The sequence below is a fragment of the Candidatus Pseudomonas phytovorans genome (assembly GCA_029202525.1).
Lineage (GTDB): Bacteria > Pseudomonadota > Gammaproteobacteria > Pseudomonadales > Pseudomonadaceae > Aquipseudomonas > Aquipseudomonas phytovorans.
Genome location: CP119325.1, coordinates 2,946,542 through 3,002,036, shown reverse-complemented (window position 1 = coordinate 3,002,036; position 55,495 = coordinate 2,946,542). Strand labels below are relative to the sequence as shown.

The 55,495-nt window shown below is 62.9% G+C and carries 61 protein-coding genes (2 of these 61 cut by a window edge); 44 read left to right on the top strand and 17 right to left on the bottom strand.

The window, feature by feature from the left end:
* Window positions 1-2,436 carry the 5' portion of a response regulator gene (locus P0Y58_13475; GenBank protein WEK33146.1) on the bottom strand. 1,032 nt of this gene lie to the left of the window's left edge, so only the first 2,436 of its 3,468 coding nucleotides appear in the window; it begins with the start codon at window positions 2,434-2,436; the stop codon falls past the left edge of the window.
* Window positions 2,437-2,683: 247 nt separating this feature from the next.
* Here P0Y58_13475 and P0Y58_13470 point away from each other — a divergent pair, with 247 nt between their 5' ends.
* Window positions 2,684-3,034 (top strand): response regulator, encoded by a 351-nt coding sequence (locus tag P0Y58_13470; GenBank protein WEK33145.1) that lies wholly within the window; start codon window positions 2,684-2,686, stop codon window positions 3,032-3,034.
* 121 nt (window positions 3,035-3,155) lie between these two features.
* On the opposite strand, the gene cobF is transcribed toward P0Y58_13470, so the two are convergent.
* On the bottom strand, window positions 3,156-3,905 hold the full coding sequence (gene cobF / locus P0Y58_13465) for a precorrin-6A synthase (deacetylating) (protein WEK33144.1): 750 nt from the start codon (window positions 3,903-3,905) through the stop codon (window positions 3,156-3,158).
* 68 nt (window positions 3,906-3,973) lie between these two features.
* Window positions 3,974-5,263 carry an OprD family porin gene (locus P0Y58_13460; protein ID WEK33143.1) on the bottom strand — a complete coding sequence of 430 codons (1,290 nt, stop codon included), beginning with the start codon at window positions 5,261-5,263 and terminating at the stop codon, window positions 3,974-3,976.
* 360 nt (window positions 5,264-5,623) lie between these two features.
* Here P0Y58_13460 and P0Y58_13455 point away from each other — a divergent pair, with 360 nt between their 5' ends.
* From P0Y58_13455 to P0Y58_13445, 3 genes are all read left to right on the top strand, one after another.
* Entirely contained in the window at window positions 5,624-5,983 is a 360-nt protein-coding gene (locus tag P0Y58_13455) for a DNA binding protein (GenBank protein WEK33329.1), read from the top strand.
* Window positions 5,984-6,205: 222 nt separating this feature from the next.
* Window positions 6,206-6,733 carry a lactoylglutathione lyase gene (gene gloA, locus P0Y58_13450; protein WEK33142.1) on the top strand — a complete coding sequence of 176 codons (528 nt, stop codon included), beginning with the start codon at window positions 6,206-6,208 and terminating at the stop codon, window positions 6,731-6,733.
* A gap of 97 nt (window positions 6,734-6,830) precedes the next feature.
* The gene (locus P0Y58_13445; GenBank protein WEK33141.1) at window positions 6,831-7,073 is read left to right on the top strand and encodes a hypothetical protein; all 243 of its coding nucleotides are present in this window, start codon (window positions 6,831-6,833) and stop codon (window positions 7,071-7,073) included.
* Window positions 7,074-7,199: 126 nt separating this feature from the next.
* Here P0Y58_13445 and P0Y58_13440 read toward each other — a convergent pair whose 3' ends face one another.
* Window positions 7,200-8,021, bottom strand: coding sequence for a shikimate 5-dehydrogenase (locus P0Y58_13440; protein WEK33140.1), 822 nt, complete (start codon window positions 8,019-8,021; stop codon window positions 7,200-7,202).
* Window positions 8,022-8,182: 161 nt separating this feature from the next.
* On the opposite strand from P0Y58_13440, the gene P0Y58_13435 reads away from it, so the two are divergent.
* From P0Y58_13435 to pbpG, 5 genes are all read left to right on the top strand, one after another.
* Entirely contained in the window at window positions 8,183-8,527 is a 345-nt protein-coding gene (locus tag P0Y58_13435; GenBank protein ID WEK33139.1) for a hypothetical protein, read from the top strand.
* A 98-nt stretch (window positions 8,528-8,625) separates the two neighbouring features.
* A complete protein-coding gene (locus P0Y58_13430) occupies window positions 8,626-8,808 on the top strand; it encodes a hypothetical protein (protein WEK33138.1) in 183 nt (60 codons plus the stop codon).
* A 203-nt stretch (window positions 8,809-9,011) separates the two neighbouring features.
* The gene (locus P0Y58_13425) at window positions 9,012-9,248 is read left to right on the top strand and encodes a hypothetical protein (GenBank protein WEK33137.1); all 237 of its coding nucleotides are present in this window, start codon (window positions 9,012-9,014) and stop codon (window positions 9,246-9,248) included.
* A gap of 191 nt (window positions 9,249-9,439) precedes the next feature.
* The gene (locus P0Y58_13420; protein ID WEK33136.1) at window positions 9,440-9,604 is read left to right on the top strand and encodes a hypothetical protein; all 165 of its coding nucleotides are present in this window, start codon (window positions 9,440-9,442) and stop codon (window positions 9,602-9,604) included.
* A 155-nt stretch (window positions 9,605-9,759) separates the two neighbouring features.
* Window positions 9,760-10,686 (top strand): D-alanyl-D-alanine endopeptidase, encoded by a 927-nt coding sequence (gene pbpG / locus P0Y58_13415; protein ID WEK33135.1) that lies wholly within the window; start codon window positions 9,760-9,762, stop codon window positions 10,684-10,686.
* 42 nt (window positions 10,687-10,728) lie between these two features.
* Here the strand turns inward: pbpG and P0Y58_13410 are convergent, their stop codons facing one another.
* A complete protein-coding gene (locus tag P0Y58_13410) occupies window positions 10,729-11,175 on the bottom strand; it encodes a hypothetical protein (GenBank protein WEK33134.1) in 447 nt (148 codons plus the stop codon).
* 173 nt (window positions 11,176-11,348) lie between these two features.
* Between P0Y58_13410 and P0Y58_13405 the strand changes: the two genes are divergently transcribed.
* The 9 genes from P0Y58_13405 to P0Y58_13365 all read left to right on the top strand — a co-directional run bounded on the left by P0Y58_13405 (window position 11,349) and on the right by P0Y58_13365 (window position 18,891).
* Window positions 11,349-12,683, top strand: coding sequence for a SidA/IucD/PvdA family monooxygenase (locus P0Y58_13405; protein ID WEK33133.1), 1,335 nt, complete (start codon window positions 11,349-11,351; stop codon window positions 12,681-12,683).
* A gap of 174 nt (window positions 12,684-12,857) precedes the next feature.
* Window positions 12,858-14,051 (top strand): PepSY domain-containing protein, encoded by a 1,194-nt coding sequence (locus P0Y58_13400; GenBank protein ID WEK33132.1) that lies wholly within the window; start codon window positions 12,858-12,860, stop codon window positions 14,049-14,051.
* Window positions 14,048-14,587, top strand: a complete 540-nt coding sequence (locus P0Y58_13395) for a thiamine pyrophosphate-binding protein (protein ID WEK33131.1) — start codon at window positions 14,048-14,050, stop codon at window positions 14,585-14,587. Before P0Y58_13400 ends, P0Y58_13395 begins: the two co-directional genes overlap by 4 nt.
* A complete protein-coding gene (locus P0Y58_13390) occupies window positions 14,584-14,904 on the top strand; it encodes a hypothetical protein (GenBank protein ID WEK33130.1) in 321 nt (106 codons plus the stop codon). The genes P0Y58_13395 and P0Y58_13390 overlap by 4 nt, the downstream gene beginning before the upstream one ends.
* Window positions 14,901-15,470: a DUF6162 family protein gene (locus P0Y58_13385; GenBank protein ID WEK33129.1), complete on the top strand. Its 570-nt coding sequence runs from the start codon at window positions 14,901-14,903 to the stop codon at window positions 15,468-15,470. The genes P0Y58_13390 and P0Y58_13385 overlap by 4 nt, the downstream gene beginning before the upstream one ends.
* 16 nt (window positions 15,471-15,486) lie before the next feature.
* Complete coding sequence (locus P0Y58_13380; protein WEK33128.1) at window positions 15,487-16,389, top strand: metal ABC transporter substrate-binding protein; 903 nt, start codon at window positions 15,487-15,489, stop codon at window positions 16,387-16,389.
* Window positions 16,386-17,135, top strand: a complete 750-nt coding sequence (locus tag P0Y58_13375) for a metal ABC transporter ATP-binding protein (protein ID WEK33127.1) — start codon at window positions 16,386-16,388, stop codon at window positions 17,133-17,135. The genes P0Y58_13380 and P0Y58_13375 overlap by 4 nt, the downstream gene beginning before the upstream one ends.
* Window positions 17,132-18,031: a metal ABC transporter permease gene (locus P0Y58_13370; GenBank protein ID WEK33126.1), complete on the top strand. Its 900-nt coding sequence runs from the start codon at window positions 17,132-17,134 to the stop codon at window positions 18,029-18,031. Before P0Y58_13375 ends, P0Y58_13370 begins: the two co-directional genes overlap by 4 nt.
* Window positions 18,028-18,891: a zinc ABC transporter substrate-binding protein gene (locus P0Y58_13365; GenBank protein WEK33125.1), complete on the top strand. Its 864-nt coding sequence runs from the start codon at window positions 18,028-18,030 to the stop codon at window positions 18,889-18,891. The genes P0Y58_13370 and P0Y58_13365 overlap by 4 nt, the downstream gene beginning before the upstream one ends.
* Before the next feature lie 132 nt (window positions 18,892-19,023).
* Here P0Y58_13365 and P0Y58_13360 read toward each other — a convergent pair whose 3' ends face one another.
* The 5 genes from P0Y58_13360 to P0Y58_13340 form a co-directional block, all read right to left on the bottom strand.
* Window positions 19,024-20,076 carry a DUF1615 domain-containing protein gene (locus P0Y58_13360; protein WEK33124.1) on the bottom strand — a complete coding sequence of 351 codons (1,053 nt, stop codon included), beginning with the start codon at window positions 20,074-20,076 and terminating at the stop codon, window positions 19,024-19,026.
* Between the two features lie 26 nt (window positions 20,077-20,102).
* Window positions 20,103-20,654 carry a hydrolase gene (locus tag P0Y58_13355; GenBank protein WEK33123.1) on the bottom strand — a complete coding sequence of 184 codons (552 nt, stop codon included), beginning with the start codon at window positions 20,652-20,654 and terminating at the stop codon, window positions 20,103-20,105.
* A 57-nt stretch (window positions 20,655-20,711) separates the two neighbouring features.
* Entirely contained in the window at window positions 20,712-21,431 is a 720-nt protein-coding gene (locus P0Y58_13350) for an alpha/beta fold hydrolase (GenBank protein ID WEK33122.1), read from the bottom strand.
* Window positions 21,428-21,649, bottom strand: a complete 222-nt coding sequence (locus tag P0Y58_13345) for an MbtH family protein (protein WEK33121.1) — start codon at window positions 21,647-21,649, stop codon at window positions 21,428-21,430. Before P0Y58_13345 ends, P0Y58_13350 begins: the two co-directional genes overlap by 4 nt.
* A 90-nt stretch (window positions 21,650-21,739) precedes the next feature.
* A complete protein-coding gene (locus tag P0Y58_13340) occupies window positions 21,740-22,141 on the bottom strand; it encodes a hypothetical protein (protein WEK33120.1) in 402 nt (133 codons plus the stop codon).
* Between the two features lie 217 nt (window positions 22,142-22,358).
* Between P0Y58_13340 and purU the strand changes: the two genes are divergently transcribed.
* From purU to P0Y58_13280, 12 genes are all read left to right on the top strand, one after another.
* Window positions 22,359-23,225, top strand: coding sequence for a formyltetrahydrofolate deformylase (purU, locus tag P0Y58_13335; GenBank protein WEK33119.1), 867 nt, complete (start codon window positions 22,359-22,361; stop codon window positions 23,223-23,225).
* Entirely contained in the window at window positions 23,222-24,133 is a 912-nt protein-coding gene (gene folD, locus P0Y58_13330) for a bifunctional methylenetetrahydrofolate dehydrogenase/methenyltetrahydrofolate cyclohydrolase FolD (protein WEK33118.1), read from the top strand. Before purU ends, folD begins: the two co-directional genes overlap by 4 nt.
* On the top strand, window positions 24,115-25,356 hold the full coding sequence (locus P0Y58_13325; protein ID WEK33117.1) for an FAD-dependent oxidoreductase: 1,242 nt from the start codon (window positions 24,115-24,117) through the stop codon (window positions 25,354-25,356). Before folD ends, P0Y58_13325 begins: the two co-directional genes overlap by 19 nt.
* 11 nt (window positions 25,357-25,367) lie before the next feature.
* A complete protein-coding gene (locus tag P0Y58_13320) occupies window positions 25,368-25,673 on the top strand; it encodes a sarcosine oxidase subunit delta (protein WEK33116.1) in 306 nt (101 codons plus the stop codon).
* A complete protein-coding gene (locus P0Y58_13315) occupies window positions 25,670-28,573 on the top strand; it encodes a 2Fe-2S iron-sulfur cluster-binding protein (protein ID WEK33115.1) in 2,904 nt (967 codons plus the stop codon). Before P0Y58_13320 ends, P0Y58_13315 begins: the two co-directional genes overlap by 4 nt.
* A 3-nt stretch (window positions 28,574-28,576) precedes the next feature.
* Window positions 28,577-29,182: a sarcosine oxidase gene (locus tag P0Y58_13310; GenBank protein ID WEK33114.1), complete on the top strand. Its 606-nt coding sequence runs from the start codon at window positions 28,577-28,579 to the stop codon at window positions 29,180-29,182.
* Between the two features lie 205 nt (window positions 29,183-29,387).
* Window positions 29,388-29,810: a nuclear transport factor 2 family protein gene (locus P0Y58_13305; GenBank protein ID WEK33113.1), complete on the top strand. Its 423-nt coding sequence runs from the start codon at window positions 29,388-29,390 to the stop codon at window positions 29,808-29,810.
* Window positions 29,807-30,559, top strand: coding sequence for an SDR family NAD(P)-dependent oxidoreductase (locus P0Y58_13300; GenBank protein WEK33112.1), 753 nt, complete (start codon window positions 29,807-29,809; stop codon window positions 30,557-30,559). Before P0Y58_13305 ends, P0Y58_13300 begins: the two co-directional genes overlap by 4 nt.
* Window positions 30,560-30,562: 3 nt before the next feature.
* On the top strand, window positions 30,563-31,810 hold the full coding sequence (locus P0Y58_13295) for an FAD-dependent oxidoreductase (GenBank protein WEK33111.1): 1,248 nt from the start codon (window positions 30,563-30,565) through the stop codon (window positions 31,808-31,810).
* Window positions 31,807-32,619 (top strand): DUF1365 domain-containing protein, encoded by an 813-nt coding sequence (locus P0Y58_13290; GenBank protein WEK33110.1) that lies wholly within the window; start codon window positions 31,807-31,809, stop codon window positions 32,617-32,619. Before P0Y58_13295 ends, P0Y58_13290 begins: the two co-directional genes overlap by 4 nt.
* A complete protein-coding gene (locus tag P0Y58_13285) occupies window positions 32,594-33,853 on the top strand; it encodes a cyclopropane-fatty-acyl-phospholipid synthase (GenBank protein WEK33109.1) in 1,260 nt (419 codons plus the stop codon). The genes P0Y58_13290 and P0Y58_13285 overlap by 26 nt, the downstream gene beginning before the upstream one ends.
* 2 nt (window positions 33,854-33,855) lie before the next feature.
* Complete coding sequence (locus P0Y58_13280; protein ID WEK33108.1) at window positions 33,856-34,344, top strand: DUF2878 domain-containing protein; 489 nt, start codon at window positions 33,856-33,858, stop codon at window positions 34,342-34,344.
* A gap of 7 nt (window positions 34,345-34,351) precedes the next feature.
* Here P0Y58_13280 and P0Y58_13275 read toward each other — a convergent pair whose 3' ends face one another.
* Complete coding sequence (locus P0Y58_13275) at window positions 34,352-35,236, bottom strand: LysR family transcriptional regulator (GenBank protein ID WEK33107.1); 885 nt, start codon at window positions 35,234-35,236, stop codon at window positions 34,352-34,354.
* Between the two features lie 146 nt (window positions 35,237-35,382).
* On the opposite strand from P0Y58_13275, the gene P0Y58_13270 reads away from it, so the two are divergent.
* Window positions 35,383-36,402 carry an alpha/beta hydrolase gene (locus P0Y58_13270; protein ID WEK33106.1) on the top strand — a complete coding sequence of 340 codons (1,020 nt, stop codon included), beginning with the start codon at window positions 35,383-35,385 and terminating at the stop codon, window positions 36,400-36,402.
* 133 nt (window positions 36,403-36,535) lie between these two features.
* Here the strand turns inward: P0Y58_13270 and P0Y58_13265 are convergent, their stop codons facing one another.
* Window positions 36,536-36,829, bottom strand: coding sequence for a DUF1330 domain-containing protein (locus P0Y58_13265; GenBank protein WEK33105.1), 294 nt, complete (start codon window positions 36,827-36,829; stop codon window positions 36,536-36,538).
* Window positions 36,830-36,906: 77 nt separating this feature from the next.
* Here P0Y58_13265 and ribBA point away from each other — a divergent pair, with 77 nt between their 5' ends.
* The 8 genes from ribBA to P0Y58_13225 all read left to right on the top strand — a co-directional run bounded on the left by ribBA (window position 36,907) and on the right by P0Y58_13225 (window position 46,454).
* On the top strand, window positions 36,907-38,028 hold the full coding sequence (ribBA, locus tag P0Y58_13260) for a bifunctional 3,4-dihydroxy-2-butanone-4-phosphate synthase/GTP cyclohydrolase II (GenBank protein ID WEK33104.1): 1,122 nt from the start codon (window positions 36,907-36,909) through the stop codon (window positions 38,026-38,028).
* A 368-nt stretch (window positions 38,029-38,396) separates the two neighbouring features.
* Window positions 38,397-39,422: a polyamine ABC transporter substrate-binding protein gene (locus tag P0Y58_13255; protein ID WEK33103.1), complete on the top strand. Its 1,026-nt coding sequence runs from the start codon at window positions 38,397-38,399 to the stop codon at window positions 39,420-39,422.
* Window positions 39,419-40,336 carry an ABC transporter permease gene (locus tag P0Y58_13250; GenBank protein ID WEK33102.1) on the top strand — a complete coding sequence of 306 codons (918 nt, stop codon included), beginning with the start codon at window positions 39,419-39,421 and terminating at the stop codon, window positions 40,334-40,336. The genes P0Y58_13255 and P0Y58_13250 overlap by 4 nt, the downstream gene beginning before the upstream one ends.
* Window positions 40,337-40,342: 6 nt before the next feature.
* Window positions 40,343-41,149 carry an ABC transporter permease gene (locus tag P0Y58_13245; protein ID WEK33101.1) on the top strand — a complete coding sequence of 269 codons (807 nt, stop codon included), beginning with the start codon at window positions 40,343-40,345 and terminating at the stop codon, window positions 41,147-41,149.
* A 17-nt stretch (window positions 41,150-41,166) separates the two neighbouring features.
* A complete protein-coding gene (locus P0Y58_13240; GenBank protein WEK33100.1) occupies window positions 41,167-42,315 on the top strand; it encodes an ABC transporter ATP-binding protein in 1,149 nt (382 codons plus the stop codon).
* 112 nt (window positions 42,316-42,427) lie between these two features.
* Window positions 42,428-43,735 (top strand): substrate-binding domain-containing protein, encoded by a 1,308-nt coding sequence (locus P0Y58_13235; protein WEK33099.1) that lies wholly within the window; start codon window positions 42,428-42,430, stop codon window positions 43,733-43,735.
* A gap of 166 nt (window positions 43,736-43,901) precedes the next feature.
* Entirely contained in the window at window positions 43,902-44,966 is a 1,065-nt protein-coding gene (locus tag P0Y58_13230; protein ID WEK33098.1) for a TerC family protein, read from the top strand.
* Between the two features lie 133 nt (window positions 44,967-45,099).
* Window positions 45,100-46,454 (top strand): IS3 family transposase gene (locus tag P0Y58_13225; protein WEK33097.1). Its coding sequence is split into 2 segments (ribosomal slippage): window positions 45,100-45,592 and window positions 45,592-46,454, totalling 1,356 coding nucleotides; the frame shifts between segments, so codons are not numbered across the junction.
* A 79-nt stretch (window positions 46,455-46,533) separates the two neighbouring features.
* Here P0Y58_13225 and P0Y58_13220 read toward each other — a convergent pair.
* The gene (locus P0Y58_13220) at window positions 46,534-47,763 is read right to left on the bottom strand and encodes an acyl-CoA dehydrogenase (protein ID WEK33096.1); all 1,230 of its coding nucleotides are present in this window, start codon (window positions 47,761-47,763) and stop codon (window positions 46,534-46,536) included.
* A 140-nt stretch (window positions 47,764-47,903) separates the two neighbouring features.
* Between P0Y58_13220 and P0Y58_13215 the strand changes: the two genes are divergently transcribed.
* Together P0Y58_13215 and P0Y58_13210 are read left to right on the top strand one after the other, a co-directional pair.
* Entirely contained in the window at window positions 47,904-48,830 is a 927-nt protein-coding gene (locus P0Y58_13215; GenBank protein WEK33095.1) for a LysR family transcriptional regulator, read from the top strand.
* A 181-nt stretch (window positions 48,831-49,011) separates the two neighbouring features.
* On the top strand, window positions 49,012-50,166 hold the full coding sequence (locus P0Y58_13210) for an aminotransferase class V-fold PLP-dependent enzyme (GenBank protein ID WEK33094.1): 1,155 nt from the start codon (window positions 49,012-49,014) through the stop codon (window positions 50,164-50,166).
* Between the two features lie 7 nt (window positions 50,167-50,173).
* On the opposite strand, the gene P0Y58_13205 is transcribed toward P0Y58_13210, so the two are convergent.
* The 3 genes from P0Y58_13205 to P0Y58_13195 form a co-directional block, all read right to left on the bottom strand.
* Entirely contained in the window at window positions 50,174-50,611 is a 438-nt protein-coding gene (locus P0Y58_13205; GenBank protein WEK33093.1) for an RES family NAD+ phosphorylase, read from the bottom strand.
* Window positions 50,608-51,057: an MbcA/ParS/Xre antitoxin family protein gene (locus P0Y58_13200; protein WEK33092.1), complete on the bottom strand. Its 450-nt coding sequence runs from the start codon at window positions 51,055-51,057 to the stop codon at window positions 50,608-50,610. The genes P0Y58_13205 and P0Y58_13200 overlap by 4 nt, the downstream gene beginning before the upstream one ends.
* An 86-nt stretch (window positions 51,058-51,143) precedes the next feature.
* Window positions 51,144-51,866, bottom strand: a complete 723-nt coding sequence (locus tag P0Y58_13195; GenBank protein WEK33091.1) for a hypothetical protein — start codon at window positions 51,864-51,866, stop codon at window positions 51,144-51,146.
* 216 nt (window positions 51,867-52,082) lie between these two features.
* Here P0Y58_13195 and P0Y58_13190 point away from each other — a divergent pair, with 216 nt between their 5' ends.
* Entirely contained in the window at window positions 52,083-52,706 is a 624-nt protein-coding gene (locus P0Y58_13190; protein WEK33090.1) for a glutathione S-transferase, read from the top strand.
* Window positions 52,707-52,771: 65 nt separating this feature from the next.
* On the opposite strand, the gene P0Y58_13185 is transcribed toward P0Y58_13190, so the two are convergent.
* Complete coding sequence (locus P0Y58_13185) at window positions 52,772-53,947, bottom strand: MFS transporter (GenBank protein WEK33089.1); 1,176 nt, start codon at window positions 53,945-53,947, stop codon at window positions 52,772-52,774.
* 94 nt (window positions 53,948-54,041) lie between these two features.
* Here P0Y58_13185 and P0Y58_13180 point away from each other — a divergent pair, with 94 nt between their 5' ends.
* On the top strand, window positions 54,042-54,953 hold the full coding sequence (locus tag P0Y58_13180; GenBank protein ID WEK33088.1) for a LysR family transcriptional regulator: 912 nt from the start codon (window positions 54,042-54,044) through the stop codon (window positions 54,951-54,953).
* A 54-nt stretch (window positions 54,954-55,007) separates the two neighbouring features.
* On the top strand, window positions 55,008-55,495 hold the 5' portion of the coding sequence (locus P0Y58_13175) for a DUF1543 domain-containing protein (GenBank protein ID WEK33087.1). Its footprint extends 4 nt past the window's final position; the window shows 488 of its 492 coding nt (coding positions 1-488); the start codon lies at window positions 55,008-55,010; the stop codon falls past the right edge of the window.

The following is a 55,495-nucleotide window of genomic DNA, read 5'->3' as shown; positions in this document are numbered from 1 at the left end:
CAGCAGGATCGCATCAGGGATGTACTGGGCCGCCAGCTCGAAGCCTTCGTCGGCGCCCTGCGCCACCAGGCAGCTGTAACCCAGTTCGTGGGCCAGATCGAACAGGATGCGGGCAAAATTGGGCTCATCCTCGATCACCAGGATGCAGCGATTGCTGAACGGGGCACGTTCGCGGTCGTCGTCAAAGGCCTGCACCGGGCGTTTAGGCGCAGCCGCCACCGGCACCTGAGGGGCCGGTGGCAGCGTGTCGACGGCTGGGCGCAGGCTGAGGGGTTCAAACGCTTGCCCGGCACTTTCATAGCGTTCCGGCAGGATCAGGCTGAACACACTGCCCTGGCCGGGGCTGCTGTCGACGTTGATCTGCCCACCCAGCAAGTGCGCCAGGTCACGGGAAATTGACAGCCCCAGGCCGGTGCCGCCATAGCGGCGGTTGCTGGTGCCATCGACCTGGTGGAAGGCACCGAAAATGGCCTGCTGCTGGTCAGTCGCAATGCCGATACCGGTATCGCGAACGGCAAATACCATGCCCGTACCGGGCTGGTAGCCGATGTTCAGGGTGACCTTGCCACGCTCGGTGAACTTGATGGCGTTGGACAGCAGATTCTTGAGGATCTGCTCCAGGCGCTGGCGGTCGGTAAACAGGGTGGCCGGCACCTGCGCCTCTGCCGTGACTTCGAACGCCAGGCCTTTGTGCCCGGCCAACGGTTCGAACATACCGCGCAAGCCCTCGACCAGGCGAACCACCTGGGTGGTTTCGGGCCGCACTTCAAGCTTGCCGGCCTCGACCTTGGCAATGTCGAGAATATCGTTGATCAGGTTGAGCAGGTCATTGCCGGCCGAGTAGATCGAATCGGCGAACTTGACCTGCTCATCGCTCAGGTTGCCCTCGGCGTTTTCCGACAGCAACTTGGCCAGAATCAGCGAGCTGTTCAGGGGGGTGCGCAGCTCGTGAGACATGTTGGCGAGGAACTCGGACTTGTACTTGCTCGAACGCTGCAACTCGTCGGCACGCGCCTGCAACTGTTCCTGGGCCTGGACCAGTTCGTCGTTCTTGCGGTCCAGCGCTTCGGTGCGTTCGGACAACTGCTCGTTGGTCTGCTCCAGCTCCGCCTGCTGGGTCTCCAGGTTGGCCTGGGACTCCTTTAGCACGCGGGATTGCTCTTCCAGCTCCTCGTTGGCGGTTTTCAGCTCTTCCTGCTGCACTTGCAGCTCTTCATTGAGCTGCTGGGTCTCGGCCAGCACTTCCTGCAGGCGCTGGCGATAGCGGGCACTTTCGATGGACATACCGAGGTTGCCGCCCAGGCGTTCCATCAGCTCGGTGTCACGCGTCTGCAAGGGCCTGAGGAAACCCAGTTCAATCACACCGTTGATCCCGCCATCGTCGATCGCCGGCATCAGCAGGGCGTTGCGTGGCAGGCCGCTGCCCAGACCGGAACTCAGGCGGTAGTAGTCTTCGGGCAGGTCTTCCAGGCACAGCAAACGCCCTTCACGCACGGCCTGGGCCAACAGCCCGTCATGATCGCCCTTTACCTGCTGCCGGGCCTGCTCTTGCGCATCCAGGCCATAGGTGGCCACCCGCACCAGACGGCCATGCTCATCACGCACATACACCGCCCCAACCACGCTGCCCATGTAAGTGGCGAAGAAACGCAGAATATTGTCACCGAGCATGGGCAAGGTCAGCTGGCCCAGTACCTGTTCGGCCAGCTGGGTCTGCCCGTTGCGCAGCCAGGCCTGGTGTTCCAGGCGCTCGGCCGCACGCTGTTGGGCCTTGGCGTTTTCTTCGTAGCTGCCGGACAACGCCAGCAGATCGCGCCGGCCGAGGTAGGCCAGTAACGCGCTAAGCCCGACGATGAACAGCACGAATGCCGAAATGGCCGTGACAGTGACGCTGCTGACCTTCTCGTTGCGGGCCATCCGCAACTGCTGTTCGGTGCCGATCAGGCCGTCGAACTCCTTGCGGATCTCGTCGGTCAGGCGCTTGCCACGGCCATTTCCGATCGAAGCCTGATAGTCACCTTGGGTGCGGCGCAGCGCAATCATCTCGCTACCGAAAGTGTTCCAGGCCTGTTGCAGGGCGACCAACCGGTCGATGCGATCGACCTGCTGCGGGTTGTCTTCGACCATACCGCGCAGGCTTTGCAGGCTGCCGAGAATGCGCGGCTTGGCCACCTCGTAGGGGTCGAGGAAGCGCTCGTCGCCCGTGATCAGGAAGCCGCGCATGCCGGTTTCCATGTCGATCGACAGCTTGACCGCTTCGTTGGCATTGCCGATCACCCGGTCGGTATGTTCGACCCACTGCATGGCCGAAAGCAGGTAGTTGATCACCGCGACGAAGGCCACAGCCCCCAGCAGGCCTACCCCCAGGGGGAGGCCTATGTTGCGGCTCAACAGCTTGCGGAAGCTTCGCTGGTCCATCGAGGCTGCTTGAATCATGTGAAAACGCCCGAGCAAGAAAAGTCCATGGAAAAAGTGGCGGATCAACCGTTGTTATTATCTGCCACTGCGCCGTCCCGATAAGCGAGTCTAACCAGCTTTACCGGGTCTGGCAGGGCATTTAGCCAGTATTTGAAGGCTGTGTGCGCCAATCGTTCCATCCGATTGCAGGGATCGGTATTCTCGGGAACTTCTGCTGCCCTGCGGTGCACAGATTAAAGACATTTATTTGCACAGGATCCGAACCATGCCCCTTCTGGTAGTCGAAGACGACGACATCGTACGTATGCTGATGGTCGAAGTGCTCGAAGAACTGGGCTACAGCGTCATCGAGGCGGCAGATGCAACGGACGCACTGAAGTTTATCGAAGACCCCACCCAGGCGCTGGAGTTGATGATGACCGATGTCGGCTTGCCGGACATGCGCGGCGAAGTGCTGGCGGGCAAAGCGCGCGAACTGCGGCCGCTTTTGCCGGTGTTGTTTGCCAGCGGCTATGCCGACAGCCTGAACGTGCCGGAAGGCATGCACATGATCGGCAAGCCGTTCAGCATCGACCAGTTGCGCGACAAGGTAGTGGCAATTCTGGGTAACCCATAAGATCGGAGCCGCCTGCTTCGCGGGCTCGCCCGCTCCCACAGGTCCATCACATGTGCTGATTACAGCGCGATACCTGTGGGAGCGGGCAAGCCCGCGAAGAGGCCGGCACAGGCAAACCGAATCACAGCTCCCTGCGCAACAGGTAGGTATCCATTATCCACCCCTTGCGCCGCCGCTCGCGCTCACGCACTTCCAGGATCTGCGCCTTCACCGCCTGCAATGGCCCGGCAATCAGCACCTCATCCTCGGTTCCCAGGTAAGCACCCCAATAGATCATCAACCCCGGGTCATCCAGCTGGGCAAATGCGCACTGCCCATCGAGCATCACCACCACATTGTCGATAACCCCCTGCCCGGCCAAACGCCGCCCCGGCAGCACGGTCAACGGCTCGCCGATGCGGTTGAGCGGCACCTGATGGCGTGCCGCCAGCGCCTGCACACTGCTGATGCCGGGGATTACCTGCAGGCGTAGCGCCACGCCGCGCTCGCGGACCAGATCAAGAATGCGCAGGGTGCTGTCGTACAGGGTCGGCTCGCCCCATAGCAGAAAGGCGCCGGTTTCCCCGTCGCCCATTTCCTGCTCGATCAGCCGGGCATACAGCGCAGCACGCTGCCGGTGCCAGTCTTGCACCGCGCCCAGGTAGTCATCCGCCTGGCCATCGCGCAAAGGGTCGGCCACCTGCACCAGGCGATATCCACCCTCGGGCCGGTAGCGTTGCAGAATGGTCTTGCGCAGGCGTACCAGCTCATCCTTGTCACTGCCTTTGTCGAACACGAAGAACACGCAAGCGCTACGCAGCGCATCGACTGCTTCATAAGTGACCTGACGCGGGTCACCCGCGCCGATGCCGATCAACAATAGGTCTTTCATTGCCCTGCCCTTTGCGGGAACCAGCAGCCATTGTCAGGCGGCTACCGGTTTTTGGCAAAAGCGCCCGTCTAGAAGACCGAGAAGTTGTAGCTGACAATGACGCGTGTCTCATCCATGTCACGCGCCCACTTTTCATAGTTGCTACGGTAAGTGGAATTACGCAGGCGCACGCTGACGTCCTTGAAAGTGCCACTTTGCACCTGATATTTGAACTCGGTATCGCGTTCCCATTCCTTACCTTCGGCGCTGCTGCCCGGAACCTTGATATTGTCGCCGTTGATGTAACGGGTAAAGAAGGTCAGGCCGGGCACACCCAGCGCCTTGAAGTCATAGTCATAACGCACCTGCCAGGAACGCTCCTGAGCGGCAGCGAAATCATTGACCTGGGCATAGTTGACCAGGTACGGGTTACTGCCATCCAGATACGGCATGGCGCTGTCGCCATACATCCGCTGCCAGCCGGCACTGATCTTGTGGCCACCCAGGCTGTAACCGAGCATGCCGCTGAAGGCGCGATGGTCAATTGCACCGGCGCGGGCATTGCCAATGTCATCACTTTTGATCAGGCGCAGGTCGGCCGACAGGCTGCCCACCGCCAACGGCTGGCTGGCCACCAGGCCGAGAAAGTGCTGGCGGTAGATGTTCTCCAGCTTGGCCACCTGGTACTGGGCGCTGAGTCGTTCGTTGAAGCGGTAATCGACTCCGGCGAGGTCAAAGTGGTCGGCTTCGATATCGCAGGCATAGCGCTTGTTCTTGCAGTGCACGCGAATGTCCTGGCGGTCAGTGGAGTCACGCGCGGTGTACTTGTCCAGCCGGGCCAGGGTGAACTTCAAGTCGCGGAGTTCTTCGGACGTGAGCATGGCGCCATGGAACATGGTCGGCAGCAGACGACCATCGTTATACTTGAGCAACGGCACGTCCGGCATCATCGAACCGTACTTGAGCACGGTATTGGATACCTTGACCTTGGCTGCCAGCCCCATCTTCGCGTACTGGTCAGCCGAATGCCGCGGATCGTGGCCGGAAGAAGGCAGCAAACCACTGTTACTGTCGGCCGGGCTGGAGTCGAGTTTGAAACCGAACATACCCAGCGCATCCACGCCAAAACCGACCGGCCCCTGGGTATAGCCCGACTGCACATTAAGGATGAAACCTTGTGCCCATTCTTCCCGCTTGGACGCGCCTTGGCTGGAACTGCTGTGGCCGTCACGAAAATCCCGGTTGAAATAGACATTGCGTGCTTCAACCTTGGCACTGCTGTCTTCAAGAAAACCGGCGGCCTGGGCGTTGAGGCCGGCACACAAGAGGAACAGGCCGGCAACACGGCGCCCGGGGGCGAGAGGAAAAGGGGCAAACATGCGAAGAAACATCCAGAATCAAAGGCGAGTTAACACACGGTGGCACGAACTGGCCACGGCAATGCGACATGGCCGGACAATCACCGGCGATCATCTGAAATGATCGCGCAATGGCGCTGACCCGGGCCATTGGACCATGGTCTTAACGTGCCGGAGGCCAAACGTGGAAAAACCAGGAAATACCGCTCGCAAAACTAGGAAAGTTCCCGACTTACTTACAAAAGTTTGCAGTTTACCCAGTACCCATGAATGACTACACTCGATATCAGCGAACAGCGGAACCCACCCGCGTGGCTGGCGTTTTATGTGTATTCAATGTTCGTCACGCCCTGCCACGACCGACGTACAGGAGTGATTACAGTGTCCAGACTTGCAGAGTTTCGTGCTGCCGAAAAAGCGCTCCAGGAGCAGATGGCGCAACTGGAAGCGTTGAAAAAGGATGCCGGCCTCAAACGCGAAATCGAATTCGAGCAGAAACTAGTCGGCCTGATGAAAAGCTATGACAAAAGCCTGCGCGATATCATCGCCATCCTCGACCCCAAGGCTGTAAGCAGGGCGACCAGCGCAGCCCCCAAGCAACAGCGCCGCCCGCGCGTGGTAAAGGTTTATCAAAACCCGCACACCGGCGAGCGGATCGAGACCAAAGGCGGCAACCACCGGGGCCTCAAGGCCTGGAAAGAACAGTACGGGGGCGCCACGGTAGAAAGCTGGGTACGCTGATGAAACGTCCACACCCGCTTCACACTTTTTTCACAAGGGCTGGCTCAGTATCGAGACAGCTAAAGGACTAGCGACCCCACGCGCCCGCACATGCGGGCCTCTAATTTCAGCGCCCTGCCTTGTGCAGGGCGCTTTCATTTGCGCAATCAGCGCACTGCCGTATCATGGCCAGCCTGTCTGTTTTGCCGGTGCCCTGCGCCCGGCCCTGCCTCAGGAGCCCCCATGAGCCTGCATGATCTGCAAACCCTGCCTGGCGTCACCGCTCAGCCGGATGCCGCTACCGCCCAGTTCGTCTTCAACCACACCATGCTGCGGGTCAAGGATATCGAGAAGTCGCTGGACTTCTACACCCGTGTGCTGGGCTTCCGCCTGGTGGACAAGCGCGACTTCCCCGAAGCCGCCTTCAGCCTGTACTTCCTGGCGCTTGTCGACCCGGCGCAGATCCCTGCCGATGACGCAGCACGCCACCAGTGGATGAAGTCGATCCCTGGCGTACTGGAGCTGACCCACAACCACGGCACCGAAAACGATGCCGGGTTCGCCTACCACAACGGCAACACCGACCCGCGCGGGTTTGGCCACATCTGCATTTCGGTGCCGGATGTGCGGGCCGCCTGTGCGCGCTTTGAAGCACTGGACGTACCGTTCCAGAAACGCCTGCAGGACGGGCGCATGAATCACCTGGCCTTCGTCAAGGACCCGGACGGTTACTGGGTAGAAGTGATCCAGCCGACCGAGCTTAAAGACTAAGCGTTTGTCGCAGCTCGCTCGTCGGGCCGGGAACTCCCGGCCCCTTGCTGTGGTATATGAAGGTAACTGCTTCACATGCCACAGCGAGGTAAGGACGATGCAATCTCTTCACTGTGAATACCGCGAGCACACCATCACCGCCAGCGTGATGCCCCACCCCGATTCCCCCCTGCCCTATGCCGCCGGCTGCCTGATCACCGCGCCCGACGGGCACACCAGCAAGCGCATGTCGATGCCGATGAAGTTTTTCTCCGACCTTGAGAATGCGCAGCATGTGTCATTGGCCCATGGCCGGGCTTTGGTCGACCAGCAGTTGGATAACGGGCGCAAGGTGTTTTGACATTGTTAATACCTGTACCGGCCTCTTCGCGGGCACGCCCGCTCCCACAGGGATTTCACTAACCCTGAATGCAGTGATATCCCTGTGGGAGCGAGCGTGCCCGCGAAGAGGCCGGTACAGGAATAACTAGACATCCCGGGCGTAAGCCACTGCGGCATCCACCTGTGCCGGAGTCGGCCGCACACCGGTGTAAAGCACAAACTGCTCCAGCGCCTGCAGTGCGATGACCTCAAGGCCAGTGATCACCGGCTTGCCCAACGCCTGAGCCCGGCGGATCAATGGTGTTTGCGCCGGCATCGCCACCACATCGAAAACCCGCTCCGCCGCCGCTATGGCGTGCTCGGAAAACGCCAGCACGTCTGCCTCCGGCCCGCCCGCCATACCGATCGGTGTCACGTTCACCAGCATCGGCGGGCAGATATCGCCCAGCTCAGGTACCCAGCGATAACCACACATATCCGCCAACTGCCGCCCGGCCTGCTCGTTGCGCGCAACGATGATGCCTTCGGCAAAGCCAGCATCACGCAGGGCACTGGCCACCGCCTTGGCCATTCCACCACTGCCCCGCAGGGCAAAGGCGGTGCACGGATCGACGTGATGCTGCGCCAGCAACTGGCGCACGGCCAGGTAATCGGTGTTGTAAGCCTTCAAGTGGCCATTGGTATTGACCAAGGTATTGACCGACTCGATGGCCGCTGCCGACGGGTCAATTTCGTCGACCAGCGCCATACAGGCCTCCTTGTACGGCATCGACACGCCGCAGCCGCGTATACCCAGTGCACGTATACCCGCTACCGCCGCAGGCAAGTCATCAGTGCGCATGGCCTTGTAGTAAAAGTCCAGGCCCAGCTGCTGGTACAGGTGGTTGTGAAACCGCACGCCGAAGGTGCCGGGGCGGCCGGCCAGGGAGATGCACAGCACAGTATCCCGGCTGGGAGTTGTCGACATAACCTGCTCCTTTGTCATAACTGAAACGTTTGTGCAGCGTACCAGAGGCAACCACTGGTCGTCCCTTACACAACCTTTACCGTTCCCCTGTGCTCAGCTGACAGAGACTGGAGTCATATTAACAAGGCCCCGAACGTGGGGTTTCTCTGCGAGGTTGCGCCATGAACCGTCTCATTCCCGGAATCGCCCTGCTGGTCGGTGCCTTGGCTCTCAGTGGGCCCGCAGCTGCCTACGGCGGCCATGGCGGTGGTGGCTGGTACGGGCCGGGCCCGATCCTGGGCGCGGCGGTGGTCGGCGCCGTGGTAGGGGCGACCGTGTATGGCGGGCGTGACCGTACTGTGTACGTCGAACGCCAACCGGTCTATTACGGGCCGCCACCGGTGTACGTGCAACCACCGCCGCAGCCAGTGTACTACCAGCCGTACTACGCGCCGGCACCACCGCCCCCGGGCTACCGCACCTATTACGGCCCGCCACCGGTGTATTACGGCCCACCGCGCTGGTAGGTAATGGTTGATAGAACTAATGACCACTATCGAGGAAGTTGATTTCAAACCGCCCAGGCTGCTGCGTATGGTAGAGCCATGTTTCACAGGAGGTCCTCATGGCCACTATCCAGATCATGTCCGTTGTCGGCAGCGCCGTTCCCCCTTCACTGCGTGAGCAGGGCCTGCTGGCGTGCTGGTACCTGGTGCGTAACGGCGAAGCCGTAAGCGGACCGATGCCGACCCTTGCCGCCGCGCAGGCCCTGGTTGATCAGTTGCAGCCAGGCACCCTGGTCGCCTGACCCGAATTTGTTGTGCGTTGCTCCCTACGCCCTTATGGCCCGCCAATCTGGCGGGCTTTTTTTTAGCCTCACCTTGGTGCTCAGCGATGGGCTCGGTTTGACAGGGGTGACACACCACGCCATTGATTAGTCTCGATGAGTCATATTGTGGTCTTCCCGCTCTCGGACTAATAATGAGCTATCTGCCTGGGGAGGCGTGAAACATGCAACCAAGGTTCGTTATCGTTCCTGCTGTGCCAGTGGAAGGCGAGTCCTTCCGCATTGGCAACAGGTTCTATGCCGCCACCACTTCGGGTGGCTTCGATATTTACGACAATCAGGAGAAGCAGCGGCTCAAGCGCGGCTTTATCAACAAGTCCGAGGCCGCGTCTGCGTGTGGGCTGATGAACGCCGAATCACGCAATCCTGCGGCTCAGTTCCCCATATTGCGCACGGATTGATGGTTATTCGCCGCATTGAGAAAAATCTGCCTCCAGACCCAGGTAAAGAAGGCTGGGTGCATTGCTGGATATAGCTTGCAGCGTGATGTCGCCGTGCGTAAATTCCCCACCCCTGTCATTCCTGCATTGAGGAGTGACGCTGAGGCCCAACATACTGTTGGGCTTTTTCGTTTTTGCGGGTGTGCAAATTGTTGCGATTCATCAAAAGAAAGTTCTCCAGCCTGCTGCGAAAGTGGTTCGTCTACCTGGCGGTGGCAGGGTTGGCGGGCAACGCCAACCGGTTGTTCGATCACCTTTCACTGTGGAAACCATGGCGCTTGGCCAAGGGCCTGGCGGCATACCTGATCACCTCCTGAAGAGTTGCTGGCATTGCAGGATTAAATATCGTTCACCTTGCGCCCTTTAGTCATAAGGCATTCGACAGCAATTCAGCCATACTCCAGAATGCATCGGTTTTAGGGGGAAAACCCTTGCACAGCCAACGACATACCAACTTTTAGTGAGCCTCAACGTGAAAACATCCCTGTCCATCCTCAGCCTGCTGCTGTTGCTCACAGGTACCGCGACCCTCCCGTCGACTGCTGCTGCACAACCCCCGGCCCAAGCCCAACGTGACCCGTCCAAGTTGCATCTGGCTTCAGGCAGCGCCCTGCTGATCGACCTGAATACCAACCAGGAGTTGTATTCGAGCCACGCCGACCGTGTGGTGCCGATCGCCTCGGTCACCAAGTTGATGACAGCGATGGTGGTACTGGATGCCAAGCTGCCCATGGATGAAATGCTCACCATGAGCATTGCCAACAACCCGGAAATGAAGGGCGTGTATTCACGCGTGCGCCTGGGCAGCCAACTTGACCGCCGCGAAACCCTGCTGATTACCCTGATGTCGTCGGAAAACCGTGCCGCCAACTCCCTGGCAAACGCCTACCCCGGCGGCTATCCGGCGTTCATCAAGGCAATGAATGCCAAGGCCCGCAGCCTGGGTATGGCACATACCCGCTACGTTGAACCTACCGGCCTGTCGACGCAGAACGTGTCTACCGCCCGCGACCTGGCCAAACTGCTGATGGCCTCGCGCAAGTACCCGATGCTCAGCGAGCTGTCGACCACCCGCGAGAAGACCGTGGCCTTCCGCAAGCCCAACTACACCCTGGGCTTCCGTAACACCGACCACCTGGTGAACAAGAGCAACTGGGACATCAAGCTGACCAAGACGGGCTTCACCAACGAGGCCGGGCATTGCCTGGTGCTGCTGACCCGCATGGACAACCGCCCGGTGGCCATGGTCATTCTCGATGCCTTCGGCAAGTACACCCACTTCGCCGATGCCAGCCGCATGCGTCAATGGCTGGAGACCGGCGCTGCCAAGCCGGCACCGGCAGTGGCCATGCAGTACAAGTCGGACCGGCAGGGCAAAGGGCGCGTAGCGTCCGAATAATCGCCGTAACCTGACGCAACGCGGCGCACTGCCGCGTTGCGGCTAGGCGGTGGCGCTGACCATCCCGCCCGAGCTGCTGCCCCCCTCCTGCTGCAACAGCTCCAACAGCTGCGCCGTGGCAGCCATGATCTGGCCGTTGATGGTGGCAATGCTTGCCTGCTTGGCGCCCACCGCAGCCGCTTTGGCAGCATCATCCATCTTGCTGTTCTGCAGCGCGGCCAACTGTTTCTGCTCCTCGACAAGCTGCTTTTGCAGATCCTTGATCAGCTGACGCAGTTCGGTCATGGCTTCTGACTCACCGCTGTCTTCACTGTCTGCAGCTTGAGCCTGGCTGCCTGCAGAAACCTTCATGCTGTCGCTGCTGATGCTCAGGGGGCCCAGTGCCTCACCGGCCTGTTTTGCCTGTTCGCGTTCGGTCGTTGCGTTCGCGCTCAGCGTCTGCGCCGAAACGCCATTGATCATCAGGTTGCTTGCCGTAATTGCGCTCATGTCGATTCCCTGCTGAAAGATAGGTCCTTGCCGTAACCACCCTATCGGCCTCCCCTCGCAGTTCTTTAGCCCGCTTAAATTCCTCGCCGACTGGCTCGTTCCAACACATGTACTTGCGCAGGAGCCGGGGCCCCGGCGGGCGTCCATATTCGACCATTCAGGGAATAGCAGCCATGAGCCAGTCCTCACAGCAGGAAACCATCAAAGATCTGATCGGCGTGGGCTTCGGCCCTTCCAACCTGGCCTTGGCCATTGCGCTGGAAGAACTCGCCGAATCTCAGGGCCACGCCCTCGACGCACTGTTCATCGACAAACAGCAGGACTACCGCTGGCACGGTGAAACCCTGGCCACCCAGAGCGAGCTGCAGATTTCGTTCCTCAAAGACCTGGTGTCGTTGCGTAACCCCACCAGCCCCTACAGCTTCGTCAACTACCTGCACCAGAAGCAGCGCCTTGCCGACTTCATCAACCTCGGCACCTTCTACCCTTGCCGCCTGGAGTACAACGACTACCTGCGCTGGGCCGCCGAACATTTCGCCACCCAGGCGGTGTATGGCCAGGAAGTGCTGCGCATCGAACCTGAGGTAAAGTCTGGCCGGGTCGAGCACCTGCGCCTGGTCTCGCGCGACGCCCAGGGCCGCGAATACAGCCGCCGTACCCGCTCGGTGGTGGTCGGCAGCGGCGGCACGCCGAAAATCCCGGAAAAGTTCGGTGCCTTCAAGGATGACCCGCGAGTATTCCATCACTCCCAGTACCTGAGCAGCCTCAACAAGCTGCCGTGCACCGCCGGCAAACCGATGCGCATCGCGGTGATCGGTTCGGGCCAGAGCGCCGCCGAGGCATTCATCGACCTCAACGACAGCTACCCGTCGGTCAAGGTCGACATGATCCTGCGTGGCTCCGCCCTGAAACCGGCCGACGACAGCCCGTTCGTCAACGAGATCTTCTCGCCGGACTACACCGACCTGGTCTATAACGAGCCGGCCGACCAGCGCAGCAAACTGCTGGGCGAATACCACAACACCAACTACTCGGTGGTCGACCTTAACCTGATCGAACGCATCTACGGCATCCTCTACCGGCAGAAAGTCGCCCACCAGCACCGTCACAACGTGCTGTGCCGCCGCCAGGTTGAAGCCGTGGTGGCCACCCGCGACGGCCTGGAACTGACCCTGCGCGACCTAGCCACCGGCCAGCAGCAAACCCACCGCTACGACGCCGTGGTCCTCGCCACCGGCTACGAGCGCCGCTCTCACCGTGACCTGCTGGCACCGCTGACCGGTTACCTTGAGGACTTCAATGTCGACCGCAACTACCGCGTGCTGGCCAGCCCGGACCTGCAGGCTTCGGTGTACCTGCAGGGCTTCTGTGAAAACAGCCACGGCCTGAGCGACACCCTGCTTTCGGTGCTACCGGCCCGCGCCGCGGAAATTGGCCGGGCGCTGTACCAAGACCTGGCGCAGTTGCACGGCAAACCGCAACCGAGCGTGGCCCTGACCCGCGCCTGACCCCTCTGCTACATTTCTTCAAAGCCGGCCTGACGCCTCGCGCGCAGGCCGGCTTTGCATTTTGAAATATTTGCTTGCATTTAAATCGGCAGGATTTCAATTCTCATTCGTCCTTATCAGTACAGCTCTCTTTGGTTGGGCATACGCTCGACCACCCATTGCAGAAGAAGTCTGATGGCCAAATCACCGAAAAAATCCAAATCCAGGCTGTGGTTCCTGGTCCATAGCTGGCTCGCCCTGCCGATCTGGTTCTTTGTGCTGATCGTCTGTTTCACCGGGATGCTTGCCGTAGTCAGCCAGGAGATTGTCTGGCTCGCCGACCCGGCGGTACGCGCCAACAAGCCGGACGCGGATGTCGAGCGCATGAGCTTCCAGCAGGTGCTGGAGGCCTTGAACAAAGCCGACCCGGACATGGTGGTCGAGCGCCTGAGCCAGCCGGACGGCTCACACTTCGCGGTAAAAGCCAGTGTCACCCTGCCTGACGGCAGCAGCCCGACGCTGTATGTGAACCCCTACACCGGCGCCATTCAGGGCAAGACCCCGGATTTCAACTTCGAGGGCTTCACCCGTGCCCTGCACGGCTGGTGGCTGGTGCCGTTCACCAACGGTTTCAGCTGGGGCTGGTACCTGGTGTCGATACTGGGCCTGCCGATGCTGGCGTCGCTGGTCACTGGCCTTGTGGTGTACAAAAAATTCTGGAAAGGCTTTTTCAAACCCGTGCGCACCGGCCATGGCTCGCGGATTTTCTGGGGTGACCTGCACCGCCTCGCCGGGGTGTGGTCGATCTGGTTCATTGCGGTCATTTCCATCACCGGCACCTGGTTCCTGATCCAGGCGATCCTGTTCGACAACCAGATCACCATTTCCAGCGAGCCCATCAACCCGGTGATCGCCCGTGAGGAAGTCCCGCAAACGCCAGACGGCAGCCCGGCCCCGCGCATCGGCCTGGATGAAGCGGCGCGCATCGCCAGCCTGGCGATCCCCGGGCTGGAGATCAACTCCATCTCGCTGCCCGCCACTGCCTACAGCCACGTGTCGTTGTCCGGGCCGGGCTGGTACCCGTTGATGTACCAGAATGCGTTGGTGAACCCCTACACCAGCACTATCGACAGCCAGTTCCTGATCAGCGACCGCTCGGCGCTGGAGTTCGTCACCGAGTCCATGCGCCCGCTGCACACCGGCGACTTTGGCGGCTTGCCGATCAAGCTGATCTGGTTCTTCTTCGGCCTGATCCTCACCCTGATGGTGCTCAGCGGTTTGCTGATCTGGACCAAACGCACCGCCCAGGCCACCGCCGCCGCCCTCAAGCGCAGTGAGCGGGCGCCACGTGCGGCACGCAGTGAAACCACCGTGGAGATGCACCCATGAGCCAGGCCCAGACCCTGCCCGCCAGCCCGCTGAAACAGCTGTGGCTGAAGTGGCGCTTCCACCTGAACATCCTGCTGATCCTGGTCCCGCTGGGGTTCATGCCCAAGTACTTCGCCGATGCCAAGCTGTTCCGTGGCGACGCCGGCCTGGGCGCCAACATGATCAGCGACATCCAGGTCGGCCCCTACAGCCTGAACCTGGCCGAATTGCGTGACGAGGCACCACGCCCCGACGGCCCGGCCGGCTACTTCAAGGCGTTCAATGCTGCGCTGTGCAAGGCCTGCATCAAGGACGTCAAGGCTGCTTACCTGCGTATTGGCAAACCCCGCAGCCTGCGTGCCGCCGGCACTATCTTCTTCGGTGCGCCTTACAACATGGGTACCTCGCTGCCGATCCCGCCGCGGACCAAACCTGACGCACAGATCTGGATCACCCTGGAAGGCTGGGACGGCAGCATGCACCAGGCGTCGGTCCCCCTGGCCAAAGCATCGCCAGCCACCGTGGCCTGGCTCGAAAAACAAGGAGGCAAGAAATGAAACAGCTGATGCGAACCCTCGCCCTGCCCTTGCTGGTGCTGGCTGCCGGCCCCGCCCTGGCGCACAACCCGATGTGCGAATGCGAAGAAACGGCCAGCGACCAAGTCAAGTGCACCGGCGGTTTCTCGGACGGCAGTGGTGCCCCCGGCGTAACCCTGGATGTAATCGGCTATGACGAACAGGTTCTGGTCGGCGGCAAGCTCGGCAACGATTCGACGCTGACCTTCAAGCGACCGGACGGCGAGTTCTACGTGCTGTTCGATGCCGGCCCCGGGCACGTGGTGGAAGTCGACTACGCCGATATCGCCCAGCCATGAGCCGCGCACAAGTCATTCGCCCGGCCGGCGCCGGGCACGAAACCCTGTACGTGCTGCTGATCAGCCTGCTGATCGTGGTACTCGCCGCCAGTGTGGTGCTGCTGCGTGGCGAGCGCGAGGACGAACAGACCATCGCCAGCCACCAGATCGACGCCCGGCGCGACCTCACCGCCGCCGAGCAGGGCCTGTACACCGACCTCCGGGTGGCCTTTGACGAAATCCAGCTGTTACGGGAAGAAAACGCTGCCGTGCCCAGCGTGCAGGAACTGGCCGAAGAGGGCCTGCCGCCCTTCGTGGTCGATGCCGGCAGCCAGGCCCGTGGCGGCCACCAATGGTCGTGGCTGGAGCCCGGCGCCTACCTGGGCCGCAGCCAGGCCCCAGAAGTCGCCGGCAGCCTGCTGCTGATTCTGCCGGCCGACAGCACCGGCCAGGCCGATGTCTGGCTGCGCCGAGACAGCGCCGCCATGACCCCGGACGACCTCGGCCAGGCGGCACTGATTGCCGCTGGCTGGCAGCAGGTGGTCAGCCACTACGACGCCGGGGTTACCCGCGAACACCGTCACTGAACCCAAGGACTTCCTCATGTTCCGCTCCGCCCTCGCCCTGCTCCTGGCCCTTGCCCTGCCGGCACTGGCCATGGCCGATAACGGCAAGCCCCTGCGCATCGGCATCACCCTGCATCCCTACTACAGCTACGTGACCAACATCGTCGGCGACAAGGCCGAAGTGGTGCCGCTGATTCCAGCGGGCTTCAACCCCCACGCCTACGAGCCACGGGCCGAGGACATCAAACGCATCGGCAGCCTGGATGTAGTGGTGCTCAACGGCGTTGGTCATGACGACTTCGCCGACCGCATGATCGCAGCCAGCGAAAAGCCCGACATCGCCACCATCGAGGCCAACCAGAACGTGCCATTGCTGGCGGCCACCGGCATTGCTGCGCGCGGCGCCGGCAAGGTGGTCAACCCGCACACCTTCCTGTCGATCAGCACCACCATCGCCCAGGTCAACAACATCGCCCGCGAACTGGGCAAGCTCGACCCGGACAACGCCAAGTTCTACACGCAAAACGCCCGCGCCTACGGCAAACGCCTGCGCGCCCTGCGTGCCGAAGCCCTGGCCAAGGTCACCGAAGCGCCCAGCGCTACCTTCCGGGTCGCCACCATTCACGCCGCCTACGACTACCTGGTGCGCGACTTTGGCCTGGAGGTGACCGCCGTGGTCGAACCGGCCCATGGCATCGAGCCCAGCCCGGCCCAGCTGAAAAAGACCATCGACCAGCTCAAGGCCCTGGACGTGCGGGTGATCTTCTCGGAAATGGACTTCCCGTCAGCCTATGTCGAAACCATCCAGCGTGAATCGGGCGTACGCCTGTACCCGCTGACGCACATTTCCTACGGCGAATACACCAAGGACAAGTACGAAGTGGAAATGAAGCGCAACCTCGACACCGTGGTCCGCGCCATTCAGGAGAACCGCGCATGACCGCCGCAGCCAACCTGGTGGCGGCCTGCGGGCCGCGCATCGAGTTCGCGGGCATCGACCTTACGCTGGGCCGCACACGCATCCTTGAACAGGTCGGTTTCAGCGTGGCCGCCGGCAGCGTGCACGCCATCGTCGGCCCCAATGGCGGCGGCAAAAGCTCGCTGATCAAGACCCTGCTCGGGCAGATGCCGCACCAGGGCCAGCTGACCCTGCATTGGCCAAGCGAGCGCGAGGTGATCGGTTACGTGCCACAGGCACTGGAGTTCGACCGTGGCCTGCCAATGACCGTGGACGATTTCATGGCCGCCATGTGCCAGCGCCGCCCGGCTTTTCTGGGCCTGTCACGGCGGGTACAACCGGCCATCGACGCAGCCCTGGCGCGGGTCGGCATGCTCGAAAAGCGCAAGCGGCGCATGGGTGCGTTGTCCGGGGGCGAGCGCCAGCGCGTGCTGCTGGCCCAGGGCCTGATCCCCGAGCCGCAGTTGCTGGTGCTGGACGAACCCATGTCAGCACTCGATGAGGCCGGTATCCAGGTATTCGAACAGTTGCTCAAGGGCTGGCGCCAGGCTGGCACCACCGTGCTGTGGATCGAGCACGACCTGGAAGCCGTGCTGCGCCTTGCCGACCGGGTAACCGGCCTGAGCCGCAAAGTGTTGTTTGACGCCCCGCCCGCCCAGGCCCTGACCCCGGAGCGCCTGCTCGGCCTGTTCTCTGTTCACCCGCGTAGCGAGAGCCTTGCCTCATGAGTTTTGAAGCATTTCGCCAACTGGTCCAGGACTGGGCCACCGCTGGTTACCTGCCCGAGGCACTGGCCTACGGTTTCGTGGTCAACGCCCTGCTGGCCGGCCTGATGATCGGCCCGGTGCTGGGCGGCCTGGGCACCCTGGTGGTGGTCAAGCGCTTTGCCTTCTTCTCCGAGGCAGTGGGCCATGCCGCGCTGACCGGTGTGGCCATCGGCATCCTGCTGGGCGAGCCCTACACCGGCCCCTACGGCAGCCTGTTCGGCTACTGCCTGCTGTTCGGCATTCTGCTGAACTTCCTGCGCAACCGCACCGGGCTTTCCCCGGATACGCTGATCGGCGTGTTCCTGTCGGTGTCGCTGGCGCTGGGCGCCAGCCTGCTGCTGATGCTGGCAGGCAAGATCAACGTGCACATCCTCGAAAACGTGCTGTTCGGCTCGGTGCTGACCGTCAGCGGCCAGGACCTGGTGGTGCTGGGCATCGTCGCGGTGCTGGTGCTGGCCTTGGCGCTGCCGCTGTACAACCGCATCATGCTGGCCAGTTTCAACCCACAACTGGCGGCCGTGCGCGGGGTGGCGGTGAAAACCCTGGACTACCTGTTCGTGGTGCTGGTGACCCTGGTAACCGTGGCCGCCGTGAAGGTGATCGGGGCGATTCTGGTTGGCGCGCTGCTGGTCATCCCCGCTGCCGCCGCGCGCCTGGTCAGCCAGTCACTCAAAGGCTTTTTCTTCCTGTCGGTGGTGATTGCCACCATCAGCACCCTGTTCGGCATCCTGTTACCGATCGTTTTCGACCTGCCGGTGCCGTCAGGCGCCGCGATCATCCTGGTCGCCGGTATGTGCTTTGCCTTGGCCGCCCTGGCCCGCGCCCTCGTCCCCCGCCTGCAAGGAAACCCGGCATGAACCTGAAACGCCTGACCCTGGCGCTGGCACTGGCCGGCCTGCCGTCGCTGTCTTTTGCCACACAAGTGCTGACCACCCTGCCTGTTACCCACAGCCTGGCCAGCGCCTTGCTTGACGGGACGGCGGTGCAACTCAAGCGTGCGGCGCCGGCCAACCTGCCGGCCAGCCGCCAGCCATCGTATTTCAGCTCGCGCGGTGGCCCCAGCCTGGAGAAAGCCGCCCAGCAGGCCGACGCGGTGATCGGCGTGCGCTCGATCTGGCGTGACGACCCGCTGTACCCGATGGCCCGACGCAGCAACATCCGTATCGTCGAGATCGATGCTGCGCGCCCGGTAGACGGCGCGCTGCCGGGCATTGCGGTGAGCGGCGACGATGCCTATGGCGCCTACCCGTGGCTCAACCCGACCAACCTTGGACGCATGGCCGACGTGGTGGCCAATGACCTGGAGCGGCTGGCACCGGATGATAAAGCGAAGATCCAGGGCAACCTCGCCGGGCTCAAGCGCCAGCTGCTGGAGCTTTCGGCCAGCAGCCAGACACGCCTGGCCAAGGTCGACAATCTGACGGTGGTGAGCCTGTCCGAGCGGTTGGGTTACCTGGCCAGCGGACTGAACCTGGATGTGGTGGAGCAGCCGCTGCCGGCCGAGTGGGATGCTGCCGCGCTCAAGGCGCTGGGAGAGAACCTGAAAGCGCAGGATGTGGCTTTGGTACTGGACCACCGGCAACCGGACGCAGCGGTAGCCGAAGTGGTCAAGGCGGCCGGGGCGAAGCTGGTGGTGGTGGAGAGCGACCCAGAGGATGCGTTTGCAGGGCTTAAGGCCAGTGTCGACCAAGTGGTCGGGGCATTGGGCGAAAGCTGATCAAACAGGCTGACGCGACCAAAAATGTGGGAGCGGGCGCGCCCGCGAAACAGGCGACGCGGTGGCTGGCACCGGCTTTGCCGGTGTTCGCGGGCATGCCCGCTCCCACAATCGATAGCGTTAGTTGCAGGACTAGCGTTTCATGCACCGCTGATACCGCTCATCCACCCGACCGGCAAACCACGCCGTGGTCAGCTTGCGGGTGATCTTCGGGCTTTTCAGCTCGATCCCCGGCAACACCGCCCGTGGCAGCGGTTTGCCCGCTTTGGCATCCGCCAGGGCAAACACCCCGCTGTACAACTTGCTGTCCTCGAACGCCAAACTGTCGCCCTCCTCCAGCTGGCTACGAATCTGCGGGTTACGCAGCCCCAGCCTGGCCCCCAGCTTTCGCGCGGCCTGCTCGGTGGTGCCTGGCATGATCGCCCCCGGGGCAATCAGATCGCCATCCAGGGCCAGCGTCACGCCGGTCGCCTTGCTCAATGCCGCCTGAAACGCCGCATTGCGGCTGGCGTACCAGCCCGCATTGAAATCGGCAAAACGGTACAGCTGGCGTTGGTAACTGGCCGGGTAGCCCAACAGGTGGGCAATACCGAAGTACATGCCGCCACGCCGGGTGAACACCTCCTGGCGAATCGTGCCGTCATGGCTGTAGGGGTACGCCTGTGCATGCTTTTCGGCGAAGTCGATGCTGACCTGCATCGGCCCACCGGTGTGCACCGGGTTCAGCCCGTCCAGCAAGGTCTTGCCCAGCGGCACGCGGGCAATGACCTCGTCGTACAGCTCGCTCAACTGCTTTTCGCTGCGCACTGCCTGCAAGCGCTGCTGGTAGCTCTGGCCATTGCCCGAAGGGGTTTTCAGGGCGCCGTCGACCAGCAGCCTTGGAATATGCAGGCGCGCGGCGCGTCGATCGATTTCCTCGCGGGCAATGCGCCCCAGGTTGGGCACCTGTGGGTCGGCAGTGAAGGTCGATTCCTGCTCGGTCACCGCCAGTACTGCGCACAGGTTACTTTTGCCTGGCGTAATGCGCTGGGCTTCGAAAGCCACTTGAATATCCCTGGCCCAGCCCTCGCGGTCTTTGGCCTGCGCAGGCAGCAAGCGCAGCAACTGGGCGCGAACCTTGGCAGGGTCCGCTTCCGGTGCTTCTTCACGGCGCCCGGCACAGCCTTGCAGCAACGCCAGGGCCATCAACCTGACAGCCAGTAACCGGCCGTTCAGGGCTGCTCACCGACCAGGTAGGTTTTGCTGATGTGGCGGAACAGCGGGTGGCCGGCACTGCCCATCAACTCGAACACCACCATTTCGCGGGTCACCACCTGCGCCCCGGCGCCGCGCATGCGCGCCAGGCCCGCCGCCTTGCTGGCCGGGGTGCGGCTGTCGCAGGCATCTTCGACCACGAACACCTGCTTGCCCAAAGCCAGCAGGCCAAGCACCGTCTGCAGCACGCAGACATGGGTTTCCATCCCACAGACGATCACCTGCTCACGCGCCATCAGGCTGGCCGGCAGGCACTCGGCGGCCACGCAGGAAAAATGGCTTTTCTCCACCACTTCGGCTGCCGGCGCTACGGCCAGCAGCTCCGCCAGGGTATGGCCCAGGCCCTTGGGATACTGCTCGGAAATCACCGTCGGCAGCTCCAGTTCAGCGGTCGCCGCCAACAACCAGCGCGCCCGTGCCCGGGTGCCCTCGGGGTCGCTCATGGCGCTGATAAGTTTTTCCTGGATGTCGACGACCAGCAGCGTGGCCTTGTGTGGATCGATCAGCATTGTCCGCCCCTTACCTGGGAAAAGGCCTAGCCTCCCCCAGGCAAGCGGTGACGTCAATCAGGCAGAAAGCCGAAGGGGTTCCAGCGAAGCCGTCAGCGCGCCGAGCACGTGATCTTCATGCTCATGGATGAAGAAGTGGCCACCGGGAAACATCTGCAGCGAGAACTCGCCTTGGGTTTCCTGGCGCCAGGCCTGCAATTGCTCGTCGCTGGCCCGGTCATCTGTACCGCCCAGCACATGCAGCGGGCACTGCAACGCCGGTCGCTGGCGGTAGGCGTAGGTGCCGCAGAGCAGAAAGTCTGCGCGAAGGGTCGGCAAGGTCAGGCTCATCAGCTCGGCGTTGGCCAGCACTTCCTCGGGGGTACCCTGAAGCTCGCGCAACTCGCTGATCAGCTCGGCGTCACTCTTGGGCGTGCGCCACTCCTTGGCGTCGTAGCCCTCACGCCGGGTCGGCGCCGCCGTGCCGCAGGCGAACAGCGCCAGTGGTGGCGGGCAGCCCAGCGCTTGCAGCTCATGGGCCAGCTCGAAGGCCAGCAGCGCACCCAGGCTGTGCCCCAGCAGCGCGTAGGGGGCGCTGGCCGCCAGGCGCTGCTCGTTGGCCAGTTGCCGGGCCAGCACTTGCATGTCGGTGTGCAGCGGCTCGACCATGCGTGCGCCACGCCCGGGCAGTTCCACCGGGCGCACCTGCAGCCAGGCTGGCAGCTTGCGCCGCCAGCGGTTGTAGACCATGGCGCTGGCCCCTGAATACGGCAGGCACAGCAGGTTCAATGCAGTCACTGGGTAGCGGCTTCGGCCATTTTCTGGCGCAGGCTCAGCGGGCGCATGTCGGTCCACACCTCGTCGATGTAGGCCAGGCAGTCTTTCTTCAAGCCACTCTTGCCCACGGCACGCCAGCCGTTGGGGATGGCCTTGTAATCTGGCCAGATCGAGTACTGCTCTTCGTGGTTGACCACTACCTGGAACTGGATGTCGTCGCGGTCGAAAACGGAAGTCATTGCCTGTCTCCTTGAATGATGGATGCCGCTGCGGGGTTGGCGCAGGGGGGCTTTCAAGTAGACGTAACAGGCCGCCGGAAAATTAGCTGTTCAGGCATCACGCAGCAGGTCGTGGGTATCGAGCAGGCGGAAAGCTACCTGCGGGTTGCGCTCCAGACCGCGGCGGATCGCTGCCGGGATCGATTGCCGGGTCTTACGGCACAGCCCTGGCTGATCATCCAGCTCGATGACGATACCGCGCATGGTTCGTACTTCGTTGAAACCGGGGGCAATGTGTACGCGGATGCCGAGGTTTTCGTACAGGCGTTGCTGCAGGCGCTGCAGGTCTTCCAGGTCCTTGAGGTTTTCCAGGCGTTCGAGCAGGCGCTTTTCTTCCTGGCGGGTCAGCAGGAGGATGCGCTGGGCTGTCTGCGGCTGGTCCGCCAAGTGCTCACGGCCGCAGATACAGGCGCCAGGGGGACATGGCTGGCGTAAAGGGTCTGGTGTACTCATAGGGCAAGCATAGCCTCTAGTGGCCCGCGAAGGGCTTCAACAATATTCCTGTCAGGATAAAAAATTTCACAAACCTCTAGACCGTCACCCCTTACTTCGCCTATAAATCGCCTAAAGGAAATTTATATTCCTACCAAGAAACACAACTTCGCCCCGCGCGAAGCCTCTTTCGCCCTTGTGCCCGACCTGCCCCACTCCATCACGAGGCCTATCCGACATGCACCCCGCTCCCGATCACTTCATCCTGCGCGTCAGTTGCCCGGCCGTGTCCGGCATCGTTGCGGCAGTGACCACCTACCTGGCCGAGCACGGTTGCTACATCAGCGAGATGGCGCAGTTCGACGACGAGGATAACGGGCGCTTCTTCATGCGCGCGGTGTTCCGCTACAACACGGGTACCACCGGTGACACGCCGCAGCTGGAGGCTGGTTTTACCGACGTGGCCCAGCGCTTCGACATGCAGTGGAGCCTGCACAGCAGCGCCAGGCCGATGCGGGTGCTGCTGATGGTGAGCAAGTTTGACCACTGCCTGTCCGACCTGCTGTACCGCCACGCCAAAGGCGAGCTGGACATGCACATCACCGCCGTGGTCTCCAACCACCTGGACCTGCGCCCGATGGCTGAGCGCCAGGGCATCCGCTTCGTCTACCTGCCGGTGAGCAAAGACACCAAGGCCGAACAGGAAGCCGCACTGCTGCGCATCGTCGAGGACACCGGCACCGAACTGGTGGTGCTGGCGCGCTACATGCAAATCCTCTCCGATGACCTGTGCCGCCAGCTGTCGGGCCGGGCGATCAACATCCATCACTCGTTCCTCCCCGGTTTCAAAGGTGCCAAGCCCTACCACCAGGCCTACCAGCGCGGAGTCAAGCTGATCGGCGCCACCGCCCACTATGTGACCAGCGACCTGGACGAAGGGCCGATCATCGAGCAGGAAGTACAGCGCGTGGACCACGCCTATGCACCGGGCGACCTGGTGGCCATCGGCCGCGATACCGAGACCATCGCCCTGTCCCGCGCCGTGAAATACCACCTTGAACACCGGGTATTCCTTAACCACGACCGCACGGTGATTTTCAAATGAACGCCCTTGCCAGCGTCAAGCTGATCGACGGCAAGGCCACCGCCGCGCGGGTACTGGCCGAAGTACGCGAGCAGGTGCAGGAGCTGCGCCAAGGCGGCGTGCAACCATGCCTGGCCGTGGTGCTGGTGGGCGCCGACGCCGCCAGCCAGGTGTACGTGCGTAACAAGGTGCTGCGCGCCGAAGAAGTGGGCATCCGTTCGCTGGAGCATCGCCTGCCCACCGACACCACCCAGGCCCAGCTGCTGACCCTGATCGACCGGCTGAACCGCGACCCCGAGGTGAACGGTATCCTCGTGCAACTGCCGTTGCCCGCACACATCGACCAGCACCCTGTATTGCAGGCAATCAGCCCGCTCAAGGACGTTGACGGTTTCCACAGCGAAAACGTGGGTGGCCTGGCCCAGGGCCGCGATGTACTCACCCCATGCACGCCCAGCGGTTGCATGCGCCTGCTGCGCGACGCCTGTGGCGAGTTGCGCGGCAAGCATGCGGTGGTGGTCGGCCGCTCGAACATTGTCGGCAAACCCATGGCGGCCCTGCTGCTGCAGGCCGACTGTACGGTGACCGTGGTGCACTCGCGCAGCCACGACCTGCCGGCGCTGTGCCGCCAGGCCGACATCCTGGTGGCGGCAGTGGGCAAGCCCCGGCTGATCGGTGCCGCCTGGCTCAAGCCCGGTGCGGTGGTGATCGACGTGGGTATCAACCGCGTCGATGAGGGCGGCCACAGCCGCCTGGTCGGCGATGTCGACTTCGCCGCTGCCCTGCCCCAGGTAGCCGGCATCACCCCGGTACCCGGCGGCGTTGGCCCGATGACCATCGCCTACCTGATGAAAAACACCCTGCTCGCCCTCGACCTGCAACAACAGGCCGCCCACCAGGAGCGCACCGCATGCCTTTCGCATTGCTGAAATACGGCCTGAGTGCCGACTACCCGGTGGAAGTCGACCTGCCACCACCGTGTGAGCTCAAGCCACGCTATGACGTGGTGATCATTGGCGGCGGCGGCCACGGTTTGGCCATCGCCTACTACCTGGCCAGATACCACGGTGTGACCAACGTCGCCGTACTGGAAAAGGCCTACCTGGGCGGTGGCAACACCGCACGCAACACTGCGGTTATCCGCTCCAACTACCTCACCAGCGAAGGTGTGCGCTTTTACGCTGAATCGGTGCGCATGTTCCAGAACCTGTCGAACGAGTTCGACTTCAACATCATGTATTCCGAACGCGGCCAGCTCACCCTGGCGCACACCGATGCCACCGTGCGCGCCTTCCGCCAGCGTGCCGAGGTCAACAAGCATTTCGGCGGGCGTACCGAAATGATCGACCGCCAACAGATTCGTGAACTGGTGCCCAGCCTTAACCTCGACCCCGGCCACCTGCCGGTGCTGGCGGGCCTGTGGCATATCGACGGCGCCACCGCGCGGCACGACGCCGTGGCCTGGGGCTACGCCAAACAGGCGGCCAAGCGTGGCGTGGAAATCCACCAACTGACCGAAGTGCAGGACCTGCTGATTCGCAATGGCCGCATCGAAGCGGTCAAGACCAACCGTGGCACGGTGCAGTGCGGTTGTGTGGTGCAGGCGGTGGCAGGGGCCAGTTCGCTGCTGATGAACAAAGCCGGCATCCGCGCGCCGATCCACACCTACCCATTGCAGGCGATGGTCACCCAGCCGTTCAAGCCGTTCCTCGATCCGCTGGTCAGTTCGTCGGCGCTGCACTGCTATGTGCAACAGACCAGCCGGGGCGAAATCGTCTTCGGTGGCGGCTCCGATCCGTACCCGCTGTACAACACGCGCTCCACCCTCGACCTCAAGGAAAGCCTGCTGGCGCACGCCATCGAGATGTTCCCGTTCATGGCCAACGCCAAGCTGATGCGCCAGTGGGCCGGCATGACCGACATGACCCCGGACTACAGCCCGATCATGGGCCTGTCGCCGGTCGAGAACTACTACCTGGACGCCGGCTGGGGCACCTGGGGTTTCAAAGCCACGCCGATCTGCGGCAAGACCATGGCCGAGCTGGTGGCCAGCGGCGGCAAGGTGCCCGAAATGATCGCCCCCTTCGCCCTGGAACGCTTCAGCCGCTTCCAGCAAGTCAACGAGATGGGCGCCACTGCGGCCAGCCACTAGGAGCAACGACGATGAAGATCCTGACCTGCCCCTTGAATGGCCCGCGCAACATCAGCGAGTTCACCTACGGCGGCGAGTTCAAGCCCATGCCCGACCCGGCCAACTGCAGCGATGCCGAGTGGGCGGACTATGTATTCAACAGCGATAACCTGGCCGGGGTGGTCACCGAGTGGTGGCTGCACAACGCTTCCAGCTACTGGTTTCTGGCCGAACGCCACACGGTGAGCGACCAGGTGCTGCGCACCTTCGACCCGAAAGAACTGTTCGACCGCCGCGTCGACTTCACCCCCGCCGCCACCCCGGAGATCGCCGGATGAACAGCCACACTCGCCTCCCCGCGCCCATGGGCCTGCTGATCGACCGCGAGCGGCCCCTGCGCTTCCAGTTCGACGGCCAGGACTGCCAAGGCTTTGCCGGTGACACCATTGCCAGCGCCCTGCTCGGTAACGGTCGCTGGCTGCTGTCGCGCTCGTTCAAGTACCACCGCCCACGCGGCCCGCTGAGCATGGCCGGGCAGGATGCCAACACCTTGGTGCAGTTGCCTGAAGAGCCCAACGTGCTGGCCGACCTGGAGGCCGCCCGCGAGGGCCAGGTGGTCGAGGGGCAGAACTTCAACGGCAGCCTGGAGCAGGACCGCGACGCCTACCTGGGCAAGTTCTCACGCTTCATGCCGGTGGGCTTCTACTACCGCTCGTTCTACAAGCCCAAGGGCATGTGGAAAGTGTGGGAGCCGCTGATTCGCAAGAAGGCCGGCCTGGGCGTGCTCGACCTTGGCTTCAAGCCGCAGTACTACGACAAAGCCTATCTGTTCGTTGATGTAGCGGTCATCGGCGGCGGCCCCGCAGGCCTGCGCGCCGCGCTCGACGCGGCCAATGCCGGGGCCAAGGTGTTGCTGGTCGAACAACAACCGGTGCTGGGCGGCTCGCTCACCTACGCCCGCTTCGACATCGCCGGCACCCACGCCGCCAGCCTGCGTCAGGAACTGCTGGCCGCCATCGAGGGCCACCCGAACATTCAGGTGCTGCTGGAAGCCACCTGCAACGGCTGGTTCACCGACAACTACCTGCCGGTCATCCAGCACAAACGCTTGTACAAGGTACGCGCCCGCCGTTGCCTGGTAGCGGCGGGTTCGTTCGACCAGCCGGTGGTGTTCCGCAATAACGACCTGCCGGGGGTGATGCTGACCAGCGCCGCCCAGCGACTGATGAAGCTGTATGCGGTCAAGCCGGGCCAGCGCGCGGTGGTCCTCACCGGCCACGATGACGGCTACCTGGCCGCCCTTGACCTGCAGGAACAAGGCGTGGCCGTTGCCGCCGTGGTCGATATGCGCGCCGCGCCCGCCGATGCCGCCCTCGCCGCTGAACTGAAGCGCCGCGACATCCCCGTGCACCTGGGCAGCACGGTGTACGAAGCGCTGCACGAAACAGGCATGCGCCATGTCAACGGCGTGGACATTCGCCCGATCACCGGCCAGGGCAAGGTCGGCCCGCATGGCCTGCGCCTGGCGTGCGACTTGCTGTGCATGTCGGCGGGCTACATGCCGGTGTACCAGTTGCTGTGCCAGGCCGGCGGCAAGCTGGCCTATGACGTCAACCGCGACGAGTTCAGCATCAGCAACCTGCCGGCCGGGCTGGGCATCGCCGGCTCGGTAAACGGCCGTCATGCACTGGCCAACGTGCTGGCCGATGCCGCGCGCGGGGCCGCCGATGCAGTGGCAGGGTTGGGCCTGCAAGGGCCGTCACAGCAAGTGTTCAGCGCCGAAGCCAAGGTCAATTTCCCGTGGCCGATCTTCCCACACCCCAAAGGCAAGGATTTCGTCGACTTCGACGAAGACCTGCAAGTGCGCGACATCGTCAACGCCACCCGCAGTGGCTACCGTGACGTGCAACTGGTCAAGCGCTTTTCCACGGTCGGCATGGGCCCGTCCCAGGGCCGCCACTCGGCGCTGCCCACTGCACGGCTGGTGGCCCATGCCACCGGCCGCAGCATCAGCGAGACCGGAGTGACCACCGCCCGCCCACCGTTCCAGGCCGAAAAGCTGGCGCATGTCGCCGGTCGTGCCTTCGACCCCTACCGGCAAACGCCCATGCACCGCCGCCACCTGCAAGCCGGGGCAAAAATGATGCCTGCCGGTAGCTGGCAACGCCCGGCCTACTACGGAAAACCAGAAGAACGTGAGCGCTGCATGCAGGAAGAAGCACGCCATGTGCGCGAAAAAGTCGGCCTGATCGACGTTTCCACACTGGGCGGCCTGGACGTGCGCGGCCCCGACGCCGCAGAGCTGCTGGAGCGCGTGTACACCTTCGGCTTTGCCAAACTGCCTGTCGGCCGCACGCGCTACGCACTGATGACCAACGAACACGGCGTGGTGATCGACGACGGCGTCTGCGCACGCCTGGGCGAGCAACACTTCTATGTCAGCGCCACCACCAGCGGCGTCGACCGCATCTACCAGCAGATGCTGAAGTGGAACGCGCAGTGGCGCCTGGACGTGGACATCACCAACGTCACCGCTGCCCTGGCCGCCGTCAACCTGGCCGGGCCACTGTCACGCCAGGTGCTGGCCAAGGTGTGCGATGACGTGGACCTGTCGGCCGAAGCCTTCCCGTACCTCGGCGTGCGCCAGGGCAAGGTGGCCGGTATCCCGGCGCGCATCCTGCGGGTCGGGTTCGTCGGTGAACTGGGCTATGAAGTGCATGTGCCGGCGCGCCATGCCGAACGCTTGTGGGACGCACTGATGCAAGCCGGTGCAGGCTTGGGTATCCGCCCGTTCGGCGTTGAAACCCAGCGCCTGCTGCGCCTGGAAAAAGGCCATGTGATCATCAGCCAGGACACCGACGGCATGACCCACCCGGCAGAGATCGACATGCAGTGGGCCATCGGCCGCAAGAAGCCGTTCTTCGTCGGCAAGCGTTCGATCGAAATCCTTGAAGCGCAGCCACTCAAGCGCAAGCTGGTCGGCTTCACCCTGCCCAAAGGGAGCCCGCAACCCCTGGAGGGGCACCTGGTACTGGACGGGCCGGACATCAGCGGCAACGTCACCTCCTGCGAATACTCGCAAACCCTGGGGCAGATCATCGGCCTGGCCTATGCCGGCGCCCACCAGGCCACCCCCGGCATGCACATCCCTATCCGCGTGGAGGGCGGCGCGATGGTGCAGGCCAAGGTGGTGCAACTGCCCTTCCACGATCCCGACAACCTGCGCCAGGAGCTCTGAGCCATGACCCGTTTGCAAGCAGAAGCCTTTATCCCTCATCGCCCGCAGGCCGAGTCGTGGCCCAGCTGTGCGTTGACTGACCTGACCGATGTGGCGCGGGCCGGGTTTCGCGGGGGTGACAGTGCCGCCTACCTGCTGCAGCGTGGCTACCGTTTGCCTCAGCTGTTGAACCAGGCCGCGTGCCAGGACAACGGAGGCTGGATAGCGCGGTTGTCGCAGACCGAGTACCTGTTGCTGGGCAGCCTGGACGACCAAGGCGCACAGGTGGCTGCCGCAGAGGCCGAATGGGTGCAGGATGCCCAGCGCAACTACCTGCTGCCGCGCCAGGACAGCCATGCCTGGTTGCAGCTGTCAGGGGTGCACGCCAGTGCGGTGATGGCCAAGCTGTGCGGGGTGGATTTGCGTCCCGGGGCCTTCCCGGCTGGGGCGGTGGCGCAGACTTCGGTGGCACGCATCAATGTGATCGTGGTGAATGTGGGCGGTGAAGAGCGGCCGGCGTTGCAGTTGCTGTTTGATCGGGCGTCGCGCACGTACATGCAGGAAGCAATGTTGGATGCCATGGACGAATTCGATGGCGGTTTGATCGGGCTGGGTGAGTTGCTGGGTTGATAAGCAGTGCGGGCTGCGGGGTGTTCGCCGCATGATTTTCTGCGCCTGTGAGATCGAGCGCCGCGCGGGCGGCGCTCGATCTCACAGGCACTGCAAATCTCATGTCGAACCAACAAAACTGTACAGAAAATTTATTCTGTATAGATTTCTACAGTGACCTGCACTATACCTTGTACAACAGATTCATTTTGTACAGGTATTGTGCATGTCCAGCTACCTGCAATCCTTCGCCGAACGCTTTGCCACGCTTGATACGCACAACCTCGACCTGCTGAACGACCTGTACAGTGAAGACGTCGCATTCCGTGACCCACTGCACCAGCTCACCGGCCTTCCCGCGTTGCGGGCTTATTTCGCCCAGTTGTACGCCAAGGTGCCTGAGTGCCACTACCGGTTCGAGGGCACCGACGAGCTGGAGCCGGGCCAGGGCTATATTCGCTGGACGTTACACTACCGCCACCCGCAGCTGGCGCGTGGGCAACTGATCAGCCTGCAGGGCTGCAGCCACTTGCGCTGGCATGAGCGGGTGCACTTTCACCAGGACTACTTCGACGCCGGCGCGCTGCTCTACGAGCATGTGCCGGTGATGGGCAGCGCCATTCGCTGGCTCAAAGGCAGGCTGGCATGAGCCGTTGCTGGCTGACCGGAGCCAGCAGCGGAATCGGTGCGGCCCTGGCGTTGCGCTTGCTGGAACAAGGCCATCAGGTGGCGTTGGGGGCACGCCATGCAGACAAGCTGACCGCACTGGCCGAGCAGTTTCCGGGCCAGGCATTGCTGACCGTGGGCGATGTAGACCAGCCTGGGCAAGTGGCGCAGATGGCCGGGCAGATCGAGCACACCTGGGGTGCACTGGACCTGGTGATCCTTAATGCAGGCACTTGCGAATACCTGGAGCCGGGGCACTTCGACCCGGCGCTGGTTGAGCGGGTGATACGCACCAACCTGACCGGCACCAGCCTTTGCCTGGCCGCCGCCCTGCCGCTGCTACGCTGCGGCCGGCAGCCACACCTGGTGGTCATGGGCAGCTCGGTCAGCTGGTTGGCATTGCCACGCGCCGGGGCCTATGGCGCGTCCAAGGCGGCTTTGCGCTACCTGATCGAATCCCTGCGCATCGACCTGGCGGGGGAAGGCATCGATGTCACCCTGGTCAGCCCCGGTTTCGTCGATACCCCCCTGACCCGCCGCAACGACTTCCCCATGCCCCAACTGTGGAGCGCCGAACGCGCCGCCGCCCATATCATCGCGCGCCTGCCCCACCGCCCGCTGGACATCACCTTCCCCGCCGCATTCACCCTGGTGCTGCGCCTGCTAGGCGCATTGCCAGCGCGCTGGCGCCTGAAGCTGGGCCGCCATCTGGCGCGCCAACCACAGGGCTGACCCATGCGCATTGCCATCATCGGTAGCGGTATCGCCGGCCTCACCTGTGCCCACCTGCTGTCCCGTCGCCATGAGATCACAGTGTTCGAGGCAGCGGACCGCGTCGGCGGGCATACCCATACTGTCGACGTGCACTGGCAGGGCCAGCGCTACGCGGTGGATACCGGCTTCATCGTGTTCAACGACTGGACCTATCCGCATTTCATCCGCCTGCTCACGCACCTGGGCGTCGCCTGGCGGCCGACGCAAATGAGCTTTTCGGTGCACGACCCGCGCACGGGTTTCGAGTACAACGGTCACAACCTGGCCACCCTGTTCGCCCAACGACGCAACCTGCTATCGCCTGGCTTCTGGGGGATGCTGCGGGACGTGCTGCGCTTCAACCGCCAGGCCCCGGCCGACCTGCAACAGCAGCGCATCGATGGCGCCACCACCCTTGGCCAGTACCTGCATGCCCAAGGCTATGGCAGGCGCTTCATCGACCATTACATCGTGCCGATGGGCTCGGCGATCTGGTCGATGTCGCCAGCCGGAATGCTGGATTTCCCGTTGCAATTCTTCGTGCGCTTCTGCCAAAACCACGGCCTGCTTTCAGTCAACCATCGCCCGCAATGGCAGGTGATCGAGGGCGGTTCACGCGCTTACCTCGCGCCGTTGTGCCAACCCTTTGCCGAACGCATCCGGCTGAGCTGTGCGGTGCAGCAGGTCGAGCGTGATGATCGCGGCGTAGCAGTTGCCTGGGCAGGTGGCAGAGAGCGCTTCGACAAGGTGGTGTTTGCCTGTCACAGCGACCAGGCTCTGGCCATGCTGGCAACGCCCAGCGAACAGGAGCGCGCCATACTCGGTGCCATCCGCTACGCCAGCAACGATGTAGTGCTGCACACCGACACGCGCCTGCTGCCAAAGCGGCGCAAGGCCTGGGCCGCCTGGAACTATCGCCTGGGCGACAACCCGCAAGCGCCCGCCGCGCTCACCTACAACATGAACATCCTCCAGGGCCTCAACGCGCCGACCACGTTTTGCGTCAGCCTCAACCAGGCAGCCGACGTGGACCAGGCACGCATCCTCGCCCGCATCGCCTACGCCCATCCACAGTACAGCCTTGCCGCTTTGGCTGCACAGGCCCGCCAGGGCGAACTACAAGGGCCGTTGCACAGCTATTACTGCGGCGCCTATTGGGCCAACGGCTTTCATGAAGACGGCGTGCTCAGTGCGCTGCACGTCGCCCGGCATTTTGGAGAACAGTTGTGAACAGCAGCCTGTGCCAGGGCTGGGTGAGCCACCTGCGCCTGAGCCCACGACGCCATGCGTTTCGCTACCGGGTTGGCATGTTCTACCTCGACCTGAGCGAACAACAGCAACTGCTCGGACTGTGCCGCTGGCTGGGGCCATCTCGACTGGCGCCTTTGTGCTGGCGGGAAACCGACTACCTGCCGGCACTGACCCGCCAAGGCAAACCATTGGCCGAGGCAGTCCGCCTGATCGTTGGACAGGCGATGGGGCAAGCACCCCAAGGCGCCGTACACCTGCTTACCCAACCACGCTGCTGGGGGCTTTCGTTCAACCCGGTAAGTGCCTTCTTCTGCCATGACCGCCAGGGCCAGCTTGCGGCCGTGCTGCTGGAGGTCCGCAACACCCCATGGCGTGAACGCTTCCACTACGTGCTACCCGTGAACGGCGACCTGACCCGGCCATTTTCAGTGGCCAAGGCCTTCCATGTCTCGCCGTTCATGCCGCTGGACATGGAATACCGCCTGCGCTTTGCCCTCGATGCACAGCGGGTGAGCCTGCACATGGAAAACTGGCGCGCCGGACACAAGGTGTTCGAAGCCCACCTGGCGCTGCAACGCCAGCCGCTGGACCGTGCTGCTTTGCGGCGGCACATCCTGGCCTTCCCCTGGATGAGCCTGCGCACCCTCACCAGCATCTACTGGCAGGCCCTGCGCCTGCTGCTCAAGCGCACGCCCGTGCACGACCACATCGCCAGCCAGCACGACCTGGCACTCGGCCAACCCGCCCGCGAGGAGCCCGACCATGCCCGAACCGACCCTGACCGTTAGCAAATCGGCGAGCATTGCCCCGCTGCTCGGCAGCCTGGCCAGGCGCGCAGTGCTCGCGCAGTTGCGCCAACTGCGCCATGGCAACCTGCGCCTGATCAGCCATGACCAGCAGTGGACCTTTGGCGACGTTGCCAGCCCGCTGTATGCGGAAGTGGAAATCATTGACGACGCGGCCTGGGGCCTTGTCGCCGGCAATGGTTCGATTGGTGCCGGGGAAGGCTACATTCACGGTTACTGGCGCAGCCCGGATCTTGCTGCGGTCACCCGGCTGTTTGTTGCCAACCTTGATGTGCTCGATGCCATGGAGGGCGGCCTGGCACGCTTGGCGCGCCCTGCCCTGCGCCTGCTGCACCGCCTCAATCGCAACAGCCGGCGCGGGGCGCGGCGCAATATCCTGGCGCACTACGATTTGGGCAACGACCTGTTCGAGCGCCTGCTCGACCCCACCATGATGTACTCCGCCGCACAGTTCGACAGCCCCGGGCAAACCCTGGAGCAGGCCCAGACCAACAAGCTGCAACGCATCTGCCAAAAGCTCGAACTCAAGCCCCACGACCACTTGCTGGAAATCGGCAGCGGCTGGGGCGGGCTGGCCATCCACGCCGCGCTGCAACATGGCTGCCGGGTCACCACCACCACCCTGTCGGCGGCGCAGCATGCCCATACCCTGCAACGGGTCAAAGCACTGGGCCTGGAACAGCGCATCACGGTGCTGCACCAGGACTATCGCGACCTGCAAGGGCGCTTCGACAAGCTGGTGTCGATCGAGATGATCGAAGCTGTCGGCCACCGCTACCTGCCGACATACTTCCGCCAGTGCGCCTCGTTGCTAAAGGACGACGGCCTGATGCTGGTGCAAGCCATTACCATCCGCGACCAGCGCTATGCCCAGGCCAGGCGTTCGGTGGACTTTATCCAGCGGTATATTTTCCCCGGCGGCGCCTTGCCCTCGCTGAGTGTGCTGCTGGACACCGCCAGCCGGCAGACCGCGCTGAACCTGGTCCATCTGGAAGATTTCGGCCAGGACTACGCGCGCACGCTGCGCCATTGGCGCGACAACTTGCACCTGGCGCGTGCGGAGCTGATGACGCTGGGGTATGACGATACCTTTCAGCGCTTGTGGGAGTTCTACCTCTGCTATTGCCAGGGCGGTTTCGAAGAACGAACCATCGGCGTGGCGCAATTGCTCTGGGCCGGGCCGCAAGCGCGTCGGGCACCACTGCTGGCCTCTTGAGCATGGCCCGCAGCTGGCTGATCGGTAATGCGCTGTGGCTGCAGGCCGGCTGGTGGGCCTGTGTGCTGGGTGCACACCGGCCCTGGCTGTTGCTGACCGCGGCGGCTGGCCTGCTGGTACACCTGCGCCTCTGTACTCACCCTGTCAGTGAAATGCGGGTTCTGGCCTGTGTGACGATTGCCGGTTGCCTGCTCGACAGCCTGTTGGGCATGTTGGGCGTGTTCCGCTTCGCACAATGGCCCCTGCCGCTCTGGCTGGCGTTGCTGTGGCTGGTACTGGCCAGTGGGTTGCGCCATAGCCTGGCCTGGGCCGGTCGACCGCTCTGGCGCGCCGCGTTGCTGGGCATGCTGGGCGGGCCGCTGGCGTATCTGGCCGGGGCCCGTCTGGGGGGCGTCGGCCTGCCCTTGGGACCGCTTTACACCGGGTTGATCCTGGCGCCGATCTGGGCCCTCACCTTGCCGCTGGCATTGCGTTTCGCGGCCAGGCGCTGAGGCTGACCTACAACTGCACCAACCGCTCACGCAAAAAGCTGACAAAACCCTGCACCGGCCGCGCCACCTGCCTGTGCTGCGGGTACACCGCTGACAACTGCAACGCCGGCGGCGTCCACTCTTCAAGCACACTCACCAGCCGCCCATCCGCCAGCGCCTGCCCAACGATGAAGGTCGGCAGGTAGGTCACCCCCATCCCGGCAATGGCCGCATCGCGCAGCAACTCGCCGTTGTTTGCACGCATCCGCCCGGTCACCTGAATCGCCTGCGCCTTGCCGCCCTGGCGAAACTGCCACTGCACCTGTCGCGAATGCCCGTAGGGCAGGCAGTCATGCCCGGCCAGGTCCTCTGGTTTTACCGGAACTTCCCGCGTCTTCAGGTAAGCCGGACTCGCGCAATAGACACGCTCGACACTGGCAATACGCCGGGCAATCAGGCTGGAGTCCTCCAGCGCGCCGATGCGCAGCGCCAGGTCGTAGCCCTCGCCGATCAGGTCTACGGCGCGGTCACTGAGGTCCACCTCTACATCGACTTGCGGGTGCAACTGCAGGAACTCTGTCAGCAGGCAGCCCAAGTGCGACATGGCGAACGACAGCGGTGCGCTCAGCCGCAGGGTGCCGCGCAAGGCCTGGGCCTGGCCGCTGATGTCGTGCTCCACCTGCTGCACCTCACCCAGCAGGCGCAGCGCCGACTGGTAGTAGTGCTGGCCCAGCGGTGTGGCATCCAGGCGCCGGGTGGAGCGGTTGAGCAGGCGTACACCCAGGCGCTCTTCTAGCTGCATCAGCCGCCGGCTGACCGATTGCTTGGACATGCCCAGGCGGTCGGCGGCGGCGGTGAAGCTGCCGGCTTCCATGACCTGGGCAAAGATGCGCATGTCTTCGTAAGGGTTCATTGTCTCGATCTTGTTGACAGTCAAACGCTTTATAGCGGCTTTTTCCCATCACTGCATCTCCCTAATCTACACACAAGCCGCAGCGATGGCCCAGCAGGCCAGGCAAGACGCCCATTACCCACACTTGCACAGAAAAGGATTCGCTCATGAACATTGTCCACAAAACCCTCACCGCTTCCCTTCTGGCCCTGTCTGTTTCCAGCGCCTTCGCCGCTGGCAGCCCAGGCGTCGAGCAGCACACCCAGGCCTTCCTTCAAGCTCTGGAACAAGGCGGCGGCAAGCCACTGGAGCAGCTCAGCCCGAAAGACGCCCGTGCGGTGCTGACCGGCGCTCAGGCTTCGGTGAAGGTCGACCTCTCCGGTATCGAGGTGAAGGAACGCACCATTCAGGCCGACGGCCAGTCGATCAAACTGCAGGTGGTGCGCCCGGCCAATGTAAAAGGTGAGTTGCCAGTGTTCATGTTCTTCCACGGCGGCGGCTGGGTACTGGGCGACTTCCCGACCCACCAGCGGCTGATCCGCGACCTGGTGGTCGGCTCGGGTGCGGTCGCGGTCTATGTCGACTACACCCCGTCGCCGGAAGCGCACTACCCGACCGCAATCAACCAGGCCTACGCCGCGACCCGGTGGGTGGCCGAGCACGGCAAGGAAATCGGCGTGGACGGCAAGCGCCTGGCCGTGGCCGGCAACAGCGTCGGCGGCAACATGGCGGCAGTCGTGGCGCTGAAGGCCAAAGAGGCCGGCACCCCCGCCCTGCGCTTCCAGTTGCTGCTGTGGCCGGTGACCGATGCCAGCTTCGAAACTGCGTCGTACAAACAGTTTGCCGAAGGGCACTTCCTGACTACCGGGATGATGAAGTGGTTCTGGGACAGCTACACCACCGATGCCAAGGCCCGGGAGCAGATCTACGCCTCGCCGCTGCGGGCCAGCAGCGAACAGTTGAAAGGCTTGCCACCGGCGCTGGTGCAAACAGCCGAGTTCGATGTGCTGCGCGATGAGGGTGAGGCGTATGCCCGCAAGTTGAATGCAGCCGGCGTAACCGTGACCTCGGTGCGGTACAACGGGATGATTCACGACTATGGGCTGCTCAACCCGCTGAGCCAGGTGCCGGCGGTCAAAGCTGCAATGCGCCAGGCGGCTGGTGAACTGAAAGTACACCTGCAATAACCCCATCCACCCATGCGGCGGAGTGGATGCCGAGGTGCTGGGTTTGACCTACGGCCGCATGAACTGCCAGCTATGCCATAAGCAGGACCGGCCCTTTCGCGGGTGAAACCGCGAAAGGGCCATCAGCCAAACATCAGGGCTCGAACCCTTCCACAATGATCACATCGGCCTTCGCCACCCCTTGGCGATGGCTGCACGCCTCCTGATAAAGCGCGGACCGGTAACACGCCACCGCCTGCTCATACGAATCAAACTCGATCACCACGCTACGCTGAGGGGTAGGCCGCCCTTCCATCGCCTCGCTGCGCCCGCCACGGGCCAGGAAGCGGCCGCCGAACGCCTTGAAGGCAGCCGGGGCGCGCTGGGTGTACTGCTGGTATTGCTCGGGGTCGGTCACGTCCACATGGGCGATCCAGTAGGCCTTCATGCGCTCTCTCCTGTTACGGCGATATTTGTGTATGATGGTATACCATAATAATCATCCCACCACAGTGAGCGTGCAACATGGCTTTCAACACCGTCGAGGAACTGCTCGAGGACTACCGGCAAGGCAAGATGGTCCTGCTGGTGGATGACGAGGACCGCGAAAATGAAGGCGACCTGCTGATCGCCGCCGAGCGTTGCGACGCCCAGGCCATCAACTTCATGGCCCGCGAAGCACGAGGGCTGATTTGCCTGACCCTGACCGACGATCACTGCCAGCGGCTGGGCCTGGAGCAGATGGTACCGGCCAACGGCAGCGCGTTCAGCACGGCGTTCACCGTGTCGATCGAGGCGGCCACCGGCGTTACCACCGGCATTTCCGCCGCCGACCGGGCGCGTACCGTGGCGGCGGCCATGGCCGCCAATGCCCGCCCCGAAGACCTCGTGCAACCTGGCCACATCTTCCCCCTGCGCGCCCGCGAAGGCGGCGTGCTGACTCGCGCCGGCCACACCGAAGCTGGCTGCGACCTGGCGCGCCTGGCCGGCTTCAGCCCGGCTTCGGTGATCGTTGAAGTGCTCAACGACGACGGCACCATGGCCCGCCGCCCCGACCTGGAAGTATTTGCCGCCCGGCATGGCATCAAGATCGGCACCATCGCCGACCTGATCCACTACCGCCTGAGCACCGAGCAGACCATCAAGCGCATCGGCGAACGCGAACTGCCGACCGTGCATGGCACCTTCCGCCTGGTGACCTACGAAGACCGCATCGAGGGCGGCGTGCACATGGCCATGGTCATGGGCGACATCCGCCGCGAGCAGCCGACCCTGGTGCGGGTGCATGTGATCGACCCGCTGCGCGACCTGGTCGGCGCCGAGTACGCCGGCCCGGCCAACTGGACGTTGTGGGCGGCGCTGCAGAAGGTGGCCGAGGAAGGTGCTGGGGTGGTGGTGGTCCTGGCCAACCATGAGTCCTCCCAAGCTTTGCTTGAGCGCATACCACAGCTGACCCAGCCGGTAAGGCCTTACCAGCGAGGGCAGTCGAAGGTGTACTCCGAAGTCGGCACCGGGGCGCAGATTCTGCAGGATCTGGGCGTGGGCAAGCTGTGCCATCTGGGGCCACCGCTGAAATATGCGGGGCTGGCGGGGTATGAGCTGGAGGTGGTGCAGAGCATCCCCTTTGAGCCCGGGATTTTAGGTTGATATACGGTCCCAGTGGGAGCGGGCAAGCCCGCGAAGCAGACACCGCGGTGCATGGCACGGGCTCCGCCCGTGTTCGCGGGCCCGCCCGCTCCCACAGGGACCGCGCAAGCTTTTGGACCCCGTGCAAATCAATTACCCCGATTAGTAATGGGCCCCCGCCTGAACGCGGAGTGATGGCCGGTCGCCTCATACCTCTTGCGAAAAGCTTGGAATACCATAATATGATATCCCGTAGACCTTGAATTTGCAGGCCGGCACCTACAATCAAAAACGGCCACAAGACACTTTGTTTTAGCTGCTCCCCGAATACTGTTGGCGGGCGCACCAAAAGCCCCGCCTCGAATAACAAAAGCAACGAGGGCGTAACCATGCTGTTGAGCAAACGTGTAACCGCAGTGCTGTCCGCCAGCCTGCTGACCCTGGCATGTCAGGCCGCCCAGGCCGCTGACAGCCTGAACTTCGTCAGCTGGGGCGGTACCACCCAGGACGCCCAGAAAGAAGCGTGGGCCGTGCCTTTCACCAAGTCGACCGACATCAAGGTTGTCCAGGACGGCCCCACCGACTACGGCAAGCTCAAGGCCATGGTAGAAAGCGGCAACGTGCAGTGGGACGTGGTCGATGTCGAAGCCGATTTTGCCCTGCGTGCCGCCAGCGAAGGCTTGCTCGAACCCCTCGATTTCACCCAGATCAAACGCGACAAGATCGACCCGCGCTTCGTCTCCGACCATGGCGTCGGCTCGTTCTTCTTCTCCTTCGTGCTGGGCTACAACGAAGGCAAGCTCGGTGCCAACAAGCCGGTGGACTGGACCGCGCTGTTCGACACCAAGACCTACCCGGGCAAACGCGCGCTGTACAAATGGCCGAGCCCAGGCGTTCTGGAACTGGCCCTGCTGGCCGACGGTGTAGCGCCGGACAAGCTGTACCCACTGGACCTGGACCGCGCCTTCAAGAAGCTCGACACCATCAAGAAAGACATCGTCTGGTGGGGCGGTGGCGCCCAGTCGCAGCAGTTGCTGGCCTCGGGTGAAGCCTCGCTCGGCCAGTTCTGGAACGGCCGCGTCTACGCCCTGCAGCAAGACGGCGCGCCAGTGGGCGTGAGTTGGAAACAGAACCTGGTCATGGCCGACTTCCTGGTCATCCCCAAAGGCGCCAAGAACAAGGACGCGGCCATGAAGTTCCTGGCCAACGCCAGCAGCGCCGAAGGCCAGGCCGAGTTCGCCAACAAGACCGCCTACGCCCCGGTCAACGTCGACAGCGTGGCCAAGCTTGACGAAAAACTCGCGCCAAACCTGCCGACCGCCTACGCCCAGGACCAGGTCACCCTCGACTTCGCCTACTGGGCCAAAAACGGTCAGGCCATCGCGGCGCGCTGGAATGAGTGGTTGGTCAAATGAAAGTCGCCATCAACGCCCTGCATAACGCGCAAGGTGCCCCCACGGGCGCTGGCGCCCCGGGTACGGCCCCGCGCCGCGTCAGCCTGAGCCAGCGCTGGAAAGGCAGCCGCAACCTGCTGCCGGCGCTGCTGTTCCTTGGCCTGTTCTTCTTCGCCCCGCTGGTCGGCCTGTTGCTGCGCGGGGTGCTGGAGCCAACGCCGGGTCTGGGCAATTACGAGCAGCTGTTCGCCAACTCGGCCTACGCACGGGTGCTGTTCAACACCTTCTCGGTGGCCGGCGTGGTCACCCTGATCAGCGTGCTGCTGGGCTTCCCGCTGGCCTGGGCGATCACCCTGGTGCCCAAAGGCTGGGGCCGCTGGCTGCTGAACATCGTGCTGCTGTCGATGTGGACCAGCCTGCTGGCGCGCACCTACTCGTGGCTGGTGCTGCTGCAAAGCTCGGGGGTGATCAACAAGGCGTTGATGGCCATGGGCATCATCGATGCCCCGCTGGAAATGGTGCATAACCTCACCGGCGTGGTGATCGGCATGAGCTACATCATGATCCCGTTCATCGTGCTGCCGCTGCAGGCGACCATGCACGCCATCGACCCGATGGTGCTGCAGGCAGGCTCGATCTGCGGTGCCAGCCCGTGGACCAACTTCTGGAAGGTGTTCTTGCCGCTGTGCCGCTCGGGGTTGTTCTCCGGGGCGCTGATGGTGTTCGTGATGTCGCTCGGTTACTACGTCACCCCGGCGCTGCTGGGCGGGGCGCAGAACATGATGCTGCCCGAGTTCATCATTCAGCAGGTGCAGTCGTTCCTCAACTGGGGCCTGGCCAGCGCCGCCGCCGCACTGCTGGTGGCGATCACCCTGGTGCTCTTCTACCTGTACCTGAAGCTGCAGCCGGAGTCCCCGGTTGGCAACGCGAGGTAAACCGCCATGCTCCTGTCTCCCAATGCCATGGGCCGCCCGCTGCGTACGGGCCTGTACCTGACCACCGGGGTCATTGCGGCCTTTTTGCTGCTGCCAGTGGTGTTCATCGTGTTGCTGTCATTTGGCTCCTCCCAGTGGCTGGTGTTCCCGCCACCGGGCTGGACTTTCAAGTGGTACGGCCAGTTCTTCTCCAACCCGGAGTGGATGGACGCTGCGCTGGCCAGCCTTAAGGTAGCCGTGCTGACCACCGTCGCTGCCGTGTTGCTGGGCCTTCCCAGCGCCTTCGCCCTGGTGCGTGGCCGCTTCCCGGGCCGTGAGCTGCTGTATGGCCTGTTCACCATGCCAATGATCGTACCGCTGGTGATCATTGCCGTGGCGGTGTACGCGTTGTTCCTCAAGCTTGGCTACACCGGCACGCTGTTCGCTTTCGTGGTCAGCCACGTGATTGTCGCCCTGCCCTTCACCATCATCTCGATCATCAACTCGCTGAAGCTGTTCGACCAGTCGATCGAGGATGCCGCAGTGATCTGCGGTGCTTCGCGCCTGCAGGCAATCTTCAAGGTGACCTTCCCGGCGATTCGCCCCGGGATGATCGCCGGCGGCCTGTTCGCCTTCCTGGTGTCGTGGGATGAAGTGGTGCTGAGCGTGATGATGGCCAGCCCCGACCTGCAGACCCTGCCGGTGAAAATGTGGACCACCCTGCGCCAGGATCTCAGCCCGGTCATCGCCGTCGCCTCGACCCTGCTGATCGGCCTGTCGCTGCTTGTCATGTTCATTGCCGCCGCCTTGCGCCGGCGCACCGAAAACGCCTGAGCGCGGAGAAAACAACAATGAGTGCAGTGATCAAAGACAACGCGCCAGGCAAGACCCTCGTCAGCCTGCGCGGCCTGAACAAGCACTACGGCGACTTCACCGCCGTGGACAACCTGGACCTGGAAATCCAGGACGGCGAATTCCTGACCTTCCTCGGCTCCAGCGGCTCGGGAAAATCCACCACCCTGTCGATGCTGGCGGGTTTTGAAACCCCCAGCAGCGGCGAGATCCTGGTCGACGGCCAGTCGCTGGTCAACGTGCCGCCGCACAAGCGCGATATCGGCATGGTGTTCCAGCGCTATTCGCTGTTCCCGCACCTGAACGTGCGCGACAACATCGCCTTCCCGCTGGCAATCCGCAAGCTCAAAGCGGCCGAGACCAACAAGCGCGTCGATGCCATGCTCAAACTGGTACAGCTGGATAAATTCGCCCATCGCAAACCGTCGCAGATGTCCGGCGGCCAACAGCAGCGCGTAGCGATTGCCCGGGCGCTGGTGTACGAACCACGCATCCTGCTGATGGACGAACCGCTCGGCGCCCTGGACAAAAAGCTGCGCGAAGACCTGCAGGATGAACTGCGCCAGCTGCACCGCCGGCTGGGCATCACCATCGTTTACGTGACCCACGACCAGGAAGAAGCCATGCGCCTGTCCCAGCGCATTGCCATCTTCAGCCACGGCAAAATCGTCGGCCTGGGCACCGGTTACGACCTGTACCAGAACCCGCCGAATGCCTTTGTCGCCTCGTTCCTGGGCAACTCCAACTTCCTGCGGATCAAAGCCAGCAGCAATGGCGCAGGTAGCTTTGAAGGCCAGTCGGTAGCCATTCGCCTGACCCCGGGCCTGGCCGCAGCACAGGATGCACTGATCATGGTGCGCCCGGAGAAAGCCCTCGCACTGACCGCCGAACAGGCTGCGCGCGAGCCACTGCCAGCGGGCTGGAACGAAGTCAGCGCCAAGGTGGGCGAGGTGCTGTTCCTCGGTGAGAGCCAGACCTGCCATGTGGTGACTGCGGGCGGTACCGAACTGACGGTGAAGGCGCTTTCGGCTGCGGGCATGCCGATGCAGCCGGGCGACAGCGTGAAGGTGCGCTGGGCAGTGGCGGATGCGTGCATCTACACCGAATGGGCCGAGAGTGACCTGAGCAAATCCGCCGGGGCGCATTGAGTTCGCCATTCGCCGCGAAGGGAGGGCAAAAGCCCTCCCCTACGGACTGTCACATAATCATCACGCCACTGTCGTAATCTGCCGGCCAACTCTATGCCATAGGCCACCCGGCATGCCTCGCCTGCTTGTCTTGCTGCTCACCCTGTTACCACTGGCGACCTTGGCCGAGCCCGCTCACCTGCGCGTGCAAGGCTCCAACACCATCGGCGCGGCCTTGCTGCCGGCGCTTGTCCAAGGGCAACTGCGCGCACAGCACGCCACCGCCATTGCACAGCAATCCGGCAATGTTGCCAACGAAACCGTGATTACCGCGCAGGACGCGAATGGCCGGCCGGTGCGAGTCGACATTGCCGCCCACGGCTCCAGCACCGGCTTCGCCGCCCTCGGCCGTGGCGACGCCGACCTGGCAGCCGCCTCGCGACCGATCAACGACAGCGAAGTGCGCCAGTTGCGAGCCTTGGGCGACCTGCGCGCTGCCAGCGCCGAGCAAGTGATCGGCCTGGACGGTGTCGCGGTGATCGTCCACCCCGACAACCCGCTACCTGGCTTGAACACCGAGCAGCTGGCGCATATTTTTTCCGGGAAAATCCAGCGCTGGGAGCAATTGGGCATTGCTGGTGGCGCCATTCACCTGTACGCCCGCGACGACCGCTCTGGCACCTTCGAAACGTTCAAGGCGCTCGTGCTGGAGCCCCAGCATGACGACCTGTCAGCCAAAGCCCGGCGCTTCGAGTCCAGCGACGAACTGGCGTTGAAGGTGGCCACCGACCGCCAGGCCATCGGCTTCAGCAGCCTGGCGGCGGTACACGGGGCCAAGGTGCTGGCGGTAGCCGAAGGCGACGCACCGGCCATGCTGCCGGAGCGCGCGCTGGTGGCCAGCGAAGATTACCCGCTGTCACGGCGCTTGTACTTCTACTTGCCCGCCAACCCCAAGGCGCAGGCCAAGGCCCTGGCCGATTTTGCCCAGAGCCCGGCCGGCCAGGCGATCGTCGCCCGGCAGGGCTTCGTTTCGCAACAGATCCAGGCCCAGCCGGTAGCCCCCCAGGCCGACATGCCGCCGCGCTACCGCACCTTGGCCCAGCAGGCGCAGCGGCTGAGCGTGAACTTCCGCTTCCAGGAAGGCAGCGCCAGCCTCGACAACAAGGCTCTACGCGATGTGCAGCGCGTGGCCGAGTACCTGCGCCAGGCCGGCAAACTACAGAGCAAAGCAGTGCTGGTAGGGTTTGGCGACCCCAAGGAAACGCCAGGACGCGCAGCCCTGCTCTCGCGCCTGCGGGCCCAGGCAGTGCGCCGCGAGCTGGCGCGCGATGGCGTGGAATTGCTGGAGATTACCGGAATGGGCGATGAACTGCCGGTGGCGGGAAACGAGCTGGAGCAAGGGCGACTGCGTAACCGACGGGTCGAGGTGTGGGTGTATTGAAGGCCTCATCACGGCCTTGGCAAAGAAATGTAACAGCTCCCCATTCGGTATCCCCTGCAAACGGGTCTAGGCTCAAATTCATGTGATACCGGGCCCCTCTGACGGCTGCCAAGCCGTGATGTCGGATCACTGTTGCCATGCAACGTCGACATTCAAGGAGGGGCTCATGACAGCTCTGCAAGCATTCCTCACCACCCCTGTACTCGGTACCAGCGCTTGGTTGTGGCTGGTGTTCATGGCCATCGTCATCGGTTTGCTGGTGCTCGACCTGGGCGTGCTGCACCGCCATGACCGGGAAATCGAAATGCGTGAAAGCCTGCTGCTGTATTCAGGCTACTTCAGCGTTGGTGTGCTATTCGGCGTCGGGGTCTGGTACCAACTGGGCGCTCAGTCGGCGCTGGAGTTCTACACCGGTTTCCTGGTCGAGCAATCGCTATCGATGGACAACGTGTTCGTCATGGCGATGATCTTCAGCTATTTCGCCATCCCCCGCCGCTACCAGCATCGCGTGCTGTTCTGGGGCATCCTCGGGGTCGTGTTCCTGCGGGCGATCATGATCGGCGTGGGTGCTGCACTGGTGCAGAACTTTGCCTGGGTGCTGTATATCTTCGGTGCGTTCCTGCTGTTTACCGGGGTGAAGATGGCGCTGTCGAAAGAGGACAGCCACCCTGACCTGGCCAACAACCCGATCATCAGGTTCGTGCGCCGGCACATGCGCGTCACCGACGAAATCCACGGCTCGCACTTCTTCGTGCGCCAAACCCCGCCCGGGCACAGCAAAGCAGTGCGCTATGCCACCCCGTTGTTCCTGGCACTGGTGCTGATCGAGCTGGCCGACCTGGTGTTTGCCGTCGACAGCGTGCCGGCGATTTTCGCCATTACCCAGGACCCGTTCATTGTCTACACCTCCAACATCTTTGCCATTCTTGGGCTGCGTTCGCTGTACTTTGCGCTGTCGGCGCTGATGCACCGGTTCGTTTACCTCAAGTATGCGTTGGCGCTGGTGCTGATCTTTATTGGTTGCAAGATTTTCTACCACGGCATGGTGGGCAAGGTGCCGGCGTTGCTGTCGCTGGGAGTGACGTTCGGGTTGTTGCTGGGTGGGGTGGTGGTTTCGTTGGTGAAAACGCGGGGGGAAAAGGCGGCAATCGTGAATCACTCGCCAGAGCAGCCTTCAAATACCGATTGTCCAGTCGGTCGGAAAGAGGAAGACCCGCAGATGCGGGTCTGACCCCCGGGCCTATATAAAATTTAAATAAACCCATACAACCAATATCCCGGAGGTACCGCGCAGGCTTCGGACCCACGTTGTATTTGGACTGCCCCCAAGAAGTTGGACAAAAAATCCAACCCTTGGGGGACCTATGGGCAAATACACAGAGCAGTTCAAGCTCACAGCCGTCTCAGCCTACCTGGATGGCAATAATGGCTTCCGAAAGGTAGCCCAGCATTTCGATGTTGATTTCAGCCTGCTCCGCCGGTGGGTTTCCAGCCATCAGAGCGAATCCAGCCTTTCTTCACGCTCACATGGGCGGCGTTATGACGACGATTTCAAGCGACAGGTGCTGAGCTACATGCACGAACATCGCCTTTCCATGCGGCAAACCGCAGCACATTTTGGCCTCGGTCAATCATCGCAGATAGGCAGCTGGCAGCGGCAGTACTACAGTGGTGACCCTATAGCCCCTGTCGACCGCCAGAAAAAGCCGATCAAAGTGCCGAAGAAGATCAAACCAGCAAAACCCACAAATACTGACGATTCGCAAAAGCCCCGAGACCAGCTGATGGCGGAGCTCGAATATCTGCGCATGGAGAACGCTGTCTTAAAGGAGCTCAAGGCTTTGCGAGAGGAAAAGGAACGAATGTCGGGGAAAAAGTCCTGATCGTTTCGAGGCTCAAGCCTAGATTCCCTTTGCCTGACCTGCTGCGTCTGGTCGGGCTGGCTCGCAGTACCTTTTACTATCAGGTGCAAGCTCAGCAGAAGCCGGACAAATATGCCGAGCTTAAAGAGCAGATTCAGCAGGTCTATCGCAAAGAGAAAGGGCGTTACGGCTATCGACGCGTTGCACTCGTGATCAGAAAAGGTGGGGTACTGGTCAACAAGAAGGTCATCGAGAGGCTGATGGCTGCCCTGGGTCTGCAGTCACTGGTGCGACCTAAGAAGTATCAGTCGTACCGAGGTGTTGTTGGCAAGATAGCGCCGAATCTGCTGGAGCGAAATTTCGTTGCCCAGCGTCCTAATCAGAAATGGGTGAGTGACGTAACTGAGTTCAAAGTGGCTGAACAGAAGCTCTATCTTTCGCCTGTGATGGATTTGTACAACGGAGAAATCATCGCTTACGAGACGGCGAGTCGCCCTCAGTACAGCCTGGTTGGGAACATGCTCGACAAGGCACTCAAAACCTTGGGAGAAAAGCCGAAGCTGGTGCTCCACACCGACCAGGGCTGGCAGTACCAGCAGGGTCAGTATCGCCACCAGCTGCGCAGTCGTGGGGTGAAACAGAGCATGTCTCGTAAAGGCAATTGCCTAGACAATGCAGCTATGGAAAGCTTCTTCGGCACGCTCAAGTCAGAATTTTTCTACCTCAAGCGTTTCGAGAGTATTGATGAATTGAAAGCGGGCCTGGATGAGTACATTCACTACTACAACCATGACCGCATCAAGCTAAGGCTCAATGGCCTGAGCCCTGTCGAGTACAGGACCCAGGCGGCAGCATAGAACTGTCCAACTTTTGGGGGGCAGTCCATATTTGTGGGAGCGGGTTTACCCGCGAAGAGGCCGGCGCGGGCTGACAACTTCAGCGCCCGCCTCGCAACAGCTCCACAGGCACATACTTGCCAATCTCATACTTGCCAATCGCCGCCCGGTGCACTTCATCCGGCCCGTCGGCCAGGCGCAGGGTGCGCTGCATGGCGTACATGTAGGCCAACGGGAAATCGCCGCTTACCCCGGCCCCACCATGCATCTGAATTGCCCGGTCGATTACCTTCAACGCCACGTTCGGCGCCACTACCTTGATCTGCGCGATCTCGCTGCGGGCGACCTTGTTGCCGACGGTGTCCATCATGTACGCCGCTTTCAAAGTCAGCAGCCGGGCCATGTCGATTTCCATGCGTGAATCGGCGATCTTGTCGACGTTGCCGCCCAGCCGCGCCAGTGGCCGACCAAAAGCCGTACGCTCGACCGAGCGCTTGCACATCAGCTCTAGCGCACGCTCGGCCATGCCGACCGAGCGCATGCAGTGGTGGATACGCCCTGGGCCAAGTCGCCCCTGGGCGATCTCGAAGCCACGGCCCTCGCCGAGCAGCACGTTGTCATAAGGCACTCGCACGCTCTCGAACAGCACTTCAGCATGGCCGTGGGGAGCATCGTCATAACCGAACACCGGCAACGGGCGGACGATTTTCACGCCGGGCGTATCGGTGGGCACCAGCACCATGGAATGCTGCTGGTGACGTGGCCCTTCAGGGTCGGACAGGCCCATGAAGATCATGACCTTGCAGCGCGGGTCGCAGGCGCCAGAGGTCCACCACTTGCGGCCGTTGATAACCCACTCGTCGCCGTCACGCACCGCAGTGGCGGCCATGTTGGTAGCGTCCGAGGAGGCTACGTCCGGCTCGGTCATGGCAAACGCCGAGCGGATCTCGCCGCGCAACAACGGCTCCAGCCACTGCCGTTTCTGCGCTTCGCTGCCGTAGCGCACCAGCACTTCCATGTTGCCGGTGTCCGGCGCCGAGCAGTTGAACGGCTCTGGCCCGAGCAGCGAGCGGCCCATGATTTCCGCCAGCGGGGCGTACTCCAGGTTGCTCAGGCCTGCGCCGTACTCCGATTCCGGCAAGAACAGGTTCCACAGCCCTTCGGCGCGGGCCTTGGCCTTGAGTTCTTCCATGATTGCAGTGGGCTGCCAGCGGTCGCCTTCGGCAACCTGGCGCTCGAACACGGCTTCGGCGGGGTAGACATAGGCGTCCATGAACGCAGTGACGCGCTCGCGCAGTGCCTGGACCTTGGGCGAATAGGCGAAATCCATCGGGGCTACCTTCACGGTTCGAAGAACATGGGCCAGAGCCTAGAGCAGCCAGCCACCATCCACCTAGTCTATTTTCCGCGTGTATAAACATTCATAACCAATATATGATCGGCCAATAATTCCAACAAAGAGCGGCGCCCATGAACCTCAGCAAGGTCGACCTCAACCTGTTCATCGTGTTCGATGCGATCTACACCGAAGCCAACCTGACCCGCGCCGGGCAGATTGTCGGCATTACCCAGCCGGCGGTGTCCAACGCCCTTTCGCGGCTGCGCGAAACCTTCAACGACCCGCTGTTCGTGCGCACCGCGCAAGGCATGGTGCCCACGCCCATGGCGCAGAACATCATCGGCCCGGTGCGCAACGCCTTGGCGCTGCTGCGTACGTCGGTGCAGGAAAGCCGCATATTCAACCCGCAGCAGGCGAACAAGACCTTTCGCATCAGCATGACCGACCTGACCGAGGCGGTCATCCTGCCGCCGTTGTTCCAGCGCCTGCGCCGCCTGGCGCCCGCGGTACTTATCGAAAGCTTCCTGTGCAAGCGCCGCGAGACCACCAAGGAACTCGCCGCCGGCCGCCTGGACTTCGCCATCGACGCACCCCTGAACACCGACCCGCAGGTGCGCCACGTCAAGCTGATGCAAGACCGCTATGTCTGCGCCCTGCGCCAGGGCCACCCGCTGGCTGACAGCAAGCTGACCCTCGACAACTACCTGGGCATGACCCATATCCACATCTCCAGCCGCCGCAACGGCCTGGGTTACGTCGACCTCGCGCTGGGCAAGATGGGGGTTCAACGCAAGGTGGCCTTGCGCTCGCAGCATTACCTGATGGCTTCGCAGGTATTGCAGCAGACCGACATGGTGATGACCGTACCCGAGCGCTTCGCCCGTCGCCATCAGTTGCGTTATCAGCCACTGCCCGTGGAGGTGCCTGCACTGGAAACGCACCTTTACTGGCATGAGAGTACCGACCAGGACCCGGCCAACCGCTGGATGCGCGAGCAGATCACCGAATTGTGCGAACGCGTGGTAGCGGAGGAAGAGAAGGCCCTGGAGCCCGCCTGAGCTACTGCGCTTCATACAGACCTTAAACCGAACTTTTTTGCGCAGGGCGTAAACGGGAGAAAATTATTCTCAGCTCATGCAATAAACGTATAACGAAAAGGAAAAATCTCTTCACCGCGGCATGTAGGCTTGCCTGAACGGTGCCGAATCACGGTGCCCCATGCCGGACCGGCCGTACACCATGCCCAACGCCCCGCTCTACTTCGACTACGCCGCTACCACACCCGTCGACGACCGGGTCATCGAAACCATGCTCGCCTGCCTAGGCGGCCAGGCCAACTTCGGCAACCCGGCGTCCAGCGGTCATGCCTACGGCCAGGCCGCCCGGCAGGCCGTGGAGCAAGCCCGCCAGCAGGTGGCCGAGCGCGTCGGCGCGCAAGCGGACAAGCTAGTCTGGACCTCGGGCGCGACCGAATCCAACAACCTGGCACTCAAAGGCATTGCCCAAGGCATCGACCAGCCCGGGCACCTGATCACCAGCCAGCTGGAGCACAAAGCTGTGCTCGACACGGTGGCCGAGCTTGAGCGCCAAGGTTGGGCCGTTACCCGCCTGGCCCCGGATGCTGCCGGCCTGATCCAGCCCGAAAGCGTGCAGGCAGCGTTGCGCGCCGATACCCGCCTGGTCTCGCTGATGGCGGTCAATAACGAGCTGGGCACGGTCACCGATTTTGCCGCCATTGGGCAGTTGGTGCGTGCCCACGGTGCCCTGCTGCACGTGGATGCCGCGCAGGCTGTGGGCAAGCTGGCCATCGACCTGAATGCGATGGCCGTGGACCTGATGTCGTTCTCGGCGCACAAGGTTTACGGGCCAAAAGGCATCGGCGCGCTCTATGTCGGGCCACGCGCCCACGCGCTGATGCGTGCGCAGATGCACGGCGGCGGCCATGAGCAGGGCCTGCGTTCCGGTACCCTGGCAACCCATCAGATCGCGGGCATGGGCAGCGCTTTTGCCTTGGCAGGCCAGCCCGGCGACAGCGAGCACCAGCACCTTGAGCAACTGGCCACCCGGCTGCGCGAAGGCCTGCTGGCGTTACCCGGCATCACCCTCAATGGCAGTGCCAGCCAACGCATTCCCCATACCCTGAACCTGTGTATCGACAGCAAAGGCTTCAACAGCGCAGCACTGGCCAGCGAGCTGGCGTTGTCGACCACCTCGGCCTGCAACTCGGCGAGTAACGCCGCCTCGCATGTGCTACTGGCAATGGGCCTGGATGAGCGCCAGGCACGCAACAGTGTGCGCTTGAGCATCGGCCGTTTCAGCACTGAGGCTGAAGTGGACAAGGCACTCGCCGTATTTGGCCGGGTGTTGACGACGGCATCGGCTGCATTGTGGTGAATCCGCGCTAGAACAGACGGCTGTCGGGGGTGAAGTCCTCAACCTGGATTTTCGCGCGCTTCGCCTGCGGGTGCCGTGGGTTGAACAGGTAGTTGATGGTGCTGGGCATGATCGCGCTTGGCACGGGCAGCAACAATGCCGAGCCCTCATCCAGAAAGCGATTGCCCAACGCCCGGGTCAACTCGGGCTGAGCGGACCAGCCAGGCTGCAAGGCGGGCAACTGCGCTTGTGAAACCGTGTCGGGCAATTCGATGCGGATCAAGCGCATTGTGGTAGGAAAATCCTCGGGGTCGATCTCCAGGTGCACCAACACCTCAAGCATGGCCCCAGAAGGGCTGGTGGCGGCGTACACTACCGGCCGTCCCGCCTGGTGCCAGCGGCCGCTGACACGTAAGCCCCCTGTGCCGCTCAAATCTGCATAGGCGCTGATACGCCACAAAATCACAGGCCAAAGCCCTCGGCAATCTGCAGCAGCATCTCTTCGACCTGAGTGGTGCCTTGCTGAGTGGTGAGCATCTGCATCGGCGTCAGCCCCGAAAAGCGTTCCTTGGGCTTGGACAGCCAGCGTTTGGCCTTGTCCGCTTCACCAAACACAGCTTCGGCCATGGCGGTGATGTGCGCCGAGCGGAACAGCCGATCACTCTCTTCCACGGTCAGCGGCTGGTCACGCTCGATACGGGTTTTCAGGGTGCGCAGGGGGATGATCTGGTCCCGCTCCACCGGCGTGAACACCCCGCGCTCGGTCAGCTTCACCAGCCAAGTGGCGGCAAAGCCATGAGTGATGCGGGTGTGGATTTCAAAGTCACTGGCAAATTCGGGTATTTCCAGCAGCGCCTGCAGGCGCGCCCGGTACTCGTGGTAACCATTGTCGCGAAGCACTTCGGCAAGCATGGCATGCTCCTGTATCGGCGTTTGCCGACAAGTATGCGGTATACGCCGAATCATTGCCAGTTTGCCTGACTTGGTGGGTGAGGCGTTTACGGCGCCTTACGCCGTGCCAGGCAGGCATAAACCAAACCCAACACGCTGAACGCCAGCCCTCCCAGCAACACCATCAACTCGCGGCTGTAGCGGGCGACCATGGCCGGAAAACCAATGACCTCGTGGTACACCTGTACGTTGGCCACTCCGTCGGCATGGCTGATGCTGACCCCGCCCTGGCGAATCTGCGAATAGTCCGCATCGAAATAGACCCAGACCCTGGACGTGCCCCCTGGCTCGATGGCCGGGATATCCACCTGCGCGGTGGCGGCCTCCAGCAGGGTGTCGTTACCGGCAGCATCACGCACCTGCACCAGGCCCTTGGCTGGCAGGCGGATTTTCACCTCCCGGACCTGCGCATCACCCGTGTTGCGCAGCTCGATCAGCAAGCCGGTACGGTGATCGACCAGCCCGGCCTCGAAAGGCTTGGCGAACAGCTGGGCATAAGGCGCCTGGGCCATTTCGATCAAGCGCTCGACCTGATCGTGGCTTAGCTCGCCCTGACCGATGCTGTTGATGCGCCCCTGCAACTGTTCATATTTGAGCTGCTCGCTGGCTTTGCTAATGCGCTCACTGAACTGGGTGGGATAGGTGAGGTAGGCATAGGTCAGTGACGCCTCCAGGCGCGGGTTGCCCCTGAGCAACACGTAGGCAGCCAAAAGGACCATCAGGCCAACAAGCACGGCTACGAGGAGTTTCCCCACCTTGTCCCAGCTCAATGCAAACTTCCTTCTGTCGTGATACAGACGATTCAAACCGCCCAAGGGTGCCAAGTTCAGGGCCCCCAGGCAAGCTTGACCAGGAGGATGGGGAGGACCGTTTTCGGAAATGGACTACAAAATCGCCATGAATGGGTCGATCTGCCACCGATCATCTCCTTGACCGGCACATGGCAGTATCGGAGGATCAACCTCCCCCACATCAGGACGACCACCATGCTACGGATACTGGGCAGAGCCTCTTCCATCAATGTGCGAAAAGTCCTGTGGGCCTGCGCCGAATTCGAGGTCGCGTTCGAGCGTGAAGACTGGGGTACTGGCTTCAAGGCCACTGACAATACCGAGTTCCTGGCGCTGAACCCTAACGCCATGATCCCGGTGATCCAGGATGGCGACTTCACCTTGTGGGAATCCAACAGCATCATCCGCTACCTGGCGAACCGCTACGGCGCCACCGCGTTCTACCCCGGCGATGCCCAGGCGCGGGCCAGGATCGACCAGTGGATCGACTGGCAGGCCTCGGACCTGAACCGCTCGTGGAGCTACGCGTTCATGTCACTGGTCAGGCACTCCCACGCCCACCAGGACCCGCAAGCACTTGCCGCCGGTTGCGCAGACTGGTCGCGCTACATGCACATCCTCGACCGCCAGCTGGCCAGCACCGGCGCTTACGTGGCCGGCAACCAGTTCACCCTGGCCGACATCCCTATCGGCCTGTCGGTAAACCGCTGGTTTGAAACGCCATTCGAGCATCCGCAGCTGCCTGCGGTGCGCGATTATTACGAACGCCTGAGCGAGCGCCCGGCCTATCACCTGCATGGCCGTAACGGTACGCCGTAGGCATATGAGACGGGGTCCACCTGCAAGAGCGTGGGGCTGCCTTGCAGCCCCGGGGTATCGGCCTGTTACGCGGCCACCTGGTCCCCTGCTGCTGCCCCGCGCCCACGCCAGGCAAACAGCAGCACCATCACCAATCCCAGCGCCGCCATCGCAGCGCCCGCCAGGGAAATTGCCGGATAGCCCAACCCTGCATTGATCACCGCGCCACCCAGCGCCGCACCAATCGCATTGCCCAGGTTGAAGGCACCGATATTGACCGCCGAGGCGAGGTTAGGTGCATCCTTGGCTGCCTCCATCACCCGCATCTGCAATGGCGGCACCAGTGCAAAGCTGGCCGCGCCCCAAACCAGAATCGCCAGGGCCGTCGGCAGCGGCCAGTCCAGCACCAGCGGGAACACAAGCAGCACGGCAATCAACAGCGACAATGACAGGATAAGGGTGCGGTCGATCGAGCGGTCTGCCGCCTTGCCACCCCACACGTTGCCCAAGGTCAGGCCAACCCCGAACAACACCAGCATACCGGTCACCAAGGTGGTGGACGCCGCCGCCTCGCTCTGCAGGATCGGCGCAATGTAGGTGAACACCGTGAACATCGCACTGGAGCCCACCACAGTCAGCAGCAACGCCGCCAGTACCGGACCGCGGCCCAGCACACGGATTTCGGCCATGGCCCCGTCGCCTTTGGGTGACGCCACATTGGGCAACGCGTACCAAAGCGTAGTCATCGCCACCAGGCCAAGCCCGGCAATACCCCAGAATGCCGTGCGCCAACCCAGCATTTCACCAAACCAGGCCGCCAGCGGCACGCCGCCGATGGTAGCCAGGGTCAAGCCCATGAACATCGCCGCCACGGCGCCGGCGCGCTTCTCGGGCGGTACCACGCTGGCCGCTACAATCGCGCCGATGCCGAAGAAGGCACCGTGGTTGAGCGAGGTAACCACACGGGCCACCAGCAGGCTGGCGTAGTCGCTGGCCAAAGCCGACATCAGGTTACCCAGGGTGAAAATGGCCATCAGCCCGATCAGCAGGTAACGCCGTGGGATCTTCACCGTGGCCAGGGTCATCAGCGGTGCGCCGATCAACACGCCAATGGCATAGGCACTGACCAGCAGCCCGGCAGCAGGGATGGAAACGCCAAGGTCAGTGGCGATGCTGGGCAACATGCCCATGGGGGCGAACTCGGTGACGCCGATGCCAAAGGCACCGATGGCGAGTGCGACAAGAGGTGGATTGATACGCATGGCAAGCTCCTTATCTATGCCGCAAATGCTACGATCCATTTCAAAAGCGCACTAGACTGCATTTTTGCCAACCACCTTTGCGCACGAGGCACAAATGGACTTCAGCGGCAGATCCGGAGAAATGGAAATTTTTGCCAGGGTGGCGCAAGAGGGCAGCCTGTCGGCAGCCGCGCGAGCATTGAACCTGACGCCTTCTGCGGTCAGCCGCATCATTGCCCGCACCGAACACCGCCTGGGGACCCGCCTGCTGCTGCGCACTACCCGGGCGATCACCCTTACCCCCGAGGGTGAAGCGTACCTGCGCGGTGCACGGCGGGTGCTGGCCGACATGCTCGAAGTGGAACAAGCCATCACCGACCAGGGCGTGCCGCGCGGGCGCTTGCGGGTAAGCGCGGCGCTCGGCCATGCCCGACTGACCGTAGTACCGCTGCTGGCGGCGTTCAGTGCACGCTACCCGCAAGTGCTGGTTGACCTTACCCTCAGTGACGAAGTGGCCGACATTCTCGGCGGCCAGGCCGATGTGGCACTGCGTTTCGGGCACCTGCCGGACAGCTCCTTGAGTGCCCGCGCCATTGGCGAAACCGGCCAGGTAGTGGTCGCCTCGCCCGAGTACCTGCACCGCTGCGGCACCCCGCTTGAGCCTGAGGACCTGGCCCGGCACAACTGCCTGCGCTTCAACTTCCGCCGCGCTGCACCCGACTGGCCGTTCCGCCGCGACGGCCAGGTGTTCTCGTTGAAGGTGACGGGCAATATCGAATGCAGCAGCGGCGAAGCCTTGGCACAACTGGCCAGGCTCGGTGCCGGCGTGGCACGCATCGGTACCTTCACTGTGGTCGATGACCTCGCCAGCGGGCGGCTGGTACCGTTGCTTGAAGCCTACAACCCTGACGACCGTGAGCCGATCCATGCGGTGTTCGTCGGCGGCCAGGCGATGCCGGCGCGGGTGCGGGTGTTTGTGGATTTTCTGATAGAGCACCTGGCTGGCGGCCTGCGCAGTCCCTTGTAGGAGCAGCAAGCATTACAATCTGCACATTCACCCAGGTTATGCAAAGGACCACCCATGCTTTACGTTGTCATGCTCGGAGGCCGCCACCCCGGCGCCAAGATTGAAGTCCACGACGTGGTCTTCGCCCAGGCCGATACCTTCGAACAAGCCTACCCGCAGCTGCGCCAAGCCTGGTTCGGTAGCCCGAAAGGCTTGCACATCGATTCCTGGCTGCAAGTGCACGGCGTAGATGGCCAACGCATCGAACTGCGCCACGACGCCCCGGTCCGCGGCGCCCTGCGCCTGTACTTCATCAACCTCGGCGGTTACGAACGCGATGTGTTCGGGGAGGCGCACCGCTATCTGCTGGTTGCCGCCCGCAACAAGACCGAAGCCAAGGCCCTGGGCAAGCAACGCATGCAGGCACACTGGCTGAAGCCGCACACCGACGCCTTGCTCGATGTCGACGACTGCCTGGCGATCGACCAGGTGGGCGGGCAGTTCGTGCACCTGGTCGAAGGGTCGCATGAGCCGGTGGTGGTGCGCAGCGACTACATCCTGAT

Coding starts and splice junctions, on each gene's coding strand:
- P0Y58_13470 (WEK33145.1), top strand. CDS start 2,684: ATGCCCCTTCTGGTAGTCGAAGACGACGACATCGTACGTATGCTGATG.
- cobF (WEK33144.1), bottom strand. CDS start 3,905: ATGAAAGACCTATTGTTGATCGGCATCGGCGCGGGTGACCCGCGTCAG.
- P0Y58_13460 (WEK33143.1), bottom strand. CDS start 5,263: ATGTTTGCCCCTTTTCCTCTCGCCCCCGGGCGCCGTGTTGCCGGCCTG.
- gloA (WEK33142.1), top strand. CDS start 6,206: ATGAGCCTGCATGATCTGCAAACCCTGCCTGGCGTCACCGCTCAGCCG.
- P0Y58_13445 (WEK33141.1), top strand. CDS start 6,831: ATGCAATCTCTTCACTGTGAATACCGCGAGCACACCATCACCGCCAGC.
- P0Y58_13440 (WEK33140.1), bottom strand. CDS start 8,021: ATGTCGACAACTCCCAGCCGGGATACTGTGCTGTGCATCTCCCTGGCC.
- P0Y58_13435 (WEK33139.1), top strand. CDS start 8,183: ATGAACCGTCTCATTCCCGGAATCGCCCTGCTGGTCGGTGCCTTGGCT.
- P0Y58_13430 (WEK33138.1), top strand. CDS start 8,626: ATGGCCACTATCCAGATCATGTCCGTTGTCGGCAGCGCCGTTCCCCCT.
- P0Y58_13425 (WEK33137.1), top strand. CDS start 9,012: ATGCAACCAAGGTTCGTTATCGTTCCTGCTGTGCCAGTGGAAGGCGAG.
- P0Y58_13410 (WEK33134.1), bottom strand. CDS start 11,175: ATGAGCGCAATTACGGCAAGCAACCTGATGATCAATGGCGTTTCGGCG.
- P0Y58_13405 (WEK33133.1), top strand. CDS start 11,349: ATGAGCCAGTCCTCACAGCAGGAAACCATCAAAGATCTGATCGGCGTG.
- P0Y58_13400 (WEK33132.1), top strand. CDS start 12,858: ATGGCCAAATCACCGAAAAAATCCAAATCCAGGCTGTGGTTCCTGGTC.
- P0Y58_13395 (WEK33131.1), top strand. CDS start 14,048: ATGAGCCAGGCCCAGACCCTGCCCGCCAGCCCGCTGAAACAGCTGTGG.
- P0Y58_13390 (WEK33130.1), top strand. CDS start 14,584: ATGAAACAGCTGATGCGAACCCTCGCCCTGCCCTTGCTGGTGCTGGCT.
- P0Y58_13385 (WEK33129.1), top strand. CDS start 14,901: ATGAGCCGCGCACAAGTCATTCGCCCGGCCGGCGCCGGGCACGAAACC.
- P0Y58_13380 (WEK33128.1), top strand. CDS start 15,487: ATGTTCCGCTCCGCCCTCGCCCTGCTCCTGGCCCTTGCCCTGCCGGCA.
- P0Y58_13375 (WEK33127.1), top strand. CDS start 16,386: ATGACCGCCGCAGCCAACCTGGTGGCGGCCTGCGGGCCGCGCATCGAG.
- P0Y58_13370 (WEK33126.1), top strand. CDS start 17,132: ATGAGTTTTGAAGCATTTCGCCAACTGGTCCAGGACTGGGCCACCGCT.
- P0Y58_13365 (WEK33125.1), top strand. CDS start 18,028: ATGAACCTGAAACGCCTGACCCTGGCGCTGGCACTGGCCGGCCTGCCG.
- P0Y58_13360 (WEK33124.1), bottom strand. CDS start 20,076: ATGGCCCTGGCGTTGCTGCAAGGCTGTGCCGGGCGCCGTGAAGAAGCA.
- P0Y58_13355 (WEK33123.1), bottom strand. CDS start 20,654: ATGCTGATCGATCCACACAAGGCCACGCTGCTGGTCGTCGACATCCAG.
- P0Y58_13345 (WEK33121.1), bottom strand. CDS start 21,649: ATGACTTCCGTTTTCGACCGCGACGACATCCAGTTCCAGGTAGTGGTC.
- P0Y58_13340 (WEK33120.1), bottom strand. CDS start 22,141: ATGAGTACACCAGACCCTTTACGCCAGCCATGTCCCCCTGGCGCCTGT.
- purU (WEK33119.1), top strand. CDS start 22,359: ATGCACCCCGCTCCCGATCACTTCATCCTGCGCGTCAGTTGCCCGGCC.
- folD (WEK33118.1), top strand. CDS start 23,222: ATGAACGCCCTTGCCAGCGTCAAGCTGATCGACGGCAAGGCCACCGCC.
- P0Y58_13325 (WEK33117.1), top strand. CDS start 24,115: ATGCCTTTCGCATTGCTGAAATACGGCCTGAGTGCCGACTACCCGGTG.
- P0Y58_13320 (WEK33116.1), top strand. CDS start 25,368: ATGAAGATCCTGACCTGCCCCTTGAATGGCCCGCGCAACATCAGCGAG.
- P0Y58_13315 (WEK33115.1), top strand. CDS start 25,670: ATGAACAGCCACACTCGCCTCCCCGCGCCCATGGGCCTGCTGATCGAC.
- P0Y58_13310 (WEK33114.1), top strand. CDS start 28,577: ATGACCCGTTTGCAAGCAGAAGCCTTTATCCCTCATCGCCCGCAGGCC.
- P0Y58_13305 (WEK33113.1), top strand. CDS start 29,388: ATGTCCAGCTACCTGCAATCCTTCGCCGAACGCTTTGCCACGCTTGAT.
- P0Y58_13300 (WEK33112.1), top strand. CDS start 29,807: ATGAGCCGTTGCTGGCTGACCGGAGCCAGCAGCGGAATCGGTGCGGCC.
- P0Y58_13295 (WEK33111.1), top strand. CDS start 30,563: ATGCGCATTGCCATCATCGGTAGCGGTATCGCCGGCCTCACCTGTGCC.
- P0Y58_13285 (WEK33109.1), top strand. CDS start 32,594: ATGCCCGAACCGACCCTGACCGTTAGCAAATCGGCGAGCATTGCCCCG.
- P0Y58_13280 (WEK33108.1), top strand. CDS start 33,856: ATGGCCCGCAGCTGGCTGATCGGTAATGCGCTGTGGCTGCAGGCCGGC.
- P0Y58_13275 (WEK33107.1), bottom strand. CDS start 35,236: ATGAACCCTTACGAAGACATGCGCATCTTTGCCCAGGTCATGGAAGCC.
- P0Y58_13270 (WEK33106.1), top strand. CDS start 35,383: ATGAACATTGTCCACAAAACCCTCACCGCTTCCCTTCTGGCCCTGTCT.
- P0Y58_13265 (WEK33105.1), bottom strand. CDS start 36,829: ATGAAGGCCTACTGGATCGCCCATGTGGACGTGACCGACCCCGAGCAA.
- ribBA (WEK33104.1), top strand. CDS start 36,907: ATGGCTTTCAACACCGTCGAGGAACTGCTCGAGGACTACCGGCAAGGC.
- P0Y58_13255 (WEK33103.1), top strand. CDS start 38,397: ATGCTGTTGAGCAAACGTGTAACCGCAGTGCTGTCCGCCAGCCTGCTG.
- P0Y58_13250 (WEK33102.1), top strand. CDS start 39,419: ATGAAAGTCGCCATCAACGCCCTGCATAACGCGCAAGGTGCCCCCACG.
- P0Y58_13245 (WEK33101.1), top strand. CDS start 40,343: ATGCTCCTGTCTCCCAATGCCATGGGCCGCCCGCTGCGTACGGGCCTG.
- P0Y58_13240 (WEK33100.1), top strand. CDS start 41,167: ATGAGTGCAGTGATCAAAGACAACGCGCCAGGCAAGACCCTCGTCAGC.
- P0Y58_13235 (WEK33099.1), top strand. CDS start 42,428: ATGCCTCGCCTGCTTGTCTTGCTGCTCACCCTGTTACCACTGGCGACC.
- P0Y58_13230 (WEK33098.1), top strand. CDS start 43,902: ATGACAGCTCTGCAAGCATTCCTCACCACCCCTGTACTCGGTACCAGC.
- P0Y58_13220 (WEK33096.1), bottom strand. CDS start 47,763: ATGGATTTCGCCTATTCGCCCAAGGTCCAGGCACTGCGCGAGCGCGTC.
- P0Y58_13215 (WEK33095.1), top strand. CDS start 47,904: ATGAACCTCAGCAAGGTCGACCTCAACCTGTTCATCGTGTTCGATGCG.
- P0Y58_13210 (WEK33094.1), top strand. CDS start 49,012: ATGCCCAACGCCCCGCTCTACTTCGACTACGCCGCTACCACACCCGTC.
- P0Y58_13200 (WEK33092.1), bottom strand. CDS start 51,057: ATGCTTGCCGAAGTGCTTCGCGACAATGGTTACCACGAGTACCGGGCG.
- P0Y58_13190 (WEK33090.1), top strand. CDS start 52,083: ATGCTACGGATACTGGGCAGAGCCTCTTCCATCAATGTGCGAAAAGTC.
- P0Y58_13185 (WEK33089.1), bottom strand. CDS start 53,947: ATGCGTATCAATCCACCTCTTGTCGCACTCGCCATCGGTGCCTTTGGC.
- P0Y58_13180 (WEK33088.1), top strand. CDS start 54,042: ATGGACTTCAGCGGCAGATCCGGAGAAATGGAAATTTTTGCCAGGGTG.